This window comes from Acidobacteriota bacterium, from assembly GCA_035471785.1.
In the GTDB taxonomy this organism is placed as follows: Bacteria; Acidobacteriota; UBA6911; order RPQK01; family DATIPO01; genus JANQFM01.
The window spans coordinates 1-57,388 of record DATIPQ010000139.1; the positions used below are offsets into that span (position 1 = coordinate 1).

The window sequence follows — 57,388 nt, forward strand, 5'->3', positions numbered from 1 at the left end:
GTGAGATACGCAATGACAGCGTTGGGCACCCAACTCGGCGTGGCGGTGCACCTGGCCGAGCGTTCAATTTCATCTCAAGAGTCTCCATGTCTCGAAGCGGCTTCGATCTCTTGACAGTGAGAGCGGATGGCACGCAGACAATCAACGCCATCGACCTACCGGCCCTGATCAATGACCAGCGTGCGCTTATCGAGTCCGCTCTTCAAACGTTTGTAGCAGCACTTCGGGCGGATGAGGCTGCCCACCGGGAACGGTTCAGGGATGTAAGCGTGGCCGGCGCCTTCCCTCATACCCTTGGGTGGGTTTTCGAAAAAATCTTCGAAGAAATCGAGGGGCGCAGGAGCCTCGGGATCGGCACTTCGCATGTTGAACAGATCAGAGAAGCAATAGACGCCTTCGAACGAATTCTGACAGAACGCGGTGAACTGCCTGCAATCGACGACGTCGTCAAGTATCGCTCAGAACCGGCAAGACATGGCCTCAAGCGTCTTGAAGAGTATTTTTCAGGCAATGCTCCGCAGTTCGAGAAGGCCGATGCGCATGCTTTTCGCGATCACGTCATCAGCAATCTTGACGGCCTCAACGAGATTGCGAAAGAACTCGATGAGAAGTACCAAACAGTTCCCTAAGTTGATTGCATCAGCCGGCGCAGAGAGCGAGGCTGTCTAACGAAGGCAATGAAGCTGTCGATCCTGCGGTGTCACGGTTCGTGCATAGGCACGTCCCTTGCCACCTCGGCTCGCAGCTTATTGCCGAGCCGTTAGGGAGAAAGGAACGTACCCATTGCTGACCGAGATCCACGAACATCTCGCGAGCGTGACGGGACACTGGGAGATGCCTCGAATCGGCAGACCATGGTTTCGTGGGCATGAACGACCTAACTGGCAACTGGTGCCGTCGATCCTCAGGAATGGAAACCAGCAACACGAGTTCCCGCTGACAAAGCGATTCCGTCTCTTGGCGCCTGGATTTGGCGTCGAGCTAGACACAAATCGTCTAGATCAATGGCTATTCCTGATGCAGCATCACAGGGCCCCAACGCGTCTTCTTGATTGGTCGGAGAGTCTCAATACAGCCTTGTTCTTCGCCTGCCTAGATTGGATCACAAGTCGCGATATCGCGCAGTGTTCTGACGGCGCCGTCTTTGCCCTCAATCCGATATTTCTAAACGAGCAGGTTCTCGGCATCTCCGAGTTTCCAGTTACGTGGGTTCAGGGCCGCGTTCTCCAGACGATCAAGTTCGCCTTTGGCACTCAGAATGAGGTGGTCCTCGGCCCAAACGGGGCTCCGGTTCGGCCGCCTATCACCTTCCTCCAGTGGCCGGTAGCGGTTTTTCCCTCGACAGTCCACGGGCGTATGCGGGCACAAAAGGCGTGCTTTACGCTTCACGGCGCGGATCACCGTGATCTTCGAACTATCTTTGCTGAGAACGGTTGGTCCGCTGCCAACATATTGGTAGAATACAAAATCTCTCGTGACCGCAAGCCAGAGTTGGCCGACGATCTATCGGTGGCTGGAACGACTTACTCGACGATCTTTCCAGATCTCGAAGGTCTAGGTAGCGACTTAGCGTTTCAGTTTCGACTGGTTCCCTAACCATCGCATGCACCGGAGCCGCAGATCCGTCGGTTCTGAATAGAGTGTCACCCGGCGGTGGCCCGGTGATGCTGGGCGTTAGGCGGCGGGAGGAAGAATGATGAATCCCCTTACCGTGATCGGCCTTATCCTCGGCATAGCTGGTGCCTGGGCCCTTGCCTATCCGATCCTCTGGGGATACCCGAAGCAGAACCGTCGCTTGGTTGCACAGCGTCAACTCGCCAATCTGGAAGACTTCATGGCGGACATGGAGAAGCAAACCCGCCGACTTCCTGATCCGCCTTACAAGGAAACCGAGATTGAGGCGTTCGTCAGTGATTTCAAGGCGGAATGGGATCCGAAGAAGACCAAACTGGAGAATGAAATCTCTCAGCTCGGCGATGCCCACGAGCGTCGCTCGTTCGTGTTGTCGATCCTGGGGATCGGCCTTCTGTCCATCGGGTTCTTCCTTCAACTGATCGAGGCGTGGTAGATCGCCCGAGAAGGTCCGCCGCCCAACAAGCGGTTGCAGACTGACGCCCAACAGCTCGGCTCCAATCGATCCGTGGTACGTTCTGGCGGCGGGCGCCGGGCCCCGGCGCTGGTGGTCAGCGCTGTTGGGCGCAGTCTGAACCGCATGTTAGGCTGATCGGATTCTTCTATGGATAAGAACTTGCTCGAGCAGGGTCGTCGCTTCCTTGAGAACGCATATGGTGGCTACCGCATCCGAGTGTATGAACCCGTGACGAAATACATCAGCACACCGTTCATTACTCCTAGAGCTTTGTATTTAGCCAACCCGACCTTCGTCGTTACGGTAGTAAAATCGAGCAATCATGACCTCGGCGACTACTGGCCAGAGATGCCGTGGATCTTCCCAGCTGAGGTGCGACTCCTGGCTGCTTTAGCACTTGCTATTCCCGAAGGCGAGGGTGCATTGACCTTTGCGCCATATCCCTCAAATAGACGCCTGCCCATCGACACGGAACTGTCGCTGGACGAACCTGAGGTTATTGCCAGTATTACCGTGGAAGCGGAGAGTGACTGCCGGAAACTGGCAGAATCGCAGTTGCCATATCGGCTGTACGATTGGGATTTCATACAGGCAGATCGCGTTGTCATCTACAACCGGATCGAACTGGCAGATTCTTTGCTTCTAAGGGGGTTGTATTGCCTGCTAAAGGGACAGCATCTGATGGCCCACGAACTTTTCGGTGAAGAGGCCTTCATCAACATCCAGATCTCCAGAGAGGCTGCTCTAGAACTAATCAGAAAGCGTCTTCTAGGAGAGGGTGTAAAGAATCCGAGTTATACGGACGCGCACAACTACTTGCGGGAGCGGTTTCCCCGAGGCGGACATCTTGCTGATTTCCTCGAGGATCAGCACGACAGGTGGGTGGCGACGCGCCATCCTAAAAGCCGGTTTGGCATGTTTTGGACACCGCCACTCCTTGTGAATGACTATACTCATACTCACGGCGCGGTTGTGTCTTTATATCGTCATCTGTTGCTTGACGAGCCCAGCAGATTAACCGCAGATCTTGGAGAGTGAGCTACGATCTATCGCGGCCTAACAAAGGCTCGGAGCTGACGGCCCACAGCGTAGGCTTGTTGGCTTTTCCCTCCTTCTGTTTCTGTAGGCCGCAGCTCAAGCACCGCGTTAGCTCAGTGTGGGTGAGGCTGAGGTTAGAACATCCGGGAATCCGAGCGGACACCGGAACGGTTTTCGAGGAAGATGCAACGAGAAGGCAGATGGGAATGGGCGGGAGCGACCTCCTTGCGCCTGGGGCGGACGGACGGAAGGCAGTAGGGGTCGCTCCCGCCCATTCCCCGTCCCACGGCGAAGCGTCCAAGCCCCGTAACGGCTGCATTCTCAAGTCTGAAAAGCGGAAAACCCCCCGTGCGGGGTGAAGGAAAGGGAGTGCACGGGTCTCAGTTCCACCAATGGGGGATCAGAGTGGCCAGGGCCTTGTAGCTGTGGCGCAGCAGGTAGGGGTGAAACGTCCCAGGCAGCGGCTTGTTCTCAGCGGGCCTCCACTGGCCGGTCCGCTCGCTGTAGGCATGGCGCAGATCGCGCAGCCGGTCGAGCCCCTTTTGGCCCATCTCGGCGATGCGCTCTTGGCGGAACAGCTTCTCCAGTTGGTAGTGCTCCACCCGCTGATCGTATTCCGCGCCCTCCAGGTAGTCGCCCGCGAAGACGCGCATCTTCTCCAATACCCTGCGGTCGGTCGAGACTCCCCAGAGCCGGAAGCGGTCCAAGGACCGAAACAGCGGCTCGTAGTGCATCAGGTGGGTCTTGAAGCTCTCGATGGCCACCTCCTCCGCGCAGTGAATAAAGGAAAAGCACAGGACCCCGTCCTGAGCGACGTACATCGGGAAGCGGTCGGCGAAGCAGCGGCGGTGCTCTTTGGCCGCGCTGCCGAACTGGTATGCGCGCCAAGGCAGCGTCAGGTCATGGGCTCCCCGGCTGAGGCAGGCATCGATCTTCTCATCCTGGGTGTACAGATAGCGACGCTGCCGCTTCATGTGGGCCAACACGAAGTCCAGGGCGAAGACCCGGCGTTGGATGTAGGGCATTCTGCGCTTCCTGCGCCGGTGGGGTGAATCCTCCTCTCCCAGGGCTCGGTAGAATTGGCGCGAGCAGAGCTGGTACAGGAGCAGCCTGCCGGGAAATTCGCGGGTCCAGGCATGGCCTGAGGCCAAGACGCGGCGGGCCAGCCGGGTGGCGGGGCCGTTGCCCCGGCTTCCGGCAAAGGCACGGTACTGGCGGCGCATGAAAAAACCCGAGAGCATTCCAGCCATGGCCAGAAAGTCGCCCTGCTGAGACGAGTAGCCCAAGCGCTGAAGGTTGCGGACGCGCTGCTCGTGAGTCATCGTTTCTCCCATTCGGAATCGAGAACTTGGCCGGCTCGGCGGCCTCTCACAGGACGGCTTGGCTTGCAAGCGTCCAGACGGAAAGCGGCGGGCTAAGAAATACATGCCCGCCAAAAGACGATAGGGCGACAAGCGCCCAGAGTGTTCCCACGATAGCAGGAGTCGGCGAAGAGTCTCCAGCGAAAAACGCAATGGTGGTCTGCTTTGGGTTAGACGGCAACGGGCTTGACGTGGCAGCTTTCGAATCGGTCCTGCTGCTTGTTGGCCGGATTGGCGGTTCAGGGCTCGCCCTCGGCCCGGCAACTCCCAATAGAGCCGGGTCATGGGGGACACGTCTATTCTTCCCTGAGCACCCGCTTGAACCACTTGTCTGCCGTTTTGAGCAAGGCCCGGAAGTGCTCATCATGAGCGGCCCGCTTCTCAAGCCGCACGATCGAATGGCTCAGGCTGGAGGGATTCATGTCCATGGCCCGCGCCAGATCGTTCAGGATCAACTCAGGCGTCCGCGAGACGGGGTAGGCCGCTATGGCCCTGGCTTCCGTGATCCCCCGTCTTCTGGAACCGATGCCGGTCGTGTGATAGACCGCTTCCACCACGTCCTCGATGGTCGGCGGAACGGGCAGGCGCTTCTCCGCCTCAGCCACAATCGTCCGAATCAGATCGTCGGTGACAGGGCCTACCGTCCAAGTGCCGAAGGGCCAAAGGCGCTCGATAGAGCAGCCCAAGGCCAATTGTGCCCGTAGGAGGATTCCGGGAGTCAAGCGGTAGCGGCCCGTCTCCAGAGAGGAGTAGGAGCCGAGCGGGATGCCGCTGATGGCGCAGATCTGCCGCACCTGCAAGCCGTGCTTCAGGCGCTCGTGACGCAAGAAGCGGATGACGAGATCGTTGACGGGATCGTTGCTCATGACGTTTTCCTTCCGGGAGAGGACAAGGCGGGCCAGAATAGATCCGACCCGCCCGTGAATCGAACTTGACGGCTGTCATGGAACGGGAATAACGCAAACACTGGCTGCGCCGGACGCCGAGATGCACCGCCGGTCAGCCAAGCGGTATCCGCCGAGGAGTAGCGCAGGCTGGTACAATTCCTAAATGCGACTTTACCTGGACTGCTGCTGCCTTCAGCGCCCGCTTGATGATCAGACGCAGCCACGCATCAGAGTCGAAGCCGAGGCGGTCCTGGCCATCCTGGCCTCTGCGGAGGCTGGGCAATTATCGCTTTTGAGTTCGGATGCGCTTGAGTACGAGGTCTCTCGAACTCCAGATCGCGAGCGTCGACACGAGGTATTGGCCGTCTTGGCACTTGCCAAAGAGCGGCTCGAATTAACAGGAGAGATTGGGAGGTTGGCAGAGTCGCTCGAGGATCAGGGTGTCCGCGCGATGGACGCGATCCATCTCGCTCTAGCGTCCCAGACTCGGGCAGACTATTTCGTCACATGCGATGACAGACTGCTCCGTCGCAGCCAATCGATCTCATCGCTTCAGTGTAAGGTTGTCTCAGTCCTTAATCTAGTGCAGGAGGTTCTCAAGTGACCGCGCAGATTCAGACGATTTCGGTGGTCAACCAACGCGCTACCGCCGCGTTGATCCGGGAAATCGGCATAGTCAATACGATTCGCTTTCTGAATCAGTATCGGGCAGGTTCTGGCGACTACACGGCAGAGCGCGACCAACTGTTTCAGGGCATGTCCGTAAAGGACATTATAGACGACATCAAGACGCAGCGAGAGGGCGGCTAACAAGGCGATGCAGCGGGGGCCGGAAGCCCCCGGGCTGCTAATCGCCAGGGCGTTGGCCTCACCAAGTAGAGATCCGAGAGCCGGTGATGTCCATAGCTGAGTCCAGTGCATGCGACGACGTCCGCCTGCGTCCGGCAGCACCAGGCCGTCGTGACCTGTCTACAGGGTCGGCTTGCGAATCTAGGAATAGAGCGCTTGCGATGGTTGGACTTGGCCTGCGGTCGGGGTCGTTCGCAGTGGTCGGTCAGCCCAGGCTCGAAGCAGGATCGACTACGAAGCGTACGGCACGCGTGAGGACCATGCAAAGGAATTCGATCATTCCGCAGCGTCTCTCGGCTTCTACTCGCAGCCAGCGCGAGGCTGTGTCGGTTTTCGAGCGGGAAAGCAGCAATGTCCCACACGCGCCTCTCACACACTGAGACGGCGCATTCCCTTCATCCAATCAGCAAACTAGAAAAAAACTCAGGAAAGCCGCGGGTTTGGAGGGTGGCACGGGCTTCGCAATTTTCAGTATCCAAGGACCAACTCCCAAGTAGGATGGCAGAGCAGTGCGCCCATTTGTGAGTTGAGAATTGGGGCTTGGGAGTTCGACCGAAGGTCGCCGACCTGCGGATTCGAAGTCAGTCGGTCCGAAGGAGCATCCTAAGGTTCGAGGATCTCCAGCCACTTAACGCGGCCAAAATGCTTCCGGTCATAGGTCAGGATGCGCTCGAGGCCTTGCGTTTTGAGCCAGAAGGCATGGTAGGCATCGACAAAGTCGACATTTCGTGTGGCATAAAAGTCGAGTGCCGGGAGAATGATGTCGACCTCCGGACAATCCAGATTGGGAGTGCTGAGGATGGTTTCCACCTTGTCAGCGATATCAGCCCTCTCCAGCCTGTAGAAAGACTCCAGCGTCCAGACGATCTCGGCGATGACCAAAAGACTCGTTGTAAGCTGTACTTCGCCCGCAATCGCCTTTTCGAACAGAGCCTTCACCTTTTCCGCCTTGCTTGGATCGTCGTTGGTCAGGAATCGTAAGAAGACGTTCGAATCGACGAACGTTACCTTGTCATCATTCATTCTCGGGTGCTTTCCCGCTACGGCGATCTTTCACCGTGGCACGGATCTCGTCAAAATCCTCCGGGCGCCGACTCGGCTCCACCGAGCCCTGGAGCTCAAGGATGCTCTTGGGCGGCGGCTTCAACACGACTTCGCCATCGCGGATTACAAATCGCACCCGATCTCCAATGTGCAGGGGTATCTCATCCCGGATCTTCTTGGGGATTGTCACCTGGCCCTTACGAGTTATTACCGAGGTAGCCATTCGCTCACTCTACTCCAACCGTTGGCCGAAAATTACTACCAGAGTCAGTCTAGTATGACCTATGACCTCCTGTCAATGCTCTGCCGGAGCAAAGCTATGCGGGAGGGTTTGATTTGGATGCGAGGCAGACGTTTCCGGCGCCCGGGGGATGCTACAATTCGCGGGTTATGCCGCTGGAGACTTTGCAGGACTTTGAGCATCGCAACTCGCGCCATCTTTGCATCGCCTTTACCCGGGCGCTGATCGACTCTAAGAATCTGGCCGAGTTCTTGGAGATGGTGCTGCCCGGGGTGGGGCGGGTGTTCGGGACTTCGCGGGTTTCGCTGGTGGACTATCGCGAGCACAGCGACCAGTTCGTGCTGCTGCACTTCGAAGGCTACGGGCACGAAGCCCGTTTCGAGCTGCAACGACGCATGCCCCAGATGAAGCTGAGGGAGGCTCTCAAGACCCGGCTCCCCTACCGGTCGTCGGACGACCCGCGCTTCCTGGTCATCCCCTTCTACTTGCGCGACATCCTTGAAGCCATGCTGATCCTGGAATACGACGAGCCCTCCCAAGCCGAGTTGGGCGAAGCCGGGCGCGAGGCCGCCCAGGTGGTGTCGCGCATGCTGGGATTGCTGATGTCGTCGGCGCGGCTCAAGGTCAACCAGGACCAGACCTTCAGCCACGAAGACCTGAGAAAAGCCCGTCAGATTCAGCTCAGCTACCTGCCCGGCAACGACCGCACTTACAGCGACATCTGCGAGGTTCACGGATACAACCGCTCTTCGGCCCTGGTGGGGGGCGACTATTTCGACTACTTCTGCACCCGTCCGGGGACGCTGCAAGGCGTGCTGGCCGATGCCTGCGGACACGGCATGGCGGCGGCGCTGATCGTCTCGACCTTCCGCGGACTGCTGCATTCGGAAATGGGCCGGCGCAGCGACTTCAGCGGGCTGTTCGACTACATCAACCGCTCCATCCATTCAGGCGATGAATACATTCAGTACTTGACAGGGGTCTTTTTCGATTTCGATGAGAAGAGCCGGCGCCTTTACTATTGCAATGCCGGCCATTACGATCCGCTCATCATCTCGCCGGGCGGCAAGTTACGGACGCTGCCCGGTGGAGGCCCTCCTTTGGGTATGTTCAAGGAGTCCACCTACGGCATGTCCCGGACCGAACTGCAGCAAGGCGATTTGCTGGCCCTGTTTACCGACGGACTCATCGATTTGCAGAACCCCAAGGGCGAATTCTTCGGGGTGGAGGGATTGACCGGCCTCTTGACGCGCCTCCACGACCGTCCCCTCAACGATATCTCCCAGGGGGTCTTGGACGAAGCTCACAAGTTCGGGGGACGGGTCAACATGGAGGATGACGTCACCCTCTTCTTGATGCGCGTGCATTGAGCTGGGAGCCGCCGCTTGCCTAATTCAACAGGGACTCAAGCTCGGTCAGGCGGCGGGAGAGGTCTTCGACCTGCTCTTCCAATTGGGCCATGCGCTCTTCCAGCGGGGATGGACGGGGGCGCGGCGGGGCCGATTCTTGAGTGGGCTGTTCCAGGTCGTTGGAAGCCAGAATCCAGCGGGTTTCCTTTTGGCCGGGCTGGCGGGCCAGTTCCACCACCAGAGGAGGATCGGCCTGGGAGAGGTCGTGCAGGGGATCCAGGACCTCAGCCAGCGAGTCGAAGTGAAAGAGACGCTCGCTGCGGCTGCGCAGTTCGCCGGGGGTTTGCGCTCCCCTCAAGAGCAGCAGCGTGAGCAGCGCCTTGCAGTCGTCGGAAACGTCGTAGGCCGACTCCAGGCTGTGCTTCCAGCGGTCCACACGGGCTCCCGAGACCCGTTCCACCCAGCCTTCCTGCACCAATACCCGCAGCACATTGTGGACGTCGGCCTCCTCGAGGCTCATGACCGGATCGCGGTTGCTCTTTTGATTGCAGGCTGCCACCACCGCCTTGAGGGTGAGCGGATAATACTCGGGAGTGGTCTGTTCTTTCTCCAGCAAGGCGCCCAGAACACGGCGCTCGCGGGGTCCCAATTGGGGGATGCTTCGCATGGAATCAGATTAACCCGCCACACCGCTTCGGTCCAGCTTGGCGCACTCCCAGGGCATCTTCGAAGCTCTCTCCCCGTTCAAGGGACAGCGAAATGCTCTCCGAGGTAGAGACGGCCAAGGCGGACAATGAAAGTGCAAGCGCGGCGATGCTCTCGCGGGGGGCGGCTTCGATCACCTCAACCTGCTCGCTTGCGACGTCGAACTGCGGCAGACCCTCGGCGCTGCCAAAGGTAAAGCCCAACCGGCCGGACATATGCAGCCAGGACTCGGCGCCGTCGGTGCTGATAAAGATGCCGCCGGAGGAAAGTTTAATCCTTGCCCCTTTTCCCGGTTAACCTCCTGCCCTGCATATCCGTTCTGGAGATATGAGAGATCTTAGCAAGGACCTTCGCTTCGCTTTCCGCATGCTCGTCAAGAGCCCTCTTTTCACCCTGGTAGCAATAGTATCCCTGGCCTTGGGGATCGGCGTCAACACGGCATTCTTCAGCCTGATCAACGCCGTTTTCTGGACGACCCTGCCCATGCACCAGCCGCAGCAGTTGGTGGAGATCTACACCCGGGACAGCAGCGGCTTCATCTACGGCACTTCGTCCTATCCCGACTACCGCGAGATACGGGACGAGAACGAGGTCTTCACTTCGGTGGCTTGCGAGAATCAGACCTTGGCCAGCATTGACGTCAACCAGGAGACCCGCCTTTCCTTCGGCGAGTTGGTCAGCGGCAACTATTTTTCAACGCTGGGGGTGCAAGCCCACGCCGGGCGCATGCTCAACGAAAGCGACGACCGAAAGGTCGGAGCCCACCCGGTTGTGGTGATCGGATACCGTTTCTGGGAACGGGTCCTGGGCAAGGATCCCGAGGTGCTCGGCAGCACCCTGGAGATCAGCGGAAGTCCCTTTGAAATTGTCGGAATCGCCCCCCAGGAGTTCACCAGTTCCATGAAGATCCTGGCCATCGATTTCTGGGTGACCAGCAGCATGCTGGCCGTGATCGACGACGGCGAGGATCTGAACAACCGAGGAGGACGCTCCCTGCGCCTGGTGGCCCGCCTCAAGCCTGGAGTCAGTCTGCAGCAGGCCCAGGCCAATCTGGATGTCATCCAGGCCCGTTTGGAGCAGGAGTATCCACAATTCAACAAGAACCGGGATTTTTCCTTGATGCCCACCGATGAAGTCGTGCTGCATCCTGTCGTGGACAGCGCCCTCACTCCGGTGGCGGCTCTTCTGATGGGACTCTTCGGATTGGTCCTGCTGGTCGCCTGTACCAACCTGGCCAGTCTGCTGCTGGCCCGCTCCTCCAGCCGAGCCCGCGAAATCGCGGTGCGTTTGGCCATGGGCGCCGGCCGGGCCCGCATCATCCGTCAACTGCTCTGCGAGAACCTGATGCTGGCGCTGAGCGGCGGCCTCATCGGGGTGGGATTGGCCTTCCTGCTGGGCAGGCTGCTGCTGGCCTTTCAGCCCCCCATTCCCCTGCCCCTGTCCCTCGATCTCTCTCCCGACCTGCGCGTGCTCTTCTTCGCCCTGGGCCTGAGCTTGGCCACGGGACTGCTCTTCGGACTGGCTCCGGCCTGGCGCAGCAGCCGTCCCGACTTGGTGCCCGCACTCAAGAATGAAGAGATGACCTTCGGAGGATCGCGACGCTTTTTCACCTTCCGCAATCTGCTGGTGATGGCTCAGGTGACCCTGTCGCTGGTGCTGTTGGTGGCTTCAGGACTCTTTGTGCGCAGCCTCGGCGCGGCTCAGTCGATATCGGTCGGCTTCGAGATGGAGGAGGCCCTGCTGCTGAAAGTGGACGCCAGGCTGTCCGGGCATGAGGGCTCGCAAGGCGCGCGCCGGATGGCTCAGGCTTTGAAAGAGCGCATCGCCTCCTTGGCCGGCGTGAAGTCGGTGTCGGTAGCCTCCAAAGTGCCCCTGGGCATGGAGGTCAATTCGCGCGGGTTCCACTTGCCCGGGGACGCCCGCCCTCAGCCGGGCGATCCCGGACGCGAGGTGGACGCGGCCATCGTCGACGAGAACTACTTCGAGGCTCTCGACATCCCCATCCTGCGGGGCAGGGATTTCGAAGCGGGCGAAGACGAGTCGAGTCCCTTGACGGTGGTGATCAGCCAGGCCATGGCCCAGCGTTATTGGCCCGGTCAGGACCCGCTGGGCCAGACTCTTCGCTATCGCGGCTTCGAGGGACCCGAGGCCGAGATCGTAGGCATCGCCCAGGACACCAAGGTAAGGACGCTGGGAGAAGCGCCGCGTCCTTACCTCTACCTCAACTTCTACCAGAACCCCGTCTCTTTCCAGTCCTTCATCATCCGCACCCAGGGTCCGCCCCAGGCTTTGCAGCAGACCGTCCGCCGTGAGGTCAAGGAAGAGGTTCCCGGCTTGGCCATGCTGGAATTCAAGACGATGGACGAACATCTCGCCCTGGGCCTCTTCCCCATCCGCATGGCGGGCTACGTGCTGGCTGGAATGGGAGCGCTGGCCCTGCTGCTGGCCGTAACCGGCGTCTACGGAGTGCTCTCCTACTCGGTGGCGGGACGCACCCGCGAAGTGGGCATCCGGATGGCCCTGGGCGCCGACCGCAGAGCGGTCATCGGCCAAATAAGCTGGCAAGGAATGAAGGTGGTCATCCCCGGCATCTTGATGGGCCTGGCGGGAGCGGCGGCGCTGAGCGGACTGCTGAGCAGCCTGCTGGTAGGAATCGAGGCGCTCGATCCGCTGACTTTCTTGCTGGTGCCGGTGCTGTTGGCGGGGGTCGCCTTGGCTGCGGCCCTGGTCCCCGCCCGCCGCGCGGCAAGGATCAGCCCGTTAGACGCGCTCCGCTACGAGTAGCGCGTCCAACGCCCTCCATAGCCTCGGCGAAGGAGGGCCCTCTTAAAAGCAAAGTCGCGGATTATTCTGAGGAAGGGCCTTACTTAGAGGCCTGCAGAGCCTTGCGGAAGAGTTCGGCGGCCCTAGGCATCAACTCGATGGCCTTCTGCACCTGGTTGTCGATTTCCAGCGTGACCTTCATGGCCCGGCTCTCGCCGAAGATGGCCAAAAAGACCTCGCGCTCCAGCCGGTTGGCCATGACCTCTCGGCTTTCCTCGAATTCCTCCTCGCTGAACTCGACCTTCTTCTCTTCCAGGTAGTCGCGGAAGAGCTCCATGGCGCGGCTGTCGGGTGAAATCGTCAGACTCTGGGCCAGTTCTTCCTGCTTCTCTTCGGGCCACTGGCTGACGGTTTCGTAGGCGTAGGCGTAGCTCTTGTCGCTGTCGACTTCGCCGCGGATGAGCTTGCCTGAGAACTGATAGTAGTAATTGCGGTAGCTGGCCTGGGCTGCCAGTTTGGGCAGCAAGTCGCTTTCTTCCACCACGTCGGGCTTGATCCCGCCTCCGGCGAACACCTCGCGTCCGGCGTCGGTGAGGTGGGCTTCGCCCGACAAGTCAGGATCTTCAGTGGTTTCCCAGTCATAGACGCCACCCTGATAGGGACGCTGGATGAGGCGGTCGGAAGGCGTGTAGTACTTGCCCGTGGTGAGGGTCAAGCCGCGGTTGTCGCTGAGAGTAAAGACGGTCTGGACCAAGGCTTTTCCGAAGCTGGTCTCGCCCACGATGAGGGCGCGGTCATGATCCTGCAGGGCCCCCGAGACGATCTCGGAAGCGCTGGCGCTGTGACGGTTGATCAGGACCACCATGGGATAGTCGTACTGACGTCCATGGGGCGCGATGTAGCGTTGATCGACTTCGCCTCCCCGCCCGCGGGTGGAGACGATGACTTGCTTGCGGGCCAGAAATCGGTCGGCAACTTCGATCGATTGACGCAGCGATCCGCCCGGGTTGTTGCGAAGGTCGAGGATCAAGCCCTCCAGATTCTGGGCGTCCAACTGCTCCAGGGCCTGGTCGAGTTCATGGCTGGTGGTTTCGGAAAAGCGGTCGATGCGGATGTAGCCGATACCGGGACGCAGATGGAAGGCATAGCGGATGGTGTAGATGGGAATGGCGTCCCGTTCCACGGTCAGATCCATGGGCTCATCGGCGCCGGGACGCTCCACCGTGATGTCGACCGTGGTGCCTTTGGGTCCCTTCAGCTTGGAGATGACCTCGTCCACCGTCCAGTCGTCGATGGGCTCGCCGTTGACTCTCGAAATGATGTCGCCGTGGCGCAAGCCGACCCGCGAGGCCGGGGTTCCCTCGGAAGGAGGCTGCACGATGCGGATGCGTCCGGTGCCCGGACGTTCGGGGCGGATCGAGATGCCCAGCCCGTAGTACTGCCCCTGCTGCTCTTCCCGCAGCTTGCTGTAGTCGGGAGCGGCGAAGTAGGAACTGTGAGGATCAAGGGTGTTGAGCATGCCGTGAATGGCGTTGCCTACCAATTCCTCGGAATCAACCTCCTGAGCATAGTTGGACTGGACCGTAGCCAGTGCTTCAGAGAAGGTCTTGAGCAATTGATCCAACTGGGCCGTCTGGTCGACTTCTCCGCCCGCCCGCACGGCATCGCCGAACCAGCCGCCGGCCAGAGCGCCGGCCAAAATCAGGATGAGAAAAACAGCACCTATCTTGTATCGCTTCATCGACTACCTCTAATGGTTGGCTCGTCCCTCTTTGAAGTTGACCCTCTTCCTTTGAAGCTCACCCTCTTCATCTACCTTTGAGACGTCCTTGCCTTCTCAAACGTTGCAGCGTCTGCTCTTTATTGACGTTGCAGCGGCGGCCAGGTTCAAACATTTAACGCCGCTCTGTAAGCCGGCGCCGGGCTTGAACTTTCAGGACATGGACAGGGACGCTCCTTTCGGAGCCCACAGTATACCGTACTCGCTCGCCCTGCGGTTTCTCAATCGGCGCGGCCTCCCGAAAGACGCAACTCTTCCCGTCCGAGCCGTCGTTCAAGCGGCGCCATCCTCTGTTCAAAGGCTGTCGAGAGGGATTTCCTTGCCCTTGGAGTCGAACATCCTTCTCAGCACGAAGCGGGCATCGCTGAAAGGAGTTTGGCTGACCCACTGCCTCCCGATTGGCTTGAAGATCTTGGAGCCGCGGCCCTCCAGCAACTTGACGTGAATGGACTTGTGCGAGCGCTTGGTGACGCGCCCATGAGAGAGGCCGGCCCGCTTCCAATCGGTCCTTTCGAACTCGACTAAGTTCCTGCGATCAAAATCGCCGCCCGACGACGATCTATTGCTCATGGATGATTCTTCCCCCATGGTTTTAACCACTCTTGTTCCTTCAACCGACTGGCAGTCTAAGTACCGCCAACCATAGTTACTTTAACGAATTTTGCTCGTTTAGAAAAGTAATCAATCAATTCTAGCCAAAGCAATACTTGCTCAGATGGATGTGAAGGGCGTCCCCGGGGGTGCCGCCGAAGCTTCCAGCCGGTAGCGGCTTTGACCTTGGAGCTGCTGCTATACTTGGCAAGATGATCTATCTTCGATTCCTTTACAGTTTGGCGCTACCCGTCCTGTTGGCCCTTCCCCTGCCCGCCCAGCCGCTCAGCCAGGAGCAGCAGCAGTGGGTGGAGGAACGGATGACCGGGATGACCCTGCAAGAGAAAGTGGGGCAGCTCATCGTGGGCGGGGCGCGCACCGACTACATGCACGTCGATTCGGAGAAGTTTCAGGAAATCCTGGAAGAGATCGAAAAGTACCACCTGGGCGGCTATCACGCCTTCCGCGGGCACGTCCTTTCGGCAGCGGCCATGATCCGCCGCATGCAGGACGCAGCCCGCACCCCGCTCTTCATTACCGCCGATCTCGAGGGCGGCGTCGGGCTCATCTTCGAAGGGGGCACGCGCTTCCCCAAGGCCATGGCGCTGGCCGCGGCGGGAGATGAAAAGCTGGTGCGCCAGGTGGCCGGCGCCACGGCCCGCGAGGCCAAGGCCATCGGCATCAACGTCAACTTCTATCCGGTGGTGGACGTCAACAACAATCCCGAGAACCCCATCATCAACATCCGTTCCTTCGGCGAGGATCCCCTGGCAGTGGGCCGGCTGGCCTCGGCCTATATCGAGGCCGTCCAGGCAGAAGGCATCCTGGCAACGGCCAAGCACTTTCCAGGACACGGCGACACTGCTCAGGACTCCCACCTGGAGCTGCCCGTCATCGAGGCTCCGCTGGAACGATTGCAGCAGGTCGAACTGCCGCCTTTTAAGGCCGCCATGGAGGCGGGAGTGGGGGCCGTGATGACCGCCCACCTCTCGGTCCCCGCCCTGGAGCCGGACGGAAAGCGTGCGGCCACTCTCTCTTCACGCATTCTCAGCGACGTGCTGCGCCGGGAGATGGGCTTTGCGGGCCTGGTCATCACCGACGCCATGAACATGGGGGGCGTGACCGAGCACTTCGGGGACGGCGAGGCGGCCCTGGAAGCCGTGCTGGCGGGAGCCGATCTGGTGCTTCTTCCCCGCTCCGTGCCCAAGGCCTACAGGGCCCTCCTGGCGGCGGCCCGCGACGGGCGCCTCAGCCGGCGGCGCCTGGAGGGCTCGGTGCGGCGCATCCTCAGCGCCAAAGCCCGTCTGGGACTGCACGGCTACCAGCCCGTCGAGCTGGCCTCCATCGACCAGATCGTAGGATCGCCCCAGCATGAGGAGCTTTCCCAGCAGGTGATGGAGCAGGCCATCACCATAGTCCGCGACGAGAAGGACGCTCTGCCCCTGCGGCCCCGCCCCTCGTCCACCCTGCTCTTGGTCACCATGACCGACCGCGACCGCCCTGACGGACGGGGCTGGGCCCTGCGCCAAGAGCTGCGCGATCATCACCGCAATACCCTCCATTTCGAAGTCGACGCCGACGCTACTTCAAACGAAATCCGCCTGCTGCGCGAACTGGCCCGCCGGGTCGACGCCGTGGTGGTTGGAAGCTATATCCGCATCGCCGCCTTCAAGGGCGAGATCGACCTGGCTCCCAATCAACTTGAAGCTCTGCGCCAACTGGCCGCCCTCGACCGTCCCACGGCCTTCGTCTTTTTCGGCAGCCCCTACCTTCTTTCGGCGGTCCCCGAGTTGCCAACTTACATCCTGGCTTACGAAGACTTCCCGGGAGCCGAAGCCGCCGCCGCCCGGGTCATCCTGGGCCTTAAACCCGCCCGCGGCAAACTCCCCATCTCCCTCCCCGACCTCTACCCCATCGGCCACAGCACCCGCTGAATTCGCTTCCCCTTGGGGGTTCTCAAAGAGCAAGAAAGTGCTCCTTGAGACGCTTTGCGACTGCTTCGGGCTGCACTTTTGCGACACCCTCTGAAAGCGTGGAATAACGCCACAGGGCGGCTCGAAACTTCTGACGCACTGCACTTAGTCTCGCAGGGCGCGCAGGGGGTCGACGCGGGTGGCGCGGCGGGCGGGGATGTAGCAGGCGACAAAGGCGGCCAGCAGGAGCGCGGAGGGGACCAGCAGGAAGGTCCGCAGGTCGTGAGCACCCACCTGGTAGAGCAGGCTGGCCAGGAGGTTGGCCAGCAAGGCCGCTGCCACCAGGCCGACGACGACCCCGGCCAGGGCGGTGCGCATCCCCTGGCCCACCACCAGCCTTCGGAGGCGGCGTCCATCGGCGCCTAAGGCCATGCGGACGCCCATTTCATGAGTCCGGCTGGCCACCGAGTAAGAAAGGATGCCATAGATGCCCAAGAGGGCCAGAAAGAGAGCCAGCAGGGAAAACGATCCCATCAGCAGGGTGCGGAAGCGGGGTGCCGCCACCGACTGGGAAACGATCTCCGACATCGACTCGATGCTGTAGATGGGTTGGTCGGGATCGATGGCCAAGACCTCGGAACGCAGAGCCTCGGCCATCTGTTGAGGGTCGCTTTGGGAGCGCACGGCAATGCCCAGAAAGGTGGTTTTCCGTTGCCGGTAAGAGACGTAGACTTCAGGCGTAGGCCCAGCGTTTAATCCCCGGTGCAAAGTATCTCCCACCACGCCCACGATGCGGTGCCATTGGTCGCCGGCGGCGCGAATCTTGACGCGCTTCCCCAGCGGATCGCCGTTGGGCCAGTAGGCTTGGGCCATGCTGCGGCTGATAACGGCCACCGGCTCGGACTCCTCCTCGTCGCTTTCAAGCAAGGCCCGTCCGCCGATCAGGGGAATGCCCATGGCCTTGAAAAAGCCCGGGCTAGAAACACGGTAAGCCGCCCAGGGCTCTTCTTCTCCCCGGTATTCCCCTTCCAGTTCCAGGCTGGTTCCCCGTTTGATGCCCGACAACGGCGGGGCATTGGAGGCCCCTGCCGCCACCACGCCGGGCCGTTGGCGCAGACGCTCCAGCAGCCGGCTGAAGAAAGGCGTTCCCCGCTGTGGAGGCGGATAGCGGTCGGAAGGCAGAAGGATCAAGGCCGTCACCACGTGCTCGCTGAGGAATCCGGGATCGGTCAGGCGCAGGGCGAAAAAACTCTGGGTCAGCAGGGCGGCTCCGATGGAAAGCAAGACGGCCAGGGCGATTTGGGCCGCCACCAGGCCGGCCCGCAAGCGGCGCCCCGCCACACCGCCTTCGCCTCCGCCACGGCGGCTGCCGTCGGCCAGTTGAGAGCGCAGGTCGCTGCTGGCGCCGCTGCTCAAGGCGATGGCTCCGTTGACCAGTCCCACGGCCAGCGAGAGTCCCATCACGAAGAGAGCCACGCTCCAGTCCAGGCCGATCTCGTCGCCGCGGGGAATGCGCATGGGGCTGATGGAGAGCAGGAACTGGACGCACCACCTCACCAGCAGCAATCCCAACAATCCGCTCAAGAAAGCCAGCAGCAGGCTCTCGCTCAGGAAGGGAGCGGCGATTCCAGACTTGGCGGCCCCCAGGGCGCGGCGTATGGCGATCTCCTTGCGCCGTTTCACGGCCCTGGAGAGCAACAGGCTGACCACGTTGGTGCAGGCGATAAGGAGGACGCAAAGGGCGGCGGTTACGGCCACGGCGAAGGTGGCGTCCAGATTCTCGATGTCCAGGAGTTGCTCCTTGGCCTCCAGCACATGGGCCTGGCGACGGGCGTCCGCCACCGGATCGGGCACCGTCTCGTCAAATCGCAGGAAAGCCGAGCGAAGATCCTCCTGGGCTTGCTCCAATTCCACTTGCGGCTTGAGACGCGCGATGACGTTGAGGAAATAGTAGTTCCTGTTGGCGGCGTCTTCCGCGCTCCAGGATATAGGCGTCCAAAGGGCGGGCTGACGCTCCAGGCTGATTCCGGGAAGCATGAAGCGGAAATCGGCCGGCATCACGCCCACCACGCTGTACTGCTCGCCGTCCAGGGCGATGGTCTTCTCCAACACTTCGCGCCGGCCGCCCCAAACGCTCTGCCAAAGCCCGTAACTGATGACGGCCACGCGCTCAGCCCCCGGGCGCCCGTCCTCTTGAGAGAATCCCCGTCCCAGTTGGGGTGAGCGGCCCAGCAAATCAAAAATGTGCGGCGAAACGGCCACGGCCTGCACCGTCTGAGGACGGTCGATTCCCGTCAGATTGGGCGAGTAGGAATCATAAGCGGCCACGGCCTCGAAAGCCCGTGTATGGTCTCTCCAGAATAGAAAGGCGGCGGAACTCACCGCATCGTGGTCAGGAGGGGACTCGCCGGCTGTTTCGGTCAGCATGACCAGCCGCTCCGGCTCCGGAAAAGGAAGCGGCTGCAGCAGGACGCTGTCGACCAGGTTGAAGACGGCGGCCGTGATTCCTATTCCCAGGGCCAGGGTGATGACGATGATGGCGCTGTGTACGGGTCTGCGCAGCACTGATCGCAGTGCGTAACGGATGTCGGCGCCCAGGCGCATGAGTCTACCTCCCGCTTGCACGTGAAAGTCAAAGCCAATGCCGGTTCCATTTATAGCACGGGACAAAAGTCATTCCAAGCATGGCGGGCCGCAAGTCTTGAAAAACTTTTCCCATCAGGCAGGCCGCACCGAGCCAGGGCCCCAGGGAGACGCTCAATTGATGACAGGCAAGTGAACGCCGTCGCTTTGGGGGCGCTGAAAACTCATGCGCCGCTGATAGTGCGGACAGGAACCGTCATGTCCCGTCAGGCTGCCCGTCAGGGCGTGGCCGATGGCCCGGCAGCCCCCTTGGCAGAAAATATTGTAACGGCAGCCTCCGCACTTTTCGATGACCGTGTTGGGAGTCCTGCGCAGCGCCCGCACCCGTTGAAACTCGGGAGAGTTGCGCCAGATGTCGAGGAAGCTCTGTTCGCGCACGTTGCCGCAGCGGTAGTGGAAGAAGAAATTGCAAGGGGTAACGCCTCCGTCGGAGAGGATGTTGGCTTGGTCGAGGCCGGCGCTGCAAGGCAGGATGTTGGGACGTCCCGTGAACTTCTCCAATCCGTGTGAAACGCATTGCTGGTAGCAGTTCTCGTGCTCGAACCAGTTGGATTCGTCCTGGTCGCTGATGGAGACCTCCTTTTCCCTCTCCGTCAACCCGCGGATCATCTTGTTGAATTCCAGGCGCTCCCGGATGGGCAACTGCAGTTGGGAGGCCTTGGGGATTCCATATCCCAGGGGCTGGAAGTGAAGGATGCCCAGACGACGCAGCCCGTTGGCTTTGAGAAACTCCACCATCTGGGGAATGTAGCGGTAGTTATGGCGCGTGAGGACGCAGTTGATCTTGGGATCGATGCCCTGCTTCTGCAGGTTGCGGACGCCCTTCATGGTCTTCCTCAGGAATCCCTTCCCGCGGGTGATGGCGTTGATCTCTTCCACGGGGGCGTCGATGGAAACCACCATGTTGAGGATTCCCGGGAAAGCCGCCAGCCTCTTGGCCACGCGATCGTTGATCATGGTGGCGTTGCTATTGAACTGCACCTCGGCGCTGCGGCCGATGCGGTCCAGGATCTGGAAGACCAGGCGTCGCCGCAAAAGCGGCTCGCCGCCCGTGATGACGTACTTGAAGACTTTCGCCTCCACCAGTTGATCGACCAGGTCGAGGTATTGCTCGTCGCTCAGTTCGATGTCTTTGCGTGAGTTGGGACGCGTCACTTCCGCCGAACAGTAGACGCAGCGCATGTTGCATTCCTGCGTTATGTTGAGAAAGACGGAGATGGGCGCCGAGATCTTTTCAAGAACGCTGTTTGCGGTAGTAGCCATGGTCTTACCTCCTAGCGCTTATCCCGCCCGGGCAAGCGACTTGTCGAAAGGGGCCTCGGCCTCGCCGTACTGGAATCGAATCAGTTCGGCGTAGTCGGGACTGTTCCTGATCAAAACGTGATGGCTGCCTTGCGCCACGGCGCATCCCTCCCGGATCAGGTAGATGCGGTCCGACTGCTGGATGGTGGACAGCCTGTGAGCGATGGTCAGGATAGTCAGATCCTCCTCGGCGTTGAGCCGGCGCACCGTCTCGCAGATCTTCTGCTCAGAGGTGCCGTCCACCGCCGAAACCGCCTCGTCCAAGAGCAGCACCTGGGGTTCCATGAGCAGGGCTCGGGCAATGGCGATGCGCTGTCTCTGTCCACCGGAAAGCGTTGTCCCCCTTTCTCCTACGGGAGTACGGTAGCCATGGGGAAGGCGGGTGATGAACTCATGGGCGTTGGCCAAACGGGCGGCCCGCTCCACTCTGGAAAAGCCGGCCGAGGGATCGCCCAGGCGGATGTTGTCTTCCACGCTCATGGAGAAGAGGAAGACGTCCTGAGGAACCAGGGCGATCTTGCGCCGCAGCGAGCGCAGCGAAAAGCTCTTCAAGTCGCAGCCGTCGATGAGGATCCTGCCCTCTTGGGGGTCGTAAAAGCGCATCAGCAGGTGGGCGATGGTAGTCTTGCCGGCTCCGCTGTGGCCGGCAAGGGCTACGATCTTGCCCGCCGGGACCCACAGGTTCAATCCCTTGAGGGCCTGGCGGGAACCGTCATAGCTGAACCCCACCTCCTCAAAATGGATTCCCTGCTCGACCCGGTGCAGGACGCGAGGATGGGAGGCGGCTTCTATTGCCGGCTTGCGGTCGAGGATTTCCAAGAGACGCTCCAGGGAAACGATGACCTTTTGCAGCGTCAGATGGGTCGTGCTGAGTGACTTGGCCGCCTCGAAAAGGTATCCGAAGACGGCGCTGAAGGCGATCAGGCCACCGATGCTCATGCGGCCGGCAATCACTTCCATTCCGCCGTACCAGAGAACGATCAGAGGTCCCGAGGCCGCCACCAGGCTGCGCGTCAGCGTGACTTTGGAGCTGATCCAGAACTGGCGCATCTGAACCCGCACCAGCTTGGTCTGGGATTGCAGAAAGCGTCCCAGCATGGGCGCCTCGGCGGCACAGGCATTGACCGTATACATGCCGGCCAGTGACTCGTGCAGGACTTTCTGACGCTGAGCGCTGGTTTCCAGCCCTTCCCGGCTCAAGCGCCGCAAGCGGTCGACGAAGATGGATCCCAGCAAGACGTAGGCAGGAATCACCAGCACCGACAAGAGGGCCGTCCGCCAGCTCAGCCAGGCCATGGCCGCCAGCGCGGCCAGCAGGGTAAACACCTTGTGCAGGAATGAGACCAGATCGCCGGTGACGAAATCCAGCACCCCGCCGGCGTCTTCGGTTACGCGGGTGGCCAGGTAGCCGGTCTCTTTTTGGCAAGTAAATGTGAAGGAGAGGCGCGCCAGTTGGCGAAGCTGGTGCTGATGCAATTTCAGGGAGAGCCGATATCTCAGCTTCATCAGCATGTAAGCGCGAACGATATTAGAAAGAAGATAGGCGACCGTCAGCAGAAGGATCAGAGGAATGATCAGGGTCAGGATCTCAGCTCGTTTCTCGGCCAAGATGCGGTCGATGATGTAGCCGGTGAGAAGCGGCGTGGATAATTGCAGGACACTGGCCGCCAGCAGCAAGAGAGAGGCTCCCGCCAGCAGCCGCCTGAAAGGTTTCAGGTAAGGGAGAAAACGCTTGAGGATAAGCGGGTCGATGGAGAGCCCGAGCCTGTTGAAGAGTTTTCGTGCTAGCATGTCGTCACCCGCATTCAGCTACCGGGCTTTCATAGCCCGAGGCTGGCCCTGAGACTTGGTTTGGCTGGGGTCCGGGCGAACGGACCAGGAGTGGATGGTCGGGTTGCCACCTGGCCCGCCCGCCCTGAGAGAAGGCCCCAGCCTTACTCGTCAGTTCCGTCCAGGTTGGCTTGGCAGGGCACCAGCACGCTGCTGGAGCGTCCAGTTCCGGACGTGCAGCCATTGTTGGTTCCGCCGCCGCTTCCGCAGCAGTTGTCGCCAAAGAACTCGCTCAGCAGGTTGTCTTCAGTGAGCTCCTTGCCGTCCAGCGCGATCAGCTTCGGCACTTCGAAGGGTTGCTTCTTTTCTTTCGACATGACTGTTTCTCCTTAAGTGGTTCTGTTTTTCTTCGGCGTCCGCCACCAGCGGCGAGCGCCACGTTTTCTTCGGAGGGGAAGACTCCGAAGAGAATCTTCTTAGCTGTCAAACTTCAATTGGCCGCCATCGCAGCCACTTCGGCCTGGTAGTCGGCCCGCAGCGCGGGAGCGATTTCCTGGTACTCCTTGGCCGCCTCGTCATCGAGGCGGCTGGCCGGAAAGAGCCCCGCATCGTAGAGGGATTGACACCAGGGAGGCGAATCGGCCAGCGAGCCGTCAACGGCCACGGCGGCCGCCCGGCAACCGCCCAGGCAGACGGAGTGGAAGAGGCAGCTTCCGCACACGCCCCGCAGTCCGCGGTGGACTTTGCGGCGGACGTCCTGCATCAGCGGCTCTTCTTCCCAAATCTTGCGCAGGTCATACCCGTGGCGGATGTTTCCCATCACCAGGTGCCTCTGCTCATGGCCGATGCCGCAGAAGGTGATGCTGCCGTCGGCCAGCAGCGAGATCAGGTTGAGAAAGCCGCAATGCCCGGCACCGCTGGTACCGATGGCGTTGATGATGCTGTGGATGGGGAAGAAAGCCAGTTCCAACTGCAGGATGATGTCCAGACCGTCCTCGCGGTAGCGGGGCACCAGTTCATGGCCCACCCTGTCGGCCAGCCTCAGCAGCTCATGGGGATAAAGGGTTTCGCGCCGCTTCTTCATGAACTTGGCACGACCCATGGGCACGATGGGGTTGATCTTGAAGGTGATCTTTCCGCGCCTCCCCCCGATGCCTCTCAGGCGGTCGAGAATCTTGTCGATCTCGCCCAGGTTGCCGTGGGAGACGGCGGCCGTCACGGTCATGTTGATCCCCGCCTGGGTCATGGCTTCGACAGCCCTCCAGGTGCGCCGGAAGGCGCCTTTCAAACCGCGTCTGCGGTCGTGCGCCTCAGGGCAGCTTCCGTCCAGGCTGGTGCCGATATGAATGCCGTTTGCGGCGAAGAACTCCACCTCCTTGTCGCCCACCAGCATGGCGTTGGTCTCGATGGTGGTCTCGGCTCCCAAGCGCGAGGCATGCCCCACGATGGGGAGCGTCTCGGGACGCAGAAGGGGCTCTCCACCCGTGACCTTTACATAAGTAAGCCCCAGTGGAACGGCATCGTCGATGAATTGCAGATACTGCTCCAAGCTGGGCCTGGTCACCTTGCTGTGGCCTTGCAGGACGGGACTGATCCAACAGTGCGGACAATGCTGGTTGCATTCGTCCGTCAGGTAGATGTAGATCGAGCGCAGTGTCGGGATCTTCTGCCATGGCTTGCTGGTTCGCGCGGACATTGGAGTTTCCTTTCGGCTGCCGTGGGCGAATGGACCAGGCGTCTTCAGGCCGCGGCCTCCAGCTCCACGAGTTTGGCCTTGTGCATCAGCCTGAGATGCCCCTCGACCAAAGCGGCCAGGGAAGATCCGTCTTCAAACTCCGACAGGTCGAAGCTGCTGCCCAGCTCGCGGGCTATGTCTTCGACGGAATGCTCGCCCGTGCATCGTTCCCAAATGAACTCCGAAGTGGGGTTGAGGATGCAGATGGCGCCTGTGCTCTGCTCGAACACCAAGGTCGATCCGCCTTCCTGCCTGGTGATGACCTGCGTGCTGCGTTTGAAAAAGTCACTCATGATCTCAAGCTCCTTTTTTGGCAATCTCGAATGATGAAGGGATTCTGCCAGCCCTGACGGGGCGGGTCTGTCATCTGCTTTACGCGGGTGTGTCAACTACTTGACATCGGCAGCGCGGATGAGGAGGGAGGAGCAAAGTCAGGCGTCAAGCAGCGTTATCCAGGAACCCCGGCGCTTGATCAGGCCCTGCTTGTCGAGGTCTTGCAGCAGCTTGGTGGTCCACTGCCTGGAACAGCCGATGCTCTCGGCAAGCTCCTGCACGGTGAAGGGGAGCTTGAGCTGCACCCCCTGGCTGGTGCGGCGACCGCAACTCTCGGCCAAATGGCTGAGCTTGTGCAAGAGCCGCTGCTGGGGAGGACGTCCCCCGGCAATGTCGCAGATTTCAGCTACCGAACGATGGGTGTCGCGGCTGATGGAAACCAACAGAGCCACGGCCAGGGAAGAGTCGTCCTGAAGCAGGGAGCGGAACTGCTGGCCCTGAAAGAACTCCATCTCGGCTTCTTCCAGGACTTCAGCGCTGGCATGATAGCAGGCGTCGGCCAGCAACTCGTTGAGACCCAGGATGCTTCCAGGACCGACGACTCCCACATTGACCGCCTTGCCTTCTTCGGTAACGTGGGAAAGCCTCACCCAACCGCACCGCAGCACCGAGACGCCGTCGGCCCGCTGGCCTTGGTGATAGATGGTGACGCCGGGGCTGTAGCGGCGAAGGACGAGAGATTCACGAAGGCGCTGACGGCTTTTTTGAGGCAGTTCCTCGAGGCAACATTTGCCCCGCGCTTCGCAGACCCGGCAAGCCGTTCTAAGGGCGGTGGCCTCGATGTCGCTCTTCATATCCATCCCCGCGGGCGGGAAGCGGACGGGATATCCGCTATGGTTACAACATCATGAGTGCAAAATAGCTTTCTTAGAAAATACAGGTAATTTTATCATTGCGATCTTGTTGATGCAAGGGAAAGCCTGAGATTATTGCATTGGAATTCACTTCGGTGCGCGGATGCACAGACTCGCCTAGGGGCCCTTGCTGAAGGTCGTCCGAACAGCTTGCAGGACGAGGGCGGCCGCCAGGGTGGAGGCGGTGCCCACCAGCACGTACCAAGTCCAGGCCAGAGGGGTGTAGAGTTTGATGGCCAGCATGACGGCCAATCCGAAGACCAGTCCGGAAAGGGCGGCGGACTGTCCGGCCCGGCGGCTGACCAGGCCCAGCAGGAAAATGCCCAGGACGCTGCCCATGGTGATGCTGGCGATGGCCAGTCCGGTCTCCAGCACGTTTCCCCAGCCCTTGGCCAAGAAGGCCACCGCCGCCAAAGCTCCGCCCCAGGCCAGGGTAAAAAGCCGCGAGACGCGCAGATAGTGGCTTTGCGAGCCGTCGGGCACCAGGTAGGGGCGATAGTAGTCGTTGACGCTGGAAGAGGCCAAGGAATTGAGGGAGCTGCTGAGGGTGGACATGGCGGCGGCGAAGACGGCGGCGATGATCAGCCCCGAGATTCCGGAGGGCATTTCCTGCACGATGAAGAGAGGAAAGACGCGGTCGGTCTGCTGCAGAGGCGACTCCATGGGAAAGTGCCGGTAGAAGGTATAGAGCATGAGTCCGATGACCAGGAAGAGGGCGAACTGGGCCAGCACCACGACTCCGCTGAAGATCAGCGCCACCCGGCTGCCCCGCAGGTTTCCGCAGGTCAGGTAGCGCTGCACCATCATCTGGTCGGCCCCGTGGGTGGCGAAAGTGAGGAAGGCTCCGCCCACCATCCCGCCCCAGAATGTGAGCGGCCGGGTGAAGTCGAGAGAGAAATCGAAGACCTGGAACTTTGCCGAAGCCACGCTGCTGACCTCGGTCCAGCCTCCGGGAATGCGGTCGAGCAGGATGTAGAAGGCCAGCAGGGCTCCGCCGATGTAGATGGCCAGTTGCACCACGTCGTTCCAGACCACGGCCCGCATCCCGCCGTAGAAGGTGTAGACGACGGTGACGGCTGCGATGATCAGAATAGTCCAGACGTCGGCCATTTGCGTGACCACGGCCAGAACCAGGGCTGTGGCGAAGAGGCGCACGCCGTCCCCCAGCGTGCGGGTGACTTGAAAGATGAGGGCCGAGGCCGAGCGCACCCTTCCCCCGAAGCGCTGGTTGAGCAGCTCGTAGGCGGTCTGGATGCGCCCTCGCAGATAGCCCGGCATAAGCACGGCGGCGACCAGTATCTTGCCGATGCAATACCCCATGGCCACCTGCAGAAAGGTGAGGTTTCCGGAATACGATATGGCCGGCGCTCCGATGAAGGTCAGGGTGCTGGTTTCGGTAGCCACGATGGAAAAGGAAATCGCCCACCAGGGCATGCGTCCGCCGCCCAGAAAGTAATCGTCCAGGTCCTTTTGACCCCGTCCCACGTAGAGCCCCAGTCCGGCGCTGGCGGCCAAGTAGGCGAAAAGCACCAGGTAATCGAGTCCGGTAAATGCCATGAGGCGTGATTATAGCGATCCGGTGTGGCGGAGACGTGAGGTATTTTAGGAGGATGAGCTTGTCCTCCAGGAGGGTTGTGGTGGGAATTGACGGAGGAGCCAGCCGCACCGTTTGCCTGGTGGCGGATTTGAACGGGGCTATCCTGGGAAGGGGACGCGGCGGGCCTTCCAACTACCACAAGTGCGGACTCTACGCCGCCAAGGTCTCGGTACGGGACGCGCTGGCCTCGGCCCTGCTGGCGGCAGGACGCAGGGTGGAGGACGTGGAAGTGGTGTGCGCCGGACTGGCCGGCGTGGCCCGTCCACTCGACCGGGAACTCTTTTCGCGGGCCTTCGCCGAGTTGGCCCGCAAGGCCCGCCTGATTCTGGAAGACGACGCCCGCGTTGCATTGGCCGGAGCTACCGAGAACCGCCCGGGCATCATCGTCATCTGCGGCACCGGCTCCATCGCCATGGGGATGGACGGACGGGGAGGACGGGCCCGCGCCGGCGGCTGGGGCCATCTGCTGGGCGACGAGGGCAGCGGATACGACATCGCCAGGCGCGGACTGGCGGCGGCGCTCAAATCGGCGGACGGACGCGGCCCCTCCACCTCGCTGAGGCAAAAAATCCGCCGCGAACTCTACCTGGACAGCCTGCAAGACCTCATCCCCGTCCTCTACGGAGAGCGCGTCACTCCCGACCGCATCGCCTCCCTCTTCCCGCTGGTGCTGGAAGCAGCCGAGGAAGGCGACCAGGTGTCGAGGCGGTTGCTGAGGGAGGCGGCGAGCGAACTGATCGACTCCGTTGCGGCGGTGAGCAGGCAATTGCACCTCGACGATTCCGAGCCGTTGCTGATAAGCGCTTCGGGAGGCGCCTGGCAGTCCGCGGACATGCTCCGCAAGGAGTTCCTCGATCTGCTTCCGCGACGCCTTCCCCAGGCCCGCTTCCAGCAAGCCCTGCGTTCTCCCGAAGAAGGCGCCGTCCTGCTGGCTCTGGCCGAGCTCGACTAATCCCCGGGTGAAAGCTTCTCAAGCAGGTGCTGGACGGCTGCTTCCAGCACTTCGTCACGTCCCTGGCGAATGCCCTCGAGTGTGGCAGCGGCCTGCACGTGCGGCTGCAGTCCGCGGCGCTGCAAGGTCGTGCCGTCGGGGCGGCTCAAGCTTTCGACGGTCAGAAAGGCCCTGATTCCGCCTGGCAGGCTGATGGAGGCGATTTCTCCCACAGCCCCGTTGCTGGCCGAACCCACGTAGGTGACCCGGCCCACCGCCTCCAAGAACAGGCAAGCCTGCTCGGCCTGGCTGATGGTTTCTTCGTTGATCAGCACCACCAAACGTCCCGAGTAAGGAGTGCCCCGTGGTCGCGCCGTGCGCAGCACAGTCTCGGCAATCCGGCGGACGTCCGGGTCGGGACTCATGGGCTCCAAGCGCCTCAGCAGCCCGGCCGCGGCTTGTCGGCGCCCCATCAGCCCGGTCAACGGCCAAACTCCTCCCCGAGGAAATCCCCGCATGTCGAAAACAATGGCCGGAGTCTCTCTCACGGCCTGGTAGGCCAGGGGCGCTTCCCCGGCCGACAGGCGGTCCAAGTCGACATAACCGAATCCCTCTTCAAGCACCTCGTAGTCGGGACGCGTGCGGGCCAGGCGGCGGCGTCCCATGCTGCGCGGCAGCGTGAGCTCTTGCAGGCTGCCGTCGTCCTTGGCGACTTTGAGCCGGGCGATGGAAGCTTCGGGTCCGCCCAACAGGTTGGAGAACGCTTTCAGCCGGGCGGCCTGCGGGGTCGAGGCCGGCAAATAGGGCAGCAGCTTTTCCACCCGCTGTTCCACCGGGATGCCGTCCACTTCGACGATCACGTCACCCACCTCGAGGTCTCCCGTCTCCTCCGGCTTGAGGATCTCGAAAACCGCGGCCTGTCCTTGCACGCCTTTGATTACGAATCCCGGAACCGCCGGGCCGAAGAACTCGGTCAGCACCGGACTGCTGAGGAAGCTCAGCGAGTCCTGGGTGCGGGCCGCCAGTTGAGCCGCAGCCAGGTGATACTCGATGGCATCGGAGGCATCGCCAAAACGGACGATGAATTCGCCCAGCAGGCTATCCCACGACTCGTCCAGGAGGCCCTTATAGGGCGAGAAGTAGTGAAAGGCGTTCCAGTAGCGGAAGAGTCCCAGCAAGCGCTGTTGCAGCGAGGGATAGAGCTCGTCCTCTGGGGAGGCGGCCCCGGGCCGGGAGGCGATCAGGGCCTGCCGGTCCGACTCTTGCAGGACTCTGCGCTGAGGAGTCTGCGACACGACCTGGCGGGCGATGCGGGAGAGGGCCTCCAGGTCTCTTGCCTCCAGGGCGCCGATGATGAGGTCAGGCTGGAAGCCGACGCTTCCGTCTGCGTGCAGCCACTGATTGAGGCGTATGGACGCGGATAGGCCATGAGGAAGATCGAGGGTGTATCCCGATCCGCCCTGCAGTCCCAGGCGCCTGGCTGAACCCTGATAGACGATGCGGGCTCTCCCCACCGCTCTCAAACCTCCCAAGACAGGAATCACCCCGCTGGGCGTGCCCTCATTGACGAAGAAGACCAGGGTGCCTTTGCGCTCCGGTTGCCCGTCCCCGAGCGGGACCTGCCCGGGATCCTCCGCCGGCCTGCTCGACGGTTGAATGCGCTGGGGCTGCGCCTGCACGAAACCCGAATAGAAGGAGGACGAGGCCTGACCTTCGGCCATGAAACCCGAATGCCTGCGCCGTCGGGCGGTGGTGAGGACGAAGGGCTCGTCGACCAGCAGAGGCGCCACCGAGGCCAGATGCGTGCCCAGGCGCCATCCTCCCCCCAGGTCGGGGCCCTGGCGGCGCAGATCCACGACTACAAGTTGAGACTCGATGGCCCGCACCAGCTCGGCCTCGAGCAATTCTCCTCCGCTGGCAGAGGACATCCTTCCGTAAGCTGTGGACCTGACCACCGCGGTGCCGTCTTCAAGCACGCTGAGGTAAGGCTGGCGCAAAGCATCCTCAGGGGCTTCCCCAAAGCCGTCTTCTCGGGACTCGCCCCCACTCACGCGGGTGTCGGCGTCGGCCAAGTGGTCCAACATCTTCTGCAAGGCGGCCCGATACTCCTCTTTAGTGGCAGCCCCTTCCACCTGGGGAACCGTCTCCAGCAAGGCTTGGTCCCAATCCAACCCGGCCTGGGCGGTTTTGGGGTGGAAAAGCCATACCGCTCCCCACAGCCTGGCCAACCCCTCCATCCGCTCCACCCGACCCGATTCCCATCGCTCGGATGTCTCCTCTGCGTCCTCCTGGCCGAGGGCCGGCGTGGTCTGAGAGAGAAGAACCAGGGTGAGAAGAGCACCTATTCTGCTTTTGATCCAATAGCCGGACTCCCACATGGAGAGGATTGTACTACGAGTTTTTGAGTGGTGTTCTTGGCAACTTGACAAAGGCTCCGGCCCACGGCGCCGACAAGCCCAGAGGTGATGGTTTGGTGAGATAAGACATAAAATGATGCCGATTTCCACACCAGGGGGTCGCCATTGTCGGTGAAAAAGGATATGCTCTCACGCCGATGGGGGACAGGGGCATTCGAATCCACAACAAGCTGGTGCGGCTGGTGACATCGGGAAGACTCATCCTTTGGGTGCTGCCTTTGATTCTCCTGATGGGAGCATGGGCCGCCATAGAGGGTCGGCGCCAGCAGCAGAAGCGGGCTCAGGCCGAACGCCTCTTGCAAGAAGGCCGTATTTCCGAGGCCGCCGAAATCGTGCGTGAGGTACCGGGCCGGCGCGCTCACGCCTTGCGCCTCGTGGCTCAAGCCCTCGACCCCGACCAGCCCGAGCCCCAACCCTCCCCGCCCCTGGCCTTGCAGGGCATCCCCTGGCGAGTCCTGCTGCAACAGAACCTGGAGAAAGGGCGCCACCAGGCGCTGCTGCGTTTGACCCGACTCTTGGATCGCGTTGAGGAGCCCTCGGTCGAAACCTCCCTCTACGGGGCGGCGGCGCTGCTGGAATTGGGCCGTCATGACCAAGCCGAGGCCCGTTTACGGCGGCTTTCAGCGGACTGGAGGGGACACCCGATGGCGGGCCGCGTGAGCCGATCGCTGCAACTGCTGGCCCGGGGAGCCCGCACCCTGATCCGCGACCGCAACGACACCCTCATCGGCTATCTCGACGCCGACGGTCAGTTGCAACTGCTGGAGGGCATCGACCCGTCCTGGCTGCCCCGCCAACTGGCCGAGAGGCTGCGCCGGCATGGCCAGGCCGGAGGGCTGCGCCTGACCCTCGATTTGGAGCTGAGCCGCATCTCTCTGGCCTCCTTGCGCGGTCGCCGCGGCAGCGTGGTGCTGCTTGATCCGCCCAGCGGCGACATTCTGGCGGCGGTTTCCGACTCGCGGACGTTGCGGCGGGAAAAGGGCACCACCCCTGCCTTCCAACAGCGTCGGGAGCCAGCCTCCATCGCCAAGCTGATCACCCTTTCGGCCGCCTTGAGAGCCGGAGTCGACATCGACGGCGAGGTCCGCAGCATGCGCTGCAACGGAACCATACGCTACCCCGACGGCGTGGTTTGGTGCCCGGTGGGCGCGGGACGCGTCCGCAGCATCGAACGGGCGCTGGCACTCAGTTGCAACACCGCCTTCGCCAAGCTGGGCGACATCCTTGGAGCCGAAGCTTTGCTGGCCGAGTTCCGGCGCTTCGGTTTCGATTCCGGGCAACTTAACGGCTTCCCCTTAGGCCGCATCCTCATCCCCGATCCCGAGGGGACCCAATTGGGCAACCTCTCCATAGGACTCGAGGCGACCGACATCACTCCCCTGCACAGCGCGCTGATGGCGGCCATCTTCGCCAACCAGGGCAAGATGCCGGTTCCCGGACTGATCAAGGCCGAAACGGGAGTCCTGGGTTACTCGTGGCGTCGGCTGCAGCGCGGACCCGCCCTGCAGGTCATCGATCCCATCTGGATTCCGCGGCTGCAACGAGCCATGCAGGCGGTGACGCGGCAGGGCACCGCCCAGGGCATCGCCCCCTACGACTTTCCTGTGGCCATGAAGACGGGAACGGGCCGCAATCCGGGACTGCCCTTCCACACCAACTACATCGGAGTCGGGCCCCTTCCCCGCCCCAACATCGCCTTCTCGGTGCGCATTACCAACTACTGGAGTTCCAAGAAGGCCCGCTACGCCACCCGCACCGTCTCGCGCAGGCTGCTGCGTTCGCTGCGCTACCAGACCCACTCCTTGGAGAGCGCGGCCGACTGAGCTGAAACGCAGCTAGCGGCGCGCCAGCCGCCCCCATCCCAGCGCCAAGAGCAGGCCAGCAAGTCCTAGCAAGCCCCAGGTACCCAGTATCGGTATCTCCTGCATATCCCGTCCTCTGATGACCTCGACTTGGGCGCTGGCGGCCCCGCTGTTGCCCAGCGAGGACGACAGTTCTTCAGTGGTGTTGGTGAGGTCTCCGGCCGATGAAGCCACGACGTCCACCTCGATGCCGCAGATGGACATGGCTGCAACCGAACCGCCGCTGTAGGAGATCTGAGATTCGCCCGGATTGGCGGTCAGCGTTCCGCCCGTGCAGGTGTTGGAGGCATTGGCCGGATCGGCCACCGTCATGCCGGCGGGGAGGTTGTCGACGAAGTTCAAGCCGGTGGCGGCCACCGTGCTGCTGGAGTTGTCGATGGTGAAGGTCAGCGTAAAGACCTGCCCGACCACTACCGTGCCGGTGGAAAACCTCTTGGTGAAGATGGTGGGTGCGTTCACGGTGAGCGTGTCAGAAGCCGTTCCGCTGTTCCCCAAAGACGAGGTCAAGTTGCCCGTAGTGTTCACGTGCATGCCCTGGGAATTGCCGCTCACATCGACTTGTATGGTGCAGGAAGACGAGGCTGCAACCGTGCCTCCGCTGTAGGAGACCTGGTTGGCGCCCGAGGCCGCAGTGAGAGTACCGCCGGTACAGGTGGTGGAGGCGTTGGGTGGGTTGGCCACAGTGACCGCCGCGGGCAGGTTGTCGGTGAAAGCAAGCCCCGTTGCGGCAACGGTGCTGGCCGTGTTGTCGATGGTGAAGGTCAAGGTCGAGACCGTGTCCTGAGGAATGGTGTCCGGCGCGAAGGCCTTGCTGAAAGCCGGCGGCGGGTTGACCCGCAAGCTGTCGCTGGCGGGGCCGCTGTTTCCCGAGGAGGAAGTGAGATCGCCCGAGGTGTTGACGAAGCTGCCCGACACTTGACTGGCGACGTCGGCTTGCACCGTGCAGGAGGAGGAGGCGGCTACCGTGCCGCCGCTGTAGCTGATCACGCCGGCCCCGGAAACCGCCGTCAGCGCGCCTCCCGTGCAGGTGGTGGAGGCGTTGGAAGGACTAGCCACCACCAGCCCGGCCGGCAGGTTGTCGGTGAAGTCCAGCGCCGAGGCTGCCAAAGCGCTGGCCGTGTTGTCGATGACGAAAGTCAGCGTCGACACCCCTCCCAGCGCAATTGGATCGGGCGCGAAGCTCTTGCTGAAGAGGGGCGGCGGCTCGACGGAAAGCGAGTCCGTGGCCGGGTCCGCAGCCTCGACGCCGGAGAGGAAAAGGTCGCTGGTGGTGTTGGGAAAGGTACCCGGGAAGGCTCCCGCTGGAACTTGCAAGACGATATCGAAGTTGCAGCTCGCCATGGGCGCCAAAGTTCCTCCGCTGAAAGTGAGAAAAGTGGCGCCCGAAATCTGCGAGCCGGCTCCGCAGACGTTGCTGGCGGGCAGTCCTGCGGCGGCCAGACCCGCCAACACCGCATTCAGGTCGTCGGTAAAAGCCAATCCGGAAGCGGTTGTATCGGTGCTGACGTTCTCGATGGTGAAGCTGAGGGTCACCATTCCGCCCGCTACCGAGGGACCGGAGAACGATTTGGAAAAGTTGAGCACGCTGATCATCAGGTTGTCGGAGGCCTCCGAACCCGTGACCGGCAGATCGTTGATGGTCCCTGACACCGTGCTGGTGGTATTGGTGACGGTAGTGCCGCTGGCGACGGCCGGGACCTGCAGGGTGACGCTGAAGGTGCAGGATCCGCCGGCGGGAAGGTTTCCGCCCGTCAAGGTCAACAGGCTGGTGCCGCTGATGGTGGAACCGGCGCCGCAGATATCGTTGGCCGGCAGCCCGATAGCCGCCAGTCCCGACAAGGCGGCACCAAGGTTGTCCGTGAATGTGATGCCGCTGGCGGCGCTGCCCGCATTCAGATTGGCGAGCATGAACTCGAGGGTGACCGTACCGCCGGGAACCACCGGATCATCAGTAAAGGTCTTGGTCAGATCCAGCATTTCCGAGGAAACGCTGAGAACATCGAGTGCCGTGTCGAGGACCAGGGGATTGCCTCCCAGGTCGAGGGTCAAAGGAGTAGTGGTGTTCCCGAAGTCGCCTTCGGGTGCGCCCCCCGGAACCCGCACGGTCACGCTGAAAGTGCAGGAGGTGCCGGCTAACAGGTCCCCCCCCGAAAGCTGGAGGTTGGTGGTGCCCACAATGGTGGAGCCCGCGCCGCAAGGGTTGGCGGGCAATGGGCCTTCCGCCGCCAATCCGGTTATGACCGCGTTCAGGTTGTCCTGGAAAGAGATGTTGGCGGCGTCCAGCGCCGTATTGTTGGCGATGGTAAATTCAAGGTTGACGGTATCGCCGGGGATGGTCGGGTCGTTGGTAAAAGTCTTGGTAAAGTCCACCCCGCCGATGATCAGCGAGTCGCTGGCGAAGGGAGAGATCGTCGCCACCCCTCCCACGTCGGCAGTGACGTCCGAGGTGGTGTTGAGAAAACTGCCCGGCAAAGCCCCGGCGGGAACCTGCAGCGTGACGCTGAAGGTGCAGGAGGCAGCGGGCGCCAGCGTTCCTCCGGTAAAGGACAGGACTCCGGTGCCAGCAATCTGAGAGCCCATCCCGCAGACGTCGTTCATGGGCAGGCCGACGGCTGCCAGTCCCGTCAGGGCCGCTCCCAAGTCGTCGCTGAAGGAGATATTGACGGCGTCGCTGGCGGCGAATTCATCGTGGGTCAGGGTGAATTCCAGAGTGACGGTGTCGCCGGGCGAAACCGGATCATCGGTAAAAGACTTGCTGAGCCGAGGGCCCGCGACCACGTTGAGGGTGGCGCTGGCTGCATTGCCGACCTGGCTCATAGGAGGCTGATCCACGACCTGGGTCTCGGCCATGATGTTGGTGGTGGTATTGACGAAGGGACCGCTTGCCTGTCCCGCCGGAATCAAGAGATCGACCTGAAAAGTGCAGGAGTCGTCAGCCGCGAGAGACCCGTTGGAGAGGAGAAGGAAATCCTCTCCGATGATCGAGACAAGCTGCAAAAGGGACCCCCCTCCGCAGAAGCCGGCCGCAGGCAGTGAAGTGACTTGGGCGCCTGAAAGGAAAGCGGTCAGATTGTCCATGAAGGTAATGTCTGAGGCCGAGGCATCAGGGGAGCTGGTGATGGTGAACTCGATGGTGGTCGTATCTCCGGCACCCACGGTATCGGGCAGGAAAGTCTTGGTCAGAACCGGAGCGTTGGTCACGAAGAGGCTGTCGATGGCGCCGTCGCTGGAGAAAGAACCGCCTCCCAGGTCTCCCGTCAGGTTGGATGTAGTGTTGGGATACTCGCCGGACGCCGCGCCTGGCGGTACCTGCAGGGTAACGCTGAAGGTGCAGGACTCTCCGGCTGGAATCAGTCCTCCCGTGAGGCTGATGGTGCTGGTTCCGGACAGCATGGACCCCACTCCGCATACGTCCATGGCGGGCAGTCCGACGGCTTCCAACCCCGAGAGCGTCGCATCGAGGTCATCGCTGAAAGTAACGTTGACGGCGTCGAAGTCGCGGTCCCGGTTGGCGATGGTGAACTCGAGAGTAGCCGTCCCGCCCGCACCCACGGGGTCGTCGGTGAAATTCTTGACGATGTTGACGGCGTCGAGCGTCACCTCGAGAGCGGCGTTGGCGAAACCGCTGGGGCGAGGTTGGTTGATCTGGTTATTGGCACTCAGGGGGCTGGTGGAGTTGATCAGCCTGCCCGCCGCGCCTGCCACCACATCGAACTCGATGGTGCAGGTGCTCGAACCCGGGAGGCTGCCCAGTATCAGGGAGATCGTTGTGGAGCCCGGCGTGGCTGCCAGCGAGCCCCCGCAGGTGTTTGTCAGATTAGCCGGGTCAGCGACTTCCAGCCCGGCCGGCAGGTCATCGGTGAAAGCCAAGGAGATGAAAAAGCTATCGGTCGTGTTCTCGATGGTGAGCGTCAGGGTGCTTCGCCCTCCGAAGGGGATGGGGGCCGGGGAGAAGCTCTTGCTGAAGAGGGGGCGGTCGGAGCTGACCGTCAAATCGGCTGTGGCGTTGCCGCTGTTGCCGGCGTCCGAGGTCAAGTCGCCCGATACGTTCATGAAGACGCCGTCCGTCGAGCCCGTGACGTCCACCTCGATGACACAGGTCGCACTGCCTGCCACCGTGCCGCCGCTCAGGGAAATCGTGTCGCCTCCGTCTGGAGCCGTGAGCGTCCCGTTGCAGGTGTTGGAGACGACCGTCGGGTCAGTGATCGTCAGTCCGGCGGGAAGAATATCGGTGAAGGCCAGGTTCTCAACCGGCGAACCGCTGTCGTTGGCGATCTCGAAGCGCAGACGGCTGTTGGTGCCCGGCCCGATGGTGTCGGGATTGAATGTCTTGTTGAAAGTCGGCTGGCCCACAACCACGGAGATGGTCGAAACCAGCACCAGCAAACCCAGGGATGTATTGGTTAGTCTGCTCACGGAAACCCTCCACCGCACCCAAAACCGCCAGTTGCTTTTTGCGAACCCCCCGCCAACTCGAAACCAAGCTGACGCGGTCCACGCCCAGCGGCCAAGAATTTGGTGGGATCTTATCAAGAACGGCTGAAAGATTCCAAGCTAAATTATAATAAAATATAGACCTCAACCTCTATAAGATACCCACGTACGCCAATTGGTTTTTGTTATTTCACCCGGAAAGCTGCCCGTCTTCAGGTTCGGGAACGGATTCCGCCGAGGACAGGAGGGTGCCTACCCAGCGGAAGTCCGGGCTGTTTTCGGCCAGGATCTTGACGATCATGGTCAGGGGGACGGACAGGAGCATGCCCAGTCCTCCCCACACGTATCCCCAGAAGACCAGCGACAGCAGCACCACCAGGCTGGAGAGGCCCAACCGCTGTCCCATCAGGCGCGGCTCGAGAACGTTGCCCAGGAGCATGTTGACGGCCACGTAGCCGGTGACGATGCCGAAAGCGGTGCCTACGCCGCCGTCGACCAGGGCCAGTCCCAGCGGGGGTATGGCGGCGATGATCGATCCGATGTTGGGAATGTAGTTGAGCAAAAAGGCCAGCAGTCCCCAAAGAAAGGCGAAATCGACACCCCACGCCCAGCACCAGAAGCCCAGCAGGAATCCGGTGGCGATGCTGACCAGCGTCTTGATGACGAGATAATCGCGCACCTGCCTGGTGATGTTGGAGAAACGGTCCAAAGCGCCTCTGCGCAGTCCCATCTGGAGCATGGCGACTTCAGCCTTCTTGGGAAAGCCGGTAGCTTCCAGGAGGATGAAGACGGTGGTGAGCAGGACGATGACCACGTTGGAGAAGATCACTGCCAGGCCGCTCAGGGTGGTACGCACCACTTCCAGAGCCGGACCGGCTACCGAGGAAAACTCAAAGCTCTTCAGCAGGTCGAAATCGTGGGGGATCATTCCCTGCTCCACCATCAGTTGGCGCAAGGGGCCCACGTACTCGGAGACTCTTTGCTCCAGGATGTTCCTGTAGGTGGGCAGAGCCAGCAGGAACTGGTTGAGCGATTCCCCCACCAGCAAGCCCACCAGGGAGAAGATCGCCATCAGTCCCAGGAAGACGATGAGAACGGCGAGTCCGGCGGGCACGCCCTTGTCCTGCAGCTTGCGCATGGGCGGAATGGCCAGCATGGCCAGGAAAAGGGAGAGCAGGAAGGTGGTGATGATGGTGTCGGCCAGCTTGAGTCCGGCCACCACCACCACGAAGCAGGCCGCCGCGAGAAGGAAACGGATTCCTTTTCCCGTGCCCTCCAAGCCTTCATGCGGATGTTTCATCTTGGGCAGGATTCTATCTCGTACACGTGACCCGCGGCCAGCCTGAACGGCCCTGCGGTCGCGGCTGCGCCAGGAGCGCCCGTCCTCGGGCGTCGATTCGGGCTCTGCCCTGCTGTGATTTCTTTACCCGAGGGCCAAGTCACTGGGGTAAAGTAAGCAAAGTCATGACGGAATCGGCACTGTGGATTATTGCGGCTATTTTGCAGGCGCTGGTGGCCCTGATCGCCTGGAGGAAAGCCCGCTGGGCGGAGGACGGACGTCCCTGGAGGGTGTTTTGCGCTTTCGCTCTGCTCTTTGTGCCGGCCCTGGCGGCGGGAGCCTGGTATCGTCCGGGCGGTCTGATCCCCGCCCTCCTGGTTCTTTCGCCTCCCCTCTTGCTTCTATTCTACCTTCATCGCCTGTCGGCCTCGCTGCGGCGGCTGGAGTCGCGGGCCGAGAAGGCCGAGATGGCCCGAAATCAGACTCAGCGCATCGGACGCCTTTTTCAACGGGCGCTGACCGCCGCCAACTGGAAGACCTTCGCCGAAGAGGCCTGCCAGGCCACCGCCGACTCGCTGCATTGCGACTATTCCCTTCTTCTGGAAAGCGACGGCGAGGGACGCTGCTTGAGAGTCTCCGTCCACACCGGATGGAAGGACCGCTTCGCCGGCCTCAGCTTCCCGGCTTCTCAGCCTGCGGCCAAGAAGATGCTGGACTGCAAAAACCCCGCGGTGGTCGAGATCCAGTCCGATGACGCCGAAGACGAGCTGGCCTCCTTCCTGAAGGAGCGCAAGGTGACCAGCACGGCCTGCGTCCTTCTGGACGGCCCGCAAGGACGAATGGGAGTGCTTTGTGTCCACTCCAAGGGCCTGCTTCTTTTCGATCCAGATCAGTTGGATTTCTTGGGCAAGACGGGCCTGGCCCTTTATCAGTCGCGGCACCTGAGACGGGCCCAGGAAGCCCTCCAGCAACTTCAGCGCTTGCGCCAGTCGACGGCTGAAATCGTGCTCTCTTTCGAACCCGGCGGACACCTCACCTTCCTCAATGAGCAGGGCCGCCAGGTGCTGGGCGTGGGAGCGCTGGAGAGTGAGGACTTGAGGTTGGAAAAGCTGATGCCCGACTGGGCCTATAGGCGCTTCCGCAAAGAAGCTCTGGTGAAAGCGCAGTCAGCCGGCTTGTGGAGCGGCGAGACTTCTTTTCTAACCAGCCGCCGCCAGGAGATCCCCGTCCGCCTGGTCTTGCTGGGCCAGCGCGACGAGGAAGGGCGCATTGCGCATTGGACGTCTTTCTCAGTCGATCTGGCCCGCAACCCCGACGTGCGCGGCGATGCCCCTTCGCCTGAGGAACTGCAGCGCCAGGTGAAAGCCCTCAGTTCCCAGCTTCAGGAAGCCGCGGGCGAGGTAGAGGTCTTTGCCGAAGCTACCGGTCGCCGCCTGCAGGAACCCATCGGTGCGGTGGCCTCCTTTTCCCGATCGCTGCTGGGCAAGCACGCCAAGAAGCTGGGGTCGGACGGACGCCGCTACGTGCAGCTCATCAGCGAGGCCGCCCGTCAGGCCGGCAGCATCGTGTTTCAGCTCAACCAGGCGGCACGCCTGCAGCGGCAGCCCTTCAAGTTTTCTCAGGTGGACATGTCGGCTCTGGCCGCCTCGGCCCACCGCGAAGTGGCGGCCCAGTATCCTGACATGTCGGTGCGCTTTTCGATGCGCACCCTCTTCCCCGTGCGGGGCGACCAGAGGCAACTGCGCAGGGTCTTCGTGGAACTGATTTCCAACGCCTTCAAATTCAGCCAGAAGGCCGAGGCGCCCGAGGTCGAGGTGGGCTCGCAAAACGAGGACGGCAATTACGTCTATTACGTGCGCGACAACGGAGCCGGCTTCGACATCGAGCAACTCGACCGCCTTTTCGGACTCTTTCAGAGGCTCCACAAGAGCAGCGACTATCCGGGAGTGGGCGCCGGACTCTTCCTGGTCAAGCGCATCATCGGCCGCCACGGCGGCGAAGTCTGGGCCAAGGGCGCGCTCAACATAGGAGCCACCATCTACTTCTCCCTCCCCGCCAATCCCACCCTTGAGGAGAGACCCTCCGGGAGCGAGCAGCAAGTTGTCTCCTCCGCTTGATCGCGGATTTCCTTCAACCCTGCTATCTTAGTTTGGCGAAAGGAAATCAAACGCGATGAAGTTAAAAGGAAGCTACACTTTTGACGCTCCCCGGCAGGCGGTTTGGGAGGCGCTTCTCGACCCCAAGGTGATCGCCAAGATCATGCCCGGCTGCGAGCGTCTGGAGAAAACCGAGGACGATACCTACAAGGGCGCCCTCAACGTCAAGGTCGGACCCGTGCAAGGCAAGTTCCAGGGCATGGTTCAGCTCAGCAACCTGAGCGAACCCGAGAGCTACGACATGAGCGTGGACGGACGGGGCCCCAGCGGATTCATCAAGGGCGAGGGACATATCACCCTGGAGGACGCCGAAGAGGAAGGCAAGACCACCTTGGGATACAGTGTGGACGCCAATGTGGGCGGACGCATCGCAGGGGTGGGACAACGCCTGCTCGACACCACCGCACGTTCCATCACCCGTCAGAGCCTGGAAACGCTCGAGCAGGTCATTCAGGCCCGCAGCCGAGGCGGCTCGGAAGACGAAGTGAAAGGCGCTTCATCCACCCGCATGGCAGCCGGCGTGGCCAAGGACGTGGTCAAGGACATGTTCTCGAAGAAGAAAAAAGAAGAATGACTGGAAAACAGAGAGGAACAAGGGGCATGAAAGTCTCCCTCACCGTTAACGGCACCCGCTACCAGCGCGACATCGAACCCCGCATGTTGCTGGTCCACTTCCTGCGCGAGGAATTGGGGCTGACGGGCACCAACATCGGCTGCGACACCAGCCAATGCGGGGCCTGCACCGTCCACATGGAGGGCCGCTCCCTCAAGTCCTGCACCTGTTTGGCCGTGCAGGCCGAGGGACGCGAAATCACTACCATCGAAGGCCTGGCCCAGGACGGCGCGCTGCATCCCATGCAGGAAGCCTTCTGGGAAAAGCATGGATTGCAATGCGGCTATTGCACGCCTGGAATGATCATGGCGGCGGCGGCCTTTCTCAAGGACCATCCCGACCCCAGCGAGCGAGAAATCCGCCATGGACTGGAAGGCAACCTGTGCCGCTGCACCGGCTACCAGAACATCGTGGCCGCGGTCCAGGAAGCCGCCCGCCAGAGGAAGGGAGGAAACTCATGAGCACCCGCATCTTCGGTTCGGGAATCAAGCGCCGCGAAGATCCCCGCCTCATTACCGGCAAGGCCCTCTACACGGACGACATGGTGCTGCCCGGCACCCTTCACATGGCCGTCGTGCGCTCGCCTCACGCCCACGCCCGCATCATGAATATCGACGTCGAGGCCGCCCGCAAGGCGCCCGGCGTGGCGGCCGTCTACACGGGCAAGGACGTCGATTGCGCGCCGGTCCCCTGTGCCTGGCTGGTTCCCGATTCCGACCTGAAGACGCCCGACCATCCCGCCCTGGCCACCCGCAAAGTCCGCTACGTGGGGGACGCCGTGGCCGTGGTGCTGGCCGAGAACCGCTATCAGGCCGAGGACGCGGCTGATCTGGTGGAGGTCGAGTACAAGCCCCTGCAACCCATCATCGACCCCGAAAAAGCCACTCAGGACGACGCCCCCAGAGTCCACGGCGGAGTCAGAAACAACATCGCTTTCCGCTGGGTGGCGTCCAGCGGCGACGAGGAGATCGAAAAGGCCTTCCAGGAAGCCGACGTGGTGGTCTCAGAACGCATCGTGCAGCAGCGCCTGCTGCCCACCGCCATGGAACCGCGGGCCGCCATGGCCCAGTACAACGAGGCTTCGGGAGAGATGACGGTGTGGTGCAGCAGCCAGAATCCCCATATCCACCGTCACGCCATGGGGCTGGTGCTGGAGATCCCCGATCACAAGCTTCGGGTAGTGGCTGAAGAAGTGGGAGGAGGCTTCGGCAGCAAGATTCCGGTCTATGCCGACGAGATCCTGGTGGCTTGGGCGGCCCGCAAGCTGGGGCGTCCCGTCAAGTGGACGGAAACCCGCAGCGAGAACTACCTGGCCACCATCCACGGACGCGATCACGTCGAGTACGTGGATCTGGCCGCCAAGAAGGACGGCACCATGGTGGCCATCCGGGGCAAGGTCTACGCCGGCATGGGCGCCTACCTGTCCACGGCCGGACCCGGCGTCCCCACCATCCTTCACGGCCTCATGTACAGCAACGTCTATCGCTTCGAGCACGCCCGCTGCGAGTCCATCGGCGTCTTTACCACCGCCACCCCCACCGACGCCTACCGGGGCGCCGGGCGTCCCGAGGCCATCTTTCTGGTGGAACGGCTGGTCGACAAGCTGGCCGCCCAACTCGACATGGACCCCGTGGAACTGCGCCGCAAGAACCTCATCCCGCCCTTTGAGGACGGCTACGACGTAGCCACCGGACTGACCTACGACAGCGGCAACTACCAGGCCACCCTCGACAAGGCTTTGCAGAAGGCGGGCTATGAGGACTTCCGCCAGATGCAAAAAGAGGCCCGTCAAGAAGGCCGCCTTGTCGGCATCGGAGTCACCACCTACGCCGAAATCTGCGGACTCGGCCCCAGTCAGGTGGCTGGAGCCACCGGCTTTCAAGGCGGACTGTGGGAGTCCTGCATCGTGCGCGTTTCGGCCACCGGCAAGGTGCAGGTGATGATCGGCTCCAATCCTCACGGGCAGGGCGAAGAAACCACCTTTGCCCAGATCGTGTCGCAGGAATTGGGCTTCCCGGTGGAAGATATCGAAGTGGTGCACGGCGACACCGACCGAACCCCCATGGGCTGGGGCACCTACGGCAGCCGCACCACGCCGGTTTCAGGCGCCGCCCTGGCACTGGCGACGCGCAAGCTCAAAGAAAAGTGCAAAGCCTTGGCCGCCCACCTTCTGGAAGCGGCCCAGGACGACATCGTCTACGAAGACGGCAAGTTCTTCGTCAAGGGATCGCCCGACGAGCACAAGACCATCCAGGACCTGGCGCTGATGGCCACCGTGGCCTGGGATCTGCCCGAAGGCATGGATCCCGGCCTGGAAGCCAGCCAGTTTTATGATCCGCCCAACTTCGTTTATCCCTTCGGATGCCACATCGCCGTGGTGGAAGTGGAGGCCGAGACCGGGCACATCGAACTCAAGCGCTACATCGCCGTGGACGACTGCGGGCCACAGATCAATCCGGTCATCGTGGCCGGGCAGGTGCACGGCGGCGTGGTTCAGGGGATCGGGCAGACGCTTTTCGAGGGAGCCTTCTACGACGAGCAGGGTCAGCTTTTGACCGGCTCCATGATGGACTACACGGTTCCCCGGGCCGACATGTTTCCCCAGCTCGAACTCGACCACACCGAGACGCCTTCGCCGCATCATCCGCTGGGCGTCAAAGGCGTGGGCGAGACGGGAACCATCGCCAGCACCGTGACCGTCTACAACGCCGTCATCGACGCCTTGCGTCCGCTCGGCGTCGAGCAAATCGACATGCCCATGACGCCCCCACGCGTATGGAAAGCCATTCAGCAGGCGGGAGGAAGCTAGGCCAAGTGCGAAGTGCGATATGCGAAGTTCGAAAGATCCCCGAAGGCGAGCGATTCGCCCCTCCTCCGCCAGAGCTGTGGAGGGCAGGCAGCAACTATGTTGAACAACAAATCCGGGCTCGCTCAAGGCGAGCGATTCGCCCCTCCCAAAGCTGTGGAGGGCAGGCAGCTACTATGTTGAACAACAAATCCGGGCTCGCTGAAGGCGAGCGATTCGCTAGCCCAGGGTGAAGCCCGCCGCAAGCGAAGCGCGGCAAGGGCGTAACCCTGGGTTCTAAGAAAGACCAAAAACAACCCTGAAAGGGTGCGATAACCTAACCACAAGGCAACCAAGAAATGAGCATGCGGCCATCATCCATCGAGTACCAACGCCCTGAAACCATCGAGGAGGCACTCCAAATGCTGGCCTCGGGGGACGCCAAGCCACTGGCGGGAGGGCACAGCCTCATCCCGGCCATGAATCTTCGCCTGGCCCAACCCGGCAAACTGGTCGACATCGGACGCCTGGACGACTTGCGCCAGATCGCCGCCGACGGCGATTCCCTGCGCGTCGGCGCTTTGGCCACCCACGCCTCCATCGCCTCCTCGGCGGACGTCCGCACTCACTGCCCGGCCCTGGCCTCGGCCGCTTCGCGCATCGGAGACCCCCAGGTGCGCAACTGGGGAACCCTGGGCGGAAACCTGGCTCACGCCGACCCCGCCTCCGACCCCCCGGCGGTGGTGCTGGCCTCCCAGGCCACCATCCATCTGCTGGGTCCTGGAGGCCGGCGTTCGGTGACCGCCGAGGACTTCTTTCTCGGCCTCTTCGAGACCGACCTCAAGGCGGGCGAGTTGCTTTTCGCTGTGGAAATCCCCAGCCTGGCGGGCAAGAAAAACGCCTACGCCAAACTGGCTCACCCCGCCTCCCGCTACGCCCTGGTGGGCGTTTGCGTGGTGCTGGAGATGGAGGGCCGCCAGTGCTCCTCGGCCCGCGTCGCCGTCACCGGAGCCGTCCCCAATGCCACTCGCTCCCAGGCCGCTGAGCAGGCCCTGGAGGGAACCTCCCTCGACGAACAGGCCCTCAACGCTGCGGCTCAGGCCTTCATGGACGATCTGGGCGACGACGTCATGGACGATCTGCACGCACCCCGCGACTATCGACGGGCCATGTGCGGCGTCTACCTCAAACGAGCCGTCCGCAGCGCTTTGGACAGCTAGGGGCATTCGGTGAAACCCGACTCCATCGAGGCCATGCACGAGCAGCTCCTGCGCTGCGACTATATCGCCGAGCGCGGGCTGGAAACCGCCATCTTCCTCTCCCTCAAGCTGGAAAAACCTCTCTTCCTGGAAGGCGAGGCGGGCGTCGGCAAGACCGAAGTCGCCAAGGTGCTGGCGCGCATCCTCGACACGACGCTCATCCGCCTGCAATGCTACGAAGGACTCGACGCCGCTTCGGCCCTCTACGAATGGGACTACGCCCGCCAGTTGCTGCACTTGCGCGTGATGGAAGCATCGGGCGCCCGCCGCGAAGACATCGAACGCAGCCTCTACAGCCGCGACTTCCTGCTGACGCGTCCTTTGCTGCAGGCTCTGGAGGCGTCCACCGAAGGGCGCCCTCCGGTCTTGCTGATCGACGAGCTCGACCGCGCCGACGAGGAGTTCGAGGCGTTCTTGCTGGAACTGCTCTCCGACTTCCAGGTCACCGTGCCTGAACTGGGCACCATCCATGCCGAGCAGCGGCCCGCAGTCATCCTCACCTCCAACCGCACCCGCGAGATCCACGACGCCCTCAAGCGGCGCTGTCTCTATCACTGGATCGACTATCCTTCCTTCCAGCGCGAACTGGCCATCTTGCGCGCTAAGCGTCCCCAGGCCGAAGAAGACCTGGCCCGCCACGTCACCGCCCTGGTTCAAGAACTCCGCTCGCTGGAGCTCTTCAAAGCCCCCGGCGTGGCCGAAACCCTCGATTGGACCTCCGCCCTCATCGCCCTCGACCGTGAACAGCTCGACGAGCAAGTCGTCCAGGACACCCTGGGCGCCGTCCTGAAATACCAGGACGACATCCAGTCCCTCACCCCCGAAACCCTAAAAAACCTCCTCCACCGCTCCACCCTCCGCGCCCAACAGGAGAAGTAGGCAGCGACCTTCGGCGCGTTAGGCGGTAGACTTGACACATGAGCGTGACGCGCGAGTTGAAGCTGCCTGACGCACTCGAGGATTCTCTAGGTCCAGGGTACGACTTGGGCGAGTCGGCCAAACAGTGGTTGGTCATCGGCCTTTTCCTGGAAGGCCGCATATTCTCAGCATGGGCAAGCCAGACTTCATGGATCTCCTCATTGAAAAGCAGTTGCCCTACCTGGTGGGCAACGAAGAGACCCTTCGAGAAGAGCTGAGAGCCGCCCAGTCGGCCAGCAAGCGCCCATGAGCCTGGTCTCCAACAGCGGTCCCCTAGCAATGGGCTGCAAATCGCCCACGGTTGCCAGTTATTTGTGAAACAATGCCCGCTGTGAGCGTATCTTAGGGTGCGTAGGAAGAGCGTTCGGGCGGCCTAGCCGAATGGTTAGGGTCACTCACCAAAGCGTTTGAGTGTACTAGCGTAGTGCGTCAGGAGTTTTGAGCCACCTGTGGCGTTAATCCACGCTTTCAGCGTTCGGACCTTTGCCCTCTGAAACCCAGGGTGGCGCCGCCGTCTGGCCAGCGCTCGCCGGGGCTGACCCTGGGCTGGCGAAGCTGTCGCTGTCAGGGACAAGAACGGAGGGCCCTGGCTCAGAATTTATGACCGGCAGCCCTAGCGCAGGCCCGCACCGCGGCGGGCAAGCCAACTGGCATTGAGCGTGCCTCTCGGAGGTATGGGAGAAGAAGCATGAAGAAGCTGCTATTGGGTACCCTGCTGGGTTTGGTTTGCGTCGTCGCGATGGCCGCGGCTTGGGCCACCGAACCCGAAGGGCCCTCCGGCCTGCGCTTTGACCAGCCTCTGACCTGGACTTCGCCCTCGGGCGCACCGATTTCCTTTGAAACCGAAGAGGAAGCGCTGGAATTCCTGCGAACCGCTAAGATCGTCAAAATGAAGCAGATCTCAGAGGGCCTCAACAAGACCCGCAAGGTTCTGCTGGAGAAGGACGGCGTTCAAATGAACGCCGCCTTTCGTGACGTCGCTTCCGACCGCCAGATCCCCGATCCCCGTCTTGAGGGAGCGATGCAGAATCACCGCGACGACGCCATTTTCGAGGTGGCCGCCTTCCGCCTCAGCCGCATGCTGGGCCTGAAGGTGGTTCCGCCCACCGTGCTGCGCGAAGTGGACGGCAAGATGGGTTCGATGCAGGCCTGGGTCGAGAATGCCACCATGGACAAGGAGCGAAGAGCCCAGGGCAATGAGCCTCCCGACGAATGGCTGTGGATCGCCCAGATGCTGACCATGCACTTCTTCGACAACCTGATCGCCAACACCGACCGCCATCAGGGCAACCTGCTCATCGACCCCGATTGGAATATCTGGCTTATCGACCACACCCAGGGCTTCCGCCGCTTCAGGTCCCTGCACGATCCCGACAAGGTGCAGTACATCGACCGAGAGGTGTGGGAAAACCTGCTCAAGCTGGACAGAAAGGCCCTTGAACGGGCCTTCTCAGACGTGCTTCGCGACCCCGAGATCCGAGCCTTGGCCCACCGGCGCGATCTGATCGTCAAGCAGGTCAAGAAGCTGATCAAGGAACGGGGCGAAGCAAACGTCATCTTCAGCGCTGATCTCTAGCTAGCAGGCGGACCGCCGGGCTCGTCGTCCCTTGCCTGACCGACGGCGGATTCATCTTCTTCCTGAGAACGCTCGAGGTATCGCCTCAGCCAATGACCGGCCACGGCCAGCAGAACCAGCAGGGCCAGCGTTCCGCCCCAATTGCTGCCAAGAGCGCCGGGCACCCACCCCAGGAAGACGCCCAAGAGCAGGGCCAGGGCGGTCACCGAGAAGGCCGTGGTGGCGATCAGAAGCAGACACCCCGCCCAACCCAGCGCAGGACGGTCGTCTTCATTGAAGATCTGGGAGCGGCCGCAGCGCGGACACTGCTTGGCGGCGTCCCTCATCGTCTGCGAGCAAAAAGGGCAAACTTTCATCCGCTCACTCCACCACGCTGACCGGCAGGGTGGCGAATTGGCCGGGACGCAGGAGAATGGCCACGGCTCCCACCAGCCCCTGGCCCTCGATGCGCAAAGAGCCGTTGAACGGGTCGGGGACGTCGTCCTCAAAGAGCTCGCTGATGAGGCGGGCCGCTTGTCCGAATCCCTCCAGCTCTAGTGGGCGCTGTGAAAGCAGTTGACCCTGGGAGTCGAGAAGGCTGAGCGTGATCAGGTTGGACTGACCCGAAAGGTCGGCAAGCGCCACGCCCGAATCAGCGCCTTCTCCCGTGTCGCGGGAGAGATTGACGAAGAGCCGGCGTCCGCCCTCGGTGACGGCGACTCCGGCAAAGCCTTGAGGACCCGAAAAGAGCACGTTGCCCAGCAGCGGAGCGTTGGAAAAGAGGGTGGCGGCAGCGCTGCCCGTAAGGGCGGCGGGATCAGTGGTCAGCGTGACCCGTCCCTCGGCGGCTATCCCAAGTTGCAGTTGGGAGGCGCTTTGGCCGTCCAAGGAAAGGCTGAAGTCGTCGCCGGCTTCTCCCCGATGGAATTCGGCGACCACATGCAGCGGCTGCCGGCCCGGGTTTCCTAAGACCAGCCGTGAGGTAATGTCCGGCCCCACGCCGATCTGGGGAAGCGAGGTGAGGAAAGAAAGCAGGTTGAAGACCTCGGCTTGCCCGGTGGGCTGGATGTTGGCGACGGTTCCGCCGCCGGCCGTGAACATGCGGTTGCCCACCGAAGCGATGGCCAGTCCGTGGCGGGCGGTGGGCAAGTCGGGCAAGGAAATCCAACGGTCCTCGGCGGGCGCATAGGCCTCGTTCTGGTTGAAGACTCGCCCCGGTTCTTCGCCGCCCACCACCAGCAGGAATCCGGCCACCGAGGCGGCGGCGTGGCCCGAGCGGGGCGTGGGCAGGTCGGCCAGCGGACTCCACTGGTCGAGCTGCGCGTCGTAGACGAAGGCCGAAGGGTCGTTGCGCAGGAAGAATCCGCCCTGGGTGACGCGTCCGCCGGCCACGTAGATCTTGCCCTCCACGACCGCCGCCGCCAGGTGGTCGAGCCCGAGCGGCAGGGGCGCCGCCTGGCTCCACTGGTTTTGGACTGGGTCATAGACGGTCACGTCGGTGCGGCTGTTGACGGTGTCGCGTCCGCCGATGGCGTAGAGCCGGCCCTGCAGGGCCACCGTGAAGAGCGATCCGCGGACCGAAGGCAAGGGAGCCCTCACTTGCCAGGCGCCCAAATCAGGGTCGAACTCGTAGACGTCGGCGATGGGGTTGCCAAAGATGGGGACTGCCGCCCCAAAGCCGCCCACCGAATAGATCTTCCCGTCCAGGACGGCAGCGGACCCGTGATGAATGCCGCGCGGCAAAGGCGGTGCAGCCCGCCATTGGCCGGCTGCCGTGTCGAAGACCTCCACGGTAGCCGTACCGGGGATCGTGTCCGTGAGTCCGCCCAGCACGTACATGTCTCCCCCGAGAAGCGCCGTCGCCACCTCCTGGCGGGGAGTGGGCATGGGCGGCAGGTCCTCCCAGAAGCCCCGGATTTCGCCGGCGATGACAGTATGCCAGCAGGTGACAAGTGCCAAAAACAGGAACCGCTTCTTAAGCATGTGCTGGTCTCCCGGTCGGGCAAGCGGCAACCGGCTCAGTGTGATTACTCGACCGCTTTGAGCAGATGGTAGTTCTTGCTGCCGCGGCGCAGGACGATGTAGCTGCCGGCGATGGCCTGGTTGCGATCGAGGACGGCCCGGAAGTCGCTGACCTTGCGGTTGTTGACGCTGATTCCGCCGCCTTGGATCAGACGCTTGGCCTCTCCCTTGGAGGCGGTCAGTCCTGATTCGGCCAGAGCCGTCATGAGCCCCACGCCGTCGGCCAACTGGCGGGCGGCGATGCGGCTGGAGGGGACGTCGGCGAAGATGTCTTCGATGTCATCTGCGCTGAGTCCCTCGACTTCGCCCCCGAAGAGGACCTGGGAGGCCTTAAGAGCCTTTTCCAGAGCCGTCTCACCGTGCACCATGCGGGTCATCTCGCGGGCCAGGCGCTTTTGCGCCTGCCGCTGCTCGGGCGCCTCCCCGAGCGCCTGCTCTAATGCGGCGATCTCCTCCTGCTCCAGCCAGGTGAAGTACTTCAGGTAGCGGACGGCGTCGCTGTCGTTGGTGTTGATCCAGAACTGGTAGAAGCGGTAGGGCGAGGTCATCTGCGCGTCCAGCCACACCGCCCCCGCTTCGGTCTTGCCGAACTTGGCGCCGGAGCTGCTGGTGACGAGCGGAAAGACCACGCCGTACGCCTTCTTGGAGCGGATGCGCCGCAGCAGCTCGATACCGGCGGTGATGTTGCCCCACTGATCGCTTCCGCCCATCTGCAGGTTACAGCCGTAGCGGTCGTTGAGCACTACGAAGTCATAGGCTTGCAGGAGCATGTAGCTGAACTCTGTGTAGGAGATGCCTTCTTCCGCCTGCAGGCGAACCTTGACCGATTCCTTGGCCAGCATCGAATTGACCGTGAAGTGCTTTCCCACGTCGCGAAGAAAGTCCATCAGGTCCATGCCTACCAGCCAGTCGCCGTTATTGACCAGGCGGGCCGAAAGCTGGCCTGCATCGAAATCAAGAAAGCGTTCCAACTGGGCCCGGATGGCGCGGCAGTTCTCCTCCACCCTGTCGGCGGTCAGCAGTTGCCGTTCCTGAGTCTTGCCGCTGGGATCGCCGATCATGCCGGTGGCTCCGCCGACGAGAGCGATGGGGGCGTGTCCGTGGCGCTGCAGCCGCGCCAGTCCCATGATGGGCAGCAGATTGCCGACGTGCAGGCTGAGGGCCGAGGGGTCGAAGCCGATATAGCCAGTCATCGAGCCGGCTTGCAGTGCGTCCGCCACGCCCTCGGTTTGATCGTAGAGCAGTCCTCGCCATTGCAGGTCTTCGAGCAGTTGCATCAGACCGAGCATTATACATGCGTCGGCGGGCCCGAGGAGGAAAGCGCCAACAAACCTGGAGGGATTTGAAACCGTTGGCGGAAGGGGGGCGTCTAAGGTCTGTGAAAGCGCCTGAAAAGCTGGATTTTTCGGGCTTCTGATAGATAAGAAGTTTGACAAGAAGCAGTGAGCTTCTTTTACCTTCTCCTTGAGTGAAACGGTACGTCGGCAAGATGACCGATAGATAAGCAAAAGGCGCCTCAGCCCTGAGGCGCCTTGCATTTCCACCGCTGCTCGGGAGCCAACCCGAGCTTTCCATATAGATAGAACGGATCACGTATTGTAGGAAGGGGGGCGGGTCAGCAAGCCGCCCTCCTTCCGACCTGCGGTCGAACTCCCAAGACCCACCTCACCCAAGACCCAACTCACCCAAGACCCAACCCACAAATCCCTCAGCACCGTCTCACTTGGAAGTAGATCTTGTCCAGGGCCACTGGTGGCCAACAGGTTCACACACGCGTCAAATTTCAGTGACCGCAGTGAAGGACCGATGCTCTCGGCGGCATGAGGTCGCTCGCTACAGATTGGCTACGTCGCTGTCTCCCATCTCCACTCCGCCCTCCGGAAAATACTCCTTCCAACGCCGGCTCACCATCTTGGCCGTATTGGGATCGCAGAAGAGCTCCTCCGGGTAGTGAGGCTTGATGCGGGCGTCGATGCAGATGGGCTCCTGGTATCCCAGGTGATGGCGTTTCACCGTCAAGCGGCGCGAGTAAATGTCTCCGGCGGGTTCGAAGCGGGTGAAGACCGTCCACAGGAAGCGGGGCCCGGTGGAGACGGTCTTACGGCTGTCGTCAACCAGGATAAGCAGCGGGAAGTCCTCGAACTCAGGCCACTCGGTCATTCGCTGGGCCTGTTGGGGCTCGTCCTTGAAGGGACGGCCCTGCAAGACCAGGCAGCCCGGAGTGTAGAGGTCGGCCCGCTCCACACCTTGAGGCAGTTGTCCGTTGAATTGAGGCGGGAGCCGGCGCTGCTTCTCGCCCAGTCCCAGGAGGATCCCCTTGCTGCCCTTGTTGACCTCGGGTCCGCTGTAGTCGAGGGTATCCATGGAAAGGTTGGAGAAGACGTAGAGGTCGCGGCTGAAGTCGGCCCTTTCCAGAATGTAGGTGAGCACTGAGGGGAAGTCGGCCAAGTCGAGAGGGCGGTCCAGGGCCAGCAGGAACTTGGTCAGCGAGAGCTGTCCTTCGCCCAGGATGCGGAAGGCCGATGCCATGGCTTCCCGTCCGTAGCGCTCACGCAGGACGGCGGCGCTGAGAGCGTGATATCCGGTCTCGCCGTAGCTCCACAGATCGATGACCCCGGGCATCACCAGCGGGAAAAGGGGCGAGAGCAGTTCTTGCAGGTAGTCGCCGATGAAGAAGTCCTCTTGACGGGGCTTGCCCACGACGGTGGCAGGATAAACGGCGTCGCGGCGATGGTAGATCTTATCGATGTGAAAGACGGGATAGTCGTGGCGCAGCGAGTAGTATCCGTAGTGGTCCCCGAAAGGACCTTCGGGAAGTCGCTCGTAAGGCGGCACCCAACCCTGAAGGGCGAACTCGGCCTCGGCCACCAGGGGGTGAGGGTGGCCGTGCGGGGATGAGGCCATCGGCAGGCGCCGTCCTTGCAGCAGGGAGGCCAGGATCAGTTCGGGTACGTTCTCCGGCAGAGGGGCGATGGCCGAGAGGATGAGGGCAGGCGGTCCGCCGATGAAAAGCGTCAGAGGTAGGGCATCTCCACGCTGCTCGGCTTTGTGGTAGTGAAAACCCCCTCCCTTGCCGATCTGCCAGTGGACTCCGGCGCTGGAGTCAGAGTGGCGCTGCATGCGGTACATGCCCAGGTTGTGCTGCCCGCTGTCAGGGTCTTCGCTGTAGACCAGCGGCAGGGTCACAAAGGGTCCTCCGTCTTCGATCCAGGACGTGAGCAAGGGCAGACGGCTGAGCTGGGGCGGGTCTTGAAGCGATTCAGCGACCGGCGCCGAAGAGCGCCGTTTGAGGCCGAGGTGGAGGGCCTGTTTGAGCAGTCCGCGATGCTTCCAAAGCAGCGAGGGCTTGGGAGGGATGAGTTCTTCCGGCGCCCGGGCGGCCAATTCGACGAAGCGCTTGGGCTTGTCGCCGAAGGCCAGATCGATGCGCTCCTGCGAACCGAAGAGGTTGGTGACGACCGCAAAGGCGCTGTCCTTGACGTTCTCGAAAAGCAGCACCGGCCCGCCGGCGGCGATCACGCGGCGATGGATCTCGGCGATCTCCAGGTAGGGGTCGACCGCCGCCTCAACGCGCCGCAGCAGACCCCTTCGCTCGATCTCTTCCAGGTATTCTCGCAGATTGGTGAACGCCAAGGCACCTCCAGCCAAAGGGATCGCTATGCTCGGCAATTGTAACGAATCCGTTCTTGTCGGGCTTAGATGAGCCCCTGAGAAGCCAGCCAGCGTTCGGCGTCCAGAGCCGCCATGCAGCCCGTTCCGGCGGCGGTCACGGCTTGCCGGTAGTGATCGTCGGCCACGTCACCGGCGGCGAAAACGCCTTCCACCGAAGTATCGGTGCGAAAGGGGCGCACCCACTTCACGTAGCCGACTTCGTCGGTCTCGAGTTGGCCGTCCAGGAAGGTGGTGTTGGGCATGTGGCCGATGGCCAGGAACATGCCCGAAGCTTCCAGCTCTTCGGTCTTCGCCTCTTGCGTGGTGCTGCGGATGCGCACCGACTGCACGCCGTCCTCTTCATTGCCCAGCACTTCGTCCACCACCGAATCCCATTTGACCTCAATCTTGGGGTGGTCGAGGGCCCGTTCGGCCATGATCTTGCTGGCCCTGAATTCGTCGCGCCGGTGAACGATGTAGACCTTGGACGCGAATTTGGCCAGAAAGGTGGCCTCCTCCATGGCGGAATCGCCGCCGCCCACCACCACCAGAGGATGATTGCGGAAACGCGGCAAGGCCCCGTCGCAAACTGCGCAGGCCGATACGCCGTTGTTCTTGAAGCGCTCTTCCGATTCCATCCCCAGGTACTTGGCGCGGGCGCCGGTGGCCAGGATGAGGGCCTGGGCTTCCACTTCCTCCCCTTCCAGGCTGGTGAGCTTGAAAGGACGCTGCGAGAGATCGGCCTTGACAATGTCGTCGGTGATGACGCGGGTGCCGAAGTTCTCGGCCTGCTGGCGCATCAGCTCCATCAACTCGGGACCCGAGACGCCTTTCTTTTCGTGGGGGGCCATGTACTGGCGGCGTTCCTTCTCGATGGAATCGTCCAAGTAGCCTTCAAGGTTGCCGGAGGGAAAGCCGGGATAGTTTTCAACCTCGGTGGTGAGGGCTAACTGACCCAGCGGAAGGGTCCCCTTCTGGCGGTTTTCTTCGGTGGGGGCTCCCTCGAAGACCAGCGGTTGCAGATCGGCCCGTGCGGCGTAGATGGCGGCCGTCCATGCGGCGGGCCCCGATCCGATGATTACGACTTTCTCAGCCATGGCTCTTCCCTGCTCTTCCTGTATTGAAAGCGCCTCAAGGCGCTCAAAGTTTTTTTCTGGTACAGCGACGAAGTCTAGCCGCTACTTCCTGCCCTTTCAACTGACAGAGTTGAGATGAGGTGCAACGCTTGTGCGTTTCAGGTGCATGGCCTTACGGCCTCTGGGCCAGCAAGGCGATGCGGGAGCGGTCGGAAACCACCACGCCGCCGGGCTGCTCGACGGTGACGGCGAACATCTGGGGCTGGAAGATCCGCAACTGGGCCCGGATGGGCAGGACGATCTCGGCCTCCTGCGAGGGGACGTCGAAGACTCCTCCACTGACCGGAAAGCGGTCATCGCGCAAGCCGTCGAAGATCCAGAACTGGTACTGGGCCTGGGAAGCCTCGTTGGCAACCAGACCGGAGATCCGTATGTAGCCTTGCTGACGCGAGTTGCTCCACACTACGTCTCCGGAGGCATCGGCCAGTGAAGCCTGATCGTCGGTGGGCGTCCAGGAGGCCACCATCACGTCGTCGGCTTCCTCCAGCAATTGCTGACGCTGCTCGGCCCAGTTGCGGGCTGACTGGTCATCCAGGAGCTGGTCCTGGAAGAGGATGAGAAAGGCCAGCAGGACCCCAGCGGCGGCCAGCCATCCGGCCCACATGAACCAACCGCCCGAGGACGCCTGGGCAGAGTCCACCGGGCCTCGGGCGGGTGCCGCGATGACGCGGCGGGCGTCGGCGGCAATCTTGTTCCGCAAGGCCTGAGGGAGTTTCTCTTCCCGGCCATAGGCCGTCTCGATGGCGGCAGCGGCATACTCGAATTCTTCCTCATCGAAGCCGGCTGGAGCCTGCCGCAGCAACTCCTCCAACCGGCGGCGCTGTTCGGCCGTCAGAGGCTGCGAAGCCTTGAGAATGAGCAGCTCTTCAAGACGCTTCATGCTCATCGCTTTCTCGCCTCCTTTCCTTGCGCCAGGTAATCACGGGCTTTCTTCAAGCCCCGCGAGATGTAGGACTTGACGGTCCCCAGCGGAGTACCGGTGGCTTGTGAAATCTCCACGTGAGTGTAGCCGTAGCAAACGTTCATGATGATGGCGCGGCGCTCGGCGTCGGACAGCTCGTCCAGAGCCCGGCTGGCCAGCTTGGCCTCCAGGTTGCGCTCCAGGCGCCTGTCCCCGCGGCTGCCGGGATTGTCACGCAGGACCTCGAGTGAAAGTTCCCGAGGACGGTTGGCCGTGCGTCTGAGAAGGTCGATCATGCGGCGGCGCGCGATCATGGCGATAAAGGTTTTCTCGGAAGCCTTGGAGGGATCGAAGCGGGCTGCCCGCTGCCAGAGATGGAGGAAGATCTCCTGAACGGCGTCCTCGGCCTGAGCGTTGCTGGAGGAAAAGCGGCGGGCGATGCTCCACACCAGACCTCCGTAGAGGTCGAGGCATTCCTCCACCGCGGAGGTATCTCCTTGCGCGATTCTTGCCAGGATACCGCCCATCGTTCCTCGCCTCTGACCGGCCCCGATACCGGCCCCCTGCGCCTTTTCTCCTGAGTAGTGGCAAAGCATAGCAGATCCGCCTGTACGACGATCAAGCGATTTTAAAAATTACCCGCCACGCATCCGAATGCCACCTTCTCACGAACCTAGTACGCGAAATCATGAAGAAACAGACGCATTCGAAACTGCTTTTCCCCTTCGGGTTGCTTCTGCTCGGCGCCGTCCTGACGGAAGTGGGTAGCTTTTCCCAAACCGGTGGGGAGAGCGCGGCGACTTCCCTTCCAAACACCTTTCACTTCGATTCTCAGGACTGCCGGATGGCTTTGCTCCCTCATGCCGGGGGGGATGATCTGGACCGTCAGATCCGGGACCTGCAAGCAGCCCTGCCGGAGATGCCTCGGGCCTGGCAAGGCCTGGAGCGCCTGGGTTGGCTCTTCGTGTCCAAGGCTCGCTCCGGCTATGACCCGGGCTACTACACCCTGGCCCAAGCCAGTGCCCGCTGCTTGCAGGAAGCCGTCGGATCTCGGCGGCTCCCCGCCGCCATGCTGCTGCGCGGCCATGTGCTCCATAGCCTTCACAAGTTTCAACAGGCTGAGGCGCTGGCCCGCGACCTGGTGGAGGTGCGCGGCGCTTCCTACGATTTCGGACTCTTGGGCGACGTGCTGCAAGATCAGGGAAAAATTCAGGAAGCGGCCCAGGCCTATCAGCACATGGCCGATCTCAAACCGGGCCCCAAGGCTTACAGCCGCGCGGCCCACATCCGCTGGGTGTTGGGCGACCTGGAGGGAGCGGTGGAACTGATGACGGCCGCCGCCACCGCCGGCGAGCGCTCTCCCGAGGCCGCGGCCTGGGCATTCGTGCGGCTGGGCTGGTATCAACTGCAGGCAGGCCAGGTGGAAGGCGCTCAGGCTTCCGCTCTCAGTGCCGAGACCCTGCGTCCCGGCTACGCACCGGCGTTGCTGCTGCGCGGACGAGTCCTGCTGGCTCAGGGCAAAGAAAGCAAGGCGCTGCAAATGCTGCAGCGCGCAGCCGCCCTCAATCCCCTTCCCGAGTACGCTTGGGCCCTGGCCGATGCTCTCCGAATCAAGGGCCAAGCGCTGGAAGCCGACGAGCTGGAGCGAGCCCTTGTGCGCAACGGTGTTTCCGACGATCCGCGCACCCTTGCCCTTTTCCTGGCTACCCGGCAGCGGGAGGCCGAAAAAGCCGTCCGGCTGGCCCGCGAGGAGCTGGAAGCGCGGCAGGACGTCTTTACCTATGACGCTCTTGCCTGGGCTCTTCACCGGGCCGGCCGAGGTCAAGATGCGCGGGACGCCATGCGCCAGGCCCTCTCCCTCAACACCCGTGATGGACGCCTCTTTCTCCACGCCGGACTGATCTTCGGCGGGCACGACAGCAGCCGCGCTGCTGCTTGGCTGCGGCAGGCCCACGAAATGCGTCAGACCCTTTTGCCCTCGGAAATCGAACTGCTCGATTCGGCCCTGGGAAACCCTAACCAACCAGACTTCGTCAAACCGACTTCTCTAGGAGAATAAATGAGACTCAAGACTCCCCTGCTCTGTCCAACCGTGTTGACGGCCTTAGCCTTCAGCGCCGCTTTGATGGCTTCAAGCCACATGGACGCGCCGCTTATCACGCTGGACGATGCCGCCAACACGACCGATGTCTACGCTTTTCGCAGCGACGATTCCTCCAACCGGTACTTGACCACCGCCCTGGCGGTCTATCCCTTCGAGGAGCCCGGCATCGGGCCCAACAAGTACAACTTCGATGACAACGTGCTCTACGAGATCCACGTCGCCTTAGGGGACGATCTGGCGGCGGGACGCGCCACTCTCACCTACCAGTTCCGCTTTCAGACTTCCTTCAAGAACCAGGCAACCATTCTGCAAAGCTATCTGGGCGTGGTCGAGAACGTCGACGACGCGGCTCAGAACCTGACTCAACGCTACACGGTCACCCGCGTCGACAACCGCACCCAGCAGGAGACCATGCTGGGCGAATGCGTGGTTCCTCCCAACAACCAGGGCATCGCCACGCCTTTCTATAACCGCGGCAACGACGGCGAGAATCCGGCCAAGGAAGGCGTCTCCCAGTCCTC

Annotated in this window: 43 protein-coding genes; 19 read left to right on the top strand and 24 right to left on the bottom strand. The window is 62.1% G+C overall.

Translation table 11 applies throughout. The annotated features are described in order from the left end of the window. From VLU25_19760 to VLU25_19775, 4 genes are all read left to right on the top strand, one after another. Positions 1-629: hypothetical protein (locus VLU25_19760; GenBank protein HSR70175.1), on the top strand; the 629-nt coding region annotated here is incomplete at its 5' end. A gap of 154 nt (positions 630-783) precedes the next feature. Further along, positions 784-1,596 (top strand): FRG domain-containing protein, encoded by an 813-nt coding sequence (locus VLU25_19765; GenBank protein HSR70176.1) that lies wholly within the window; start codon positions 784-786, stop codon positions 1,594-1,596. A 97-nt stretch (positions 1,597-1,693) separates the two neighbouring features. Next, positions 1,694-2,068 (top strand): hypothetical protein, encoded by a 375-nt coding sequence (locus VLU25_19770; protein HSR70177.1) that lies wholly within the window; start codon positions 1,694-1,696, stop codon positions 2,066-2,068. Between the two features lie 168 nt (positions 2,069-2,236). Beyond that, the gene (locus tag VLU25_19775) at positions 2,237-3,127 is read left to right on the top strand and encodes a hypothetical protein (GenBank protein ID HSR70178.1); all 891 of its coding nucleotides are present in this window, start codon (positions 2,237-2,239) and stop codon (positions 3,125-3,127) included. A gap of 380 nt (positions 3,128-3,507) precedes the next feature. Here the strand turns inward: VLU25_19775 and VLU25_19780 are convergent, their stop codons facing one another. Continuing rightward, positions 3,508-4,449 carry a hypothetical protein gene (locus VLU25_19780; protein HSR70179.1) on the bottom strand — a complete coding sequence of 314 codons (942 nt, stop codon included), beginning with the start codon at positions 4,447-4,449 and terminating at the stop codon, positions 3,508-3,510. A 335-nt stretch (positions 4,450-4,784) separates the two neighbouring features. Next, positions 4,785-5,354 (bottom strand): helix-turn-helix transcriptional regulator, encoded by a 570-nt coding sequence (locus VLU25_19785; GenBank protein HSR70180.1) that lies wholly within the window; start codon positions 5,352-5,354, stop codon positions 4,785-4,787. A gap of 621 nt (positions 5,355-5,975) precedes the next feature. Between VLU25_19785 and VLU25_19790 the strand changes: the two genes are divergently transcribed. Then, the gene (locus VLU25_19790) at positions 5,976-6,185 is read left to right on the top strand and encodes a hypothetical protein (protein ID HSR70181.1); all 210 of its coding nucleotides are present in this window, start codon (positions 5,976-5,978) and stop codon (positions 6,183-6,185) included. A gap of 642 nt (positions 6,186-6,827) precedes the next feature. Here the strand turns inward: VLU25_19790 and VLU25_19795 are convergent. After that, positions 6,828-7,247, bottom strand: a complete 420-nt coding sequence (locus VLU25_19795; GenBank protein ID HSR70182.1) for a type II toxin-antitoxin system VapC family toxin — start codon at positions 7,245-7,247, stop codon at positions 6,828-6,830. Positions 7,248-7,658: 411 nt separating this feature from the next. Between VLU25_19795 and VLU25_19800 the strand changes: the two genes are divergently transcribed. Then, positions 7,659-8,879, top strand: coding sequence for a PP2C family protein-serine/threonine phosphatase (locus VLU25_19800; protein HSR70183.1), 1,221 nt, complete (start codon positions 7,659-7,661; stop codon positions 8,877-8,879). A 19-nt stretch (positions 8,880-8,898) separates the two neighbouring features. Here the strand turns inward: VLU25_19800 and VLU25_19805 are convergent, their stop codons facing one another. Continuing rightward, on the bottom strand, positions 8,899-9,525 hold the full coding sequence (locus VLU25_19805; GenBank protein ID HSR70184.1) for a DUF480 domain-containing protein: 627 nt from the start codon (positions 9,523-9,525) through the stop codon (positions 8,899-8,901). 365 nt (positions 9,526-9,890) lie between these two features. On the opposite strand from VLU25_19805, the gene VLU25_19810 reads away from it, so the two are divergent. After that, positions 9,891-12,347 carry an ABC transporter permease gene (locus tag VLU25_19810; GenBank protein HSR70185.1) on the top strand — a complete coding sequence of 819 codons (2,457 nt, stop codon included), beginning with the start codon at positions 9,891-9,893 and terminating at the stop codon, positions 12,345-12,347. Between the two features lie 79 nt (positions 12,348-12,426). Here VLU25_19810 and VLU25_19815 read toward each other — a convergent pair whose 3' ends face one another. Next, the gene (locus VLU25_19815; GenBank protein HSR70186.1) at positions 12,427-14,067 is read right to left on the bottom strand and encodes a S41 family peptidase; all 1,641 of its coding nucleotides are present in this window, start codon (positions 14,065-14,067) and stop codon (positions 12,427-12,429) included. 333 nt (positions 14,068-14,400) lie between these two features. Further along, on the bottom strand, positions 14,401-14,676 hold the full coding sequence (locus VLU25_19820; protein ID HSR70187.1) for a hypothetical protein: 276 nt from the start codon (positions 14,674-14,676) through the stop codon (positions 14,401-14,403). Between the two features lie 233 nt (positions 14,677-14,909). Here VLU25_19820 and VLU25_19825 point away from each other — a divergent pair, with 233 nt between their 5' ends. After that, positions 14,910-16,631 carry a glycoside hydrolase family 3 N-terminal domain-containing protein gene (locus VLU25_19825; protein HSR70188.1) on the top strand — a complete coding sequence of 574 codons (1,722 nt, stop codon included), beginning with the start codon at positions 14,910-14,912 and terminating at the stop codon, positions 16,629-16,631. Between the two features lie 144 nt (positions 16,632-16,775). Here VLU25_19825 and VLU25_19830 read toward each other — a convergent pair whose 3' ends face one another. The 8 genes from VLU25_19830 to VLU25_19865 all read right to left on the bottom strand — a co-directional run bounded on the left by VLU25_19830 (position 16,776) and on the right by VLU25_19865 (position 26,804). Continuing rightward, entirely contained in the window at positions 16,776-19,214 is a 2,439-nt protein-coding gene (locus tag VLU25_19830) for an ABC transporter permease (GenBank protein HSR70189.1), read from the bottom strand. 153 nt (positions 19,215-19,367) lie between these two features. Then, a complete protein-coding gene (locus tag VLU25_19835) occupies positions 19,368-20,516 on the bottom strand; it encodes a radical SAM protein (GenBank protein ID HSR70190.1) in 1,149 nt (382 codons plus the stop codon). 18 nt (positions 20,517-20,534) lie between these two features. Beyond that, positions 20,535-22,346: an ABC transporter ATP-binding protein gene (locus VLU25_19840; protein ID HSR70191.1), complete on the bottom strand. Its 1,812-nt coding sequence runs from the start codon at positions 22,344-22,346 to the stop codon at positions 20,535-20,537. 143 nt (positions 22,347-22,489) lie between these two features. Next, positions 22,490-22,702, bottom strand: coding sequence for a hypothetical protein (locus VLU25_19845; protein ID HSR70192.1), 213 nt, complete (start codon positions 22,700-22,702; stop codon positions 22,490-22,492). 113 nt (positions 22,703-22,815) lie between these two features. Then, a complete protein-coding gene (locus VLU25_19850) occupies positions 22,816-24,021 on the bottom strand; it encodes a radical SAM protein (protein ID HSR70193.1) in 1,206 nt (401 codons plus the stop codon). Between the two features lie 44 nt (positions 24,022-24,065). Next, positions 24,066-24,353, bottom strand: coding sequence for a PqqD family peptide modification chaperone (locus VLU25_19855; GenBank protein ID HSR70194.1), 288 nt, complete (start codon positions 24,351-24,353; stop codon positions 24,066-24,068). Between the two features lie 138 nt (positions 24,354-24,491). After that, positions 24,492-25,187, bottom strand: a complete 696-nt coding sequence (locus VLU25_19860) for a Crp/Fnr family transcriptional regulator (protein ID HSR70195.1) — start codon at positions 25,185-25,187, stop codon at positions 24,492-24,494. A 177-nt stretch (positions 25,188-25,364) separates the two neighbouring features. Further along, complete coding sequence (locus tag VLU25_19865; GenBank protein ID HSR70196.1) at positions 25,365-26,804, bottom strand: sodium:solute symporter; 1,440 nt, start codon at positions 26,802-26,804, stop codon at positions 25,365-25,367. A gap of 80 nt (positions 26,805-26,884) precedes the next feature. Here VLU25_19865 and VLU25_19870 point away from each other — a divergent pair, with 80 nt between their 5' ends. Next, positions 26,885-27,796, top strand: a complete 912-nt coding sequence (locus VLU25_19870) for a BadF/BadG/BcrA/BcrD ATPase family protein (GenBank protein ID HSR70197.1) — start codon at positions 26,885-26,887, stop codon at positions 27,794-27,796. Here VLU25_19870 and VLU25_19875 read toward each other — a convergent pair. After that, a complete protein-coding gene (locus VLU25_19875; protein ID HSR70198.1) occupies positions 27,793-30,153 on the bottom strand; it encodes a S41 family peptidase in 2,361 nt (786 codons plus the stop codon). The genes VLU25_19870 and VLU25_19875 overlap by 4 nt on opposite strands. Positions 30,154-30,329: 176 nt before the next feature. Between VLU25_19875 and VLU25_19880 the strand changes: the two genes are divergently transcribed. Continuing rightward, a complete protein-coding gene (locus VLU25_19880) occupies positions 30,330-32,015 on the top strand; it encodes a penicillin-binding transpeptidase domain-containing protein (GenBank protein HSR70199.1) in 1,686 nt (561 codons plus the stop codon). 12 nt (positions 32,016-32,027) lie between these two features. Here VLU25_19880 and VLU25_19885 read toward each other — a convergent pair whose 3' ends face one another. Next, a complete protein-coding gene (locus VLU25_19885) occupies positions 32,028-36,470 on the bottom strand; it encodes a hypothetical protein (GenBank protein HSR70200.1) in 4,443 nt (1,480 codons plus the stop codon). A gap of 208 nt (positions 36,471-36,678) precedes the next feature. After that, entirely contained in the window at positions 36,679-37,788 is a 1,110-nt protein-coding gene (locus VLU25_19890; protein ID HSR70201.1) for an AI-2E family transporter, read from the bottom strand. A 164-nt stretch (positions 37,789-37,952) separates the two neighbouring features. On the opposite strand from VLU25_19890, the gene VLU25_19895 reads away from it, so the two are divergent. From VLU25_19895 to VLU25_19925, 7 genes are all read left to right on the top strand, one after another. After that, entirely contained in the window at positions 37,953-39,884 is a 1,932-nt protein-coding gene (locus VLU25_19895; protein HSR70202.1) for an ATP-binding protein, read from the top strand. A 55-nt stretch (positions 39,885-39,939) separates the two neighbouring features. Next, complete coding sequence (locus VLU25_19900) at positions 39,940-40,497, top strand: carbon monoxide dehydrogenase subunit G (protein HSR70203.1); 558 nt, start codon at positions 39,940-39,942, stop codon at positions 40,495-40,497. A 26-nt stretch (positions 40,498-40,523) separates the two neighbouring features. Continuing rightward, positions 40,524-40,997 carry a (2Fe-2S)-binding protein gene (locus VLU25_19905; GenBank protein ID HSR70204.1) on the top strand — a complete coding sequence of 158 codons (474 nt, stop codon included), beginning with the start codon at positions 40,524-40,526 and terminating at the stop codon, positions 40,995-40,997. Then, positions 40,994-43,345 carry a molybdopterin cofactor-binding domain-containing protein gene (locus tag VLU25_19910; GenBank protein HSR70205.1) on the top strand — a complete coding sequence of 784 codons (2,352 nt, stop codon included), beginning with the start codon at positions 40,994-40,996 and terminating at the stop codon, positions 43,343-43,345. Before VLU25_19905 ends, VLU25_19910 begins: the two co-directional genes overlap by 4 nt. A gap of 341 nt (positions 43,346-43,686) precedes the next feature. Continuing rightward, positions 43,687-44,541, top strand: coding sequence for a xanthine dehydrogenase family protein subunit M (locus tag VLU25_19915; GenBank protein HSR70206.1), 855 nt, complete (start codon positions 43,687-43,689; stop codon positions 44,539-44,541). Between the two features lie 33 nt (positions 44,542-44,574). Then, positions 44,575-45,459 carry a MoxR family ATPase gene (locus tag VLU25_19920; GenBank protein HSR70207.1) on the top strand — a complete coding sequence of 295 codons (885 nt, stop codon included), beginning with the start codon at positions 44,575-44,577 and terminating at the stop codon, positions 45,457-45,459. Positions 45,460-46,186: 727 nt separating this feature from the next. Beyond that, a complete protein-coding gene (locus VLU25_19925; protein ID HSR70208.1) occupies positions 46,187-47,074 on the top strand; it encodes a hypothetical protein in 888 nt (295 codons plus the stop codon). On the opposite strand, the gene VLU25_19930 is transcribed toward VLU25_19925, so the two are convergent. From VLU25_19930 to VLU25_19960, 7 genes are all read right to left on the bottom strand, one after another. Continuing rightward, positions 47,071-47,430 (bottom strand): hypothetical protein, encoded by a 360-nt coding sequence (locus tag VLU25_19930; GenBank protein HSR70209.1) that lies wholly within the window; start codon positions 47,428-47,430, stop codon positions 47,071-47,073. The two genes, VLU25_19925 and VLU25_19930, sit on opposite strands and share 4 nt — an antisense overlap. A gap of 4 nt (positions 47,431-47,434) precedes the next feature. Then, positions 47,435-49,036, bottom strand: a complete 1,602-nt coding sequence (locus tag VLU25_19935; GenBank protein HSR70210.1) for a kelch repeat-containing protein — start codon at positions 49,034-49,036, stop codon at positions 47,435-47,437. Between the two features lie 44 nt (positions 49,037-49,080). After that, positions 49,081-50,352: a tyrosine--tRNA ligase gene (tyrS, locus tag VLU25_19940; GenBank protein HSR70211.1), complete on the bottom strand. Its 1,272-nt coding sequence runs from the start codon at positions 50,350-50,352 to the stop codon at positions 49,081-49,083. A gap of 556 nt (positions 50,353-50,908) precedes the next feature. Beyond that, complete coding sequence (locus VLU25_19945; GenBank protein HSR70212.1) at positions 50,909-52,708, bottom strand: UbiD family decarboxylase; 1,800 nt, start codon at positions 52,706-52,708, stop codon at positions 50,909-50,911. A gap of 62 nt (positions 52,709-52,770) precedes the next feature. Continuing rightward, complete coding sequence (locus tag VLU25_19950; GenBank protein ID HSR70213.1) at positions 52,771-53,823, bottom strand: FAD-dependent oxidoreductase; 1,053 nt, start codon at positions 53,821-53,823, stop codon at positions 52,771-52,773. 151 nt (positions 53,824-53,974) lie between these two features. Further along, positions 53,975-54,742: an anti-sigma factor gene (locus VLU25_19955; protein ID HSR70214.1), complete on the bottom strand. Its 768-nt coding sequence runs from the start codon at positions 54,740-54,742 to the stop codon at positions 53,975-53,977. 2 nt (positions 54,743-54,744) lie between these two features. Then, positions 54,745-55,290, bottom strand: a complete 546-nt coding sequence (locus tag VLU25_19960; GenBank protein ID HSR70215.1) for a sigma-70 family RNA polymerase sigma factor — start codon at positions 55,288-55,290, stop codon at positions 54,745-54,747. A 161-nt stretch (positions 55,291-55,451) separates the two neighbouring features. Here VLU25_19960 and VLU25_19965 point away from each other — a divergent pair, with 161 nt between their 5' ends. Further along, the gene (locus VLU25_19965) at positions 55,452-56,822 is read left to right on the top strand and encodes a hypothetical protein (GenBank protein ID HSR70216.1); all 1,371 of its coding nucleotides are present in this window, start codon (positions 55,452-55,454) and stop codon (positions 56,820-56,822) included. Continuing rightward, positions 56,823-57,388: DUF4331 family protein (locus tag VLU25_19970; protein HSR70217.1), on the top strand; the 566-nt coding region annotated here is incomplete at its 3' end.

Bases quoted from the DNA above. Each gene is read 5' to 3' on its own strand.
- VLU25_19770 (HSR70177.1), top strand. From the start codon at position 1,694: ATGATGAATCCCCTTACCGTGATCGGCCTTATCCTCGGCATAGCTGGT.
- VLU25_19775 (HSR70178.1), top strand. From the start codon at position 2,237: ATGGATAAGAACTTGCTCGAGCAGGGTCGTCGCTTCCTTGAGAACGCA.
- VLU25_19780 (HSR70179.1), bottom strand. From the start codon at position 4,449: ATGACTCACGAGCAGCGCGTCCGCAACCTTCAGCGCTTGGGCTACTCG.
- VLU25_19785 (HSR70180.1), bottom strand. From the start codon at position 5,354: ATGAGCAACGATCCCGTCAACGATCTCGTCATCCGCTTCTTGCGTCAC.
- VLU25_19795 (HSR70182.1), bottom strand. From the start codon at position 7,247: ATGAATGATGACAAGGTAACGTTCGTCGATTCGAACGTCTTCTTACGA.
- VLU25_19800 (HSR70183.1), top strand. From the start codon at position 7,659: ATGCCGCTGGAGACTTTGCAGGACTTTGAGCATCGCAACTCGCGCCAT.
- VLU25_19805 (HSR70184.1), bottom strand. From the start codon at position 9,525: ATGCGAAGCATCCCCCAATTGGGACCCCGCGAGCGCCGTGTTCTGGGC.
- VLU25_19810 (HSR70185.1), top strand. From the start codon at position 9,891: ATGAGAGATCTTAGCAAGGACCTTCGCTTCGCTTTCCGCATGCTCGTC.
- VLU25_19815 (HSR70186.1), bottom strand. From the start codon at position 14,067: ATGAAGCGATACAAGATAGGTGCTGTTTTTCTCATCCTGATTTTGGCC.
- VLU25_19820 (HSR70187.1), bottom strand. From the start codon at position 14,676: ATGAGCAATAGATCGTCGTCGGGCGGCGATTTTGATCGCAGGAACTTA.
- VLU25_19825 (HSR70188.1), top strand. From the start codon at position 14,910: ATGATCTATCTTCGATTCCTTTACAGTTTGGCGCTACCCGTCCTGTTG.
- VLU25_19830 (HSR70189.1), bottom strand. From the start codon at position 19,214: ATGCGCCTGGGCGCCGACATCCGTTACGCACTGCGATCAGTGCTGCGC.
- VLU25_19835 (HSR70190.1), bottom strand. From the start codon at position 20,516: ATGGCTACTACCGCAAACAGCGTTCTTGAAAAGATCTCGGCGCCCATC.
- VLU25_19840 (HSR70191.1), bottom strand. From the start codon at position 22,346: ATGCTAGCACGAAAACTCTTCAACAGGCTCGGGCTCTCCATCGACCCG.
- VLU25_19845 (HSR70192.1), bottom strand. From the start codon at position 22,702: ATGTCGAAAGAAAAGAAGCAACCCTTCGAAGTGCCGAAGCTGATCGCG.
- VLU25_19850 (HSR70193.1), bottom strand. From the start codon at position 24,021: ATGTCCGCGCGAACCAGCAAGCCATGGCAGAAGATCCCGACACTGCGC.
- VLU25_19855 (HSR70194.1), bottom strand. From the start codon at position 24,353: ATGAGTGACTTTTTCAAACGCAGCACGCAGGTCATCACCAGGCAGGAA.
- VLU25_19860 (HSR70195.1), bottom strand. From the start codon at position 25,187: ATGAAGAGCGACATCGAGGCCACCGCCCTTAGAACGGCTTGCCGGGTC.
- VLU25_19865 (HSR70196.1), bottom strand. From the start codon at position 26,804: ATGGCATTTACCGGACTCGATTACCTGGTGCTTTTCGCCTACTTGGCC.
- VLU25_19875 (HSR70198.1), bottom strand. From the start codon at position 30,153: ATGTGGGAGTCCGGCTATTGGATCAAAAGCAGAATAGGTGCTCTTCTC.
- VLU25_19880 (HSR70199.1), top strand. From the start codon at position 30,330: ATGGGGGACAGGGGCATTCGAATCCACAACAAGCTGGTGCGGCTGGTG.
- VLU25_19890 (HSR70201.1), bottom strand. From the start codon at position 37,788: ATGAAACATCCGCATGAAGGCTTGGAGGGCACGGGAAAAGGAATCCGT.
- VLU25_19895 (HSR70202.1), top strand. From the start codon at position 37,953: ATGACGGAATCGGCACTGTGGATTATTGCGGCTATTTTGCAGGCGCTG.
- VLU25_19900 (HSR70203.1), top strand. From the start codon at position 39,940: ATGAAGTTAAAAGGAAGCTACACTTTTGACGCTCCCCGGCAGGCGGTT.
- VLU25_19905 (HSR70204.1), top strand. From the start codon at position 40,524: ATGAAAGTCTCCCTCACCGTTAACGGCACCCGCTACCAGCGCGACATC.
- VLU25_19910 (HSR70205.1), top strand. From the start codon at position 40,994: ATGAGCACCCGCATCTTCGGTTCGGGAATCAAGCGCCGCGAAGATCCC.
- VLU25_19915 (HSR70206.1), top strand. From the start codon at position 43,687: ATGCGGCCATCATCCATCGAGTACCAACGCCCTGAAACCATCGAGGAG.
- VLU25_19920 (HSR70207.1), top strand. From the start codon at position 44,575: ATGCACGAGCAGCTCCTGCGCTGCGACTATATCGCCGAGCGCGGGCTG.
- VLU25_19925 (HSR70208.1), top strand. From the start codon at position 46,187: ATGAAGAAGCTGCTATTGGGTACCCTGCTGGGTTTGGTTTGCGTCGTC.
- VLU25_19930 (HSR70209.1), bottom strand. From the start codon at position 47,430: ATGAAAGTTTGCCCTTTTTGCTCGCAGACGATGAGGGACGCCGCCAAG.
- VLU25_19935 (HSR70210.1), bottom strand. From the start codon at position 49,036: ATGCTTAAGAAGCGGTTCCTGTTTTTGGCACTTGTCACCTGCTGGCAT.
- tyrS (HSR70211.1), bottom strand. From the start codon at position 50,352: ATGCAACTGCTCGAAGACCTGCAATGGCGAGGACTGCTCTACGATCAA.
- VLU25_19950 (HSR70213.1), bottom strand. From the start codon at position 53,823: ATGGCTGAGAAAGTCGTAATCATCGGATCGGGGCCCGCCGCATGGACG.
- VLU25_19955 (HSR70214.1), bottom strand. From the start codon at position 54,742: ATGAAGCGTCTTGAAGAGCTGCTCATTCTCAAGGCTTCGCAGCCTCTG.
- VLU25_19960 (HSR70215.1), bottom strand. From the start codon at position 55,290: ATGGGCGGTATCCTGGCAAGAATCGCGCAAGGAGATACCTCCGCGGTG.
- VLU25_19965 (HSR70216.1), top strand. From the start codon at position 55,452: ATGAAGAAACAGACGCATTCGAAACTGCTTTTCCCCTTCGGGTTGCTT.